Source organism: Streptomyces sp. NPDC051183 (assembly GCF_040682455.1).
In the GTDB taxonomy this organism is placed as follows: domain Bacteria; phylum Actinomycetota; class Actinomycetes; order Streptomycetales; family Streptomycetaceae; genus Streptomyces.
In genome coordinates this window covers 55,866-113,536 of record NZ_JBFBBA010000017.1, presented here as the reverse complement: position 1 = coordinate 113,536, position 57,671 = coordinate 55,866, and the positions used below count along the sequence as shown (strand labels likewise).

The 57,671-nt window shown below is 72.7% G+C and carries 47 protein-coding genes and 3 pseudogenes (2 of these 50 cut by a window edge); 33 read left to right on the top strand and 17 right to left on the bottom strand.

What is annotated here, in order from left to right; genetic code table 11:
- The 18 genes in view from AB0M99_RS17425 to AB0M99_RS17340 are tightly spaced (at most 19 nt apart) and all read left to right on the top strand, a layout consistent with a single transcriptional unit that may run on beyond the window.
- A protein-coding gene (locus AB0M99_RS17425; protein ID WP_365921188.1) for a Wzz/FepE/Etk N-terminal domain-containing protein crosses the window boundary here: on the top strand, window positions 1-904 show its 3' portion. Its footprint begins 467 nt before the window's first position; 904 of the gene's 1,371 nt are visible here — the last part of the coding sequence; its start codon lies off the left edge, out of view; it ends in the stop codon at window positions 902-904.
- Window positions 901-2,436 (top strand): Wzz/FepE/Etk N-terminal domain-containing protein, encoded by a 1,536-nt coding sequence (locus tag AB0M99_RS17420; protein WP_365921186.1) that lies wholly within the window; start codon window positions 901-903, stop codon window positions 2,434-2,436. Before AB0M99_RS17425 ends, AB0M99_RS17420 begins: the two co-directional genes overlap by 4 nt.
- Window positions 2,437-2,439: 3 nt before the next feature.
- On the top strand, window positions 2,440-4,374 hold the full coding sequence (asnB, locus tag AB0M99_RS17415; RefSeq protein WP_365921184.1) for an asparagine synthase (glutamine-hydrolyzing): 1,935 nt from the start codon (window positions 2,440-2,442) through the stop codon (window positions 4,372-4,374).
- Window positions 4,375-4,393: 19 nt separating this feature from the next.
- A complete protein-coding gene (locus AB0M99_RS17410; protein ID WP_365921182.1) occupies window positions 4,394-6,580 on the top strand; it encodes a bi-domain-containing oxidoreductase in 2,187 nt (728 codons plus the stop codon).
- Window positions 6,577-8,547, top strand: a complete 1,971-nt coding sequence (locus tag AB0M99_RS17405) for an alginate lyase family protein (protein WP_365921180.1) — start codon at window positions 6,577-6,579, stop codon at window positions 8,545-8,547. Before AB0M99_RS17410 ends, AB0M99_RS17405 begins: the two co-directional genes overlap by 4 nt.
- 9 nt (window positions 8,548-8,556) lie before the next feature.
- Window positions 8,557-10,113, top strand: a complete 1,557-nt coding sequence (locus tag AB0M99_RS17400; RefSeq protein ID WP_365921178.1) for a right-handed parallel beta-helix repeat-containing protein — start codon at window positions 8,557-8,559, stop codon at window positions 10,111-10,113.
- A gap of 1 nt (window position 10,114) precedes the next feature.
- Window positions 10,115-11,371, top strand: coding sequence for an O-antigen ligase domain-containing protein (locus tag AB0M99_RS17395; protein WP_365921176.1), 1,257 nt, complete (start codon window positions 10,115-10,117; stop codon window positions 11,369-11,371).
- Window positions 11,372-11,373: 2 nt separating this feature from the next.
- Complete coding sequence (locus tag AB0M99_RS17390) at window positions 11,374-12,645, top strand: glycosyltransferase (RefSeq protein WP_365921174.1); 1,272 nt, start codon at window positions 11,374-11,376, stop codon at window positions 12,643-12,645.
- The gene (locus AB0M99_RS17385) at window positions 12,646-13,881 is read left to right on the top strand and encodes a class I SAM-dependent methyltransferase (protein ID WP_365921172.1); all 1,236 of its coding nucleotides are present in this window, start codon (window positions 12,646-12,648) and stop codon (window positions 13,879-13,881) included.
- Complete coding sequence (locus AB0M99_RS17380; RefSeq protein WP_365921170.1) at window positions 13,878-14,675, top strand: glucose-1-phosphate cytidylyltransferase; 798 nt, start codon at window positions 13,878-13,880, stop codon at window positions 14,673-14,675. The genes AB0M99_RS17385 and AB0M99_RS17380 overlap by 4 nt, the downstream gene beginning before the upstream one ends.
- Window positions 14,672-15,319, top strand: a complete 648-nt coding sequence (locus AB0M99_RS17375; protein ID WP_365921168.1) for a PIG-L deacetylase family protein — start codon at window positions 14,672-14,674, stop codon at window positions 15,317-15,319. The genes AB0M99_RS17380 and AB0M99_RS17375 overlap by 4 nt, the downstream gene beginning before the upstream one ends.
- A gap of 3 nt (window positions 15,320-15,322) precedes the next feature.
- Complete coding sequence (locus AB0M99_RS17370; protein WP_365921166.1) at window positions 15,323-16,348, top strand: SDR family oxidoreductase; 1,026 nt, start codon at window positions 15,323-15,325, stop codon at window positions 16,346-16,348.
- Window positions 16,336-17,619: a DUF4910 domain-containing protein gene (locus AB0M99_RS17365; protein WP_365921164.1), complete on the top strand. Its 1,284-nt coding sequence runs from the start codon at window positions 16,336-16,338 to the stop codon at window positions 17,617-17,619. The genes AB0M99_RS17370 and AB0M99_RS17365 overlap by 13 nt, the downstream gene beginning before the upstream one ends.
- Window positions 17,616-18,920: a hypothetical protein gene (locus AB0M99_RS17360; protein WP_365921162.1), complete on the top strand. Its 1,305-nt coding sequence runs from the start codon at window positions 17,616-17,618 to the stop codon at window positions 18,918-18,920. Before AB0M99_RS17365 ends, AB0M99_RS17360 begins: the two co-directional genes overlap by 4 nt.
- Window positions 18,917-19,864, top strand: a complete 948-nt coding sequence (locus AB0M99_RS17355) for a glycosyltransferase family 2 protein (RefSeq protein WP_365921160.1) — start codon at window positions 18,917-18,919, stop codon at window positions 19,862-19,864. The genes AB0M99_RS17360 and AB0M99_RS17355 overlap by 4 nt, the downstream gene beginning before the upstream one ends.
- Entirely contained in the window at window positions 19,861-21,078 is a 1,218-nt protein-coding gene (locus AB0M99_RS17350; protein WP_365921158.1) for a polysaccharide pyruvyl transferase family protein, read from the top strand. Before AB0M99_RS17355 ends, AB0M99_RS17350 begins: the two co-directional genes overlap by 4 nt.
- A 5-nt stretch (window positions 21,079-21,083) precedes the next feature.
- Window positions 21,084-21,635, top strand: a complete 552-nt coding sequence (rfbC, locus tag AB0M99_RS17345; protein WP_365921280.1) for a dTDP-4-dehydrorhamnose 3,5-epimerase — start codon at window positions 21,084-21,086, stop codon at window positions 21,633-21,635.
- Between the two features lie 7 nt (window positions 21,636-21,642).
- Window positions 21,643-22,977 carry a glutamate-1-semialdehyde 2,1-aminomutase gene (locus tag AB0M99_RS17340; RefSeq protein WP_365921156.1) on the top strand — a complete coding sequence of 445 codons (1,335 nt, stop codon included), beginning with the start codon at window positions 21,643-21,645 and terminating at the stop codon, window positions 22,975-22,977.
- Between the two features lie 21 nt (window positions 22,978-22,998).
- Here AB0M99_RS17340 and AB0M99_RS17335 read toward each other — a convergent pair whose 3' ends face one another.
- Together AB0M99_RS17335 and AB0M99_RS17330 are read right to left on the bottom strand one after the other, a co-directional pair.
- On the bottom strand, window positions 22,999-23,652 hold the full coding sequence (locus tag AB0M99_RS17335; RefSeq protein ID WP_365921154.1) for a phosphatase PAP2 family protein: 654 nt from the start codon (window positions 23,650-23,652) through the stop codon (window positions 22,999-23,001).
- Between the two features lie 112 nt (window positions 23,653-23,764).
- Entirely contained in the window at window positions 23,765-25,111 is a 1,347-nt protein-coding gene (locus AB0M99_RS17330; RefSeq protein WP_365921152.1) for a lipase family protein, read from the bottom strand.
- 352 nt (window positions 25,112-25,463) lie between these two features.
- On the opposite strand from AB0M99_RS17330, the gene AB0M99_RS17325 reads away from it, so the two are divergent.
- A complete protein-coding gene (locus AB0M99_RS17325; RefSeq protein WP_365921150.1) occupies window positions 25,464-26,738 on the top strand; it encodes a helix-turn-helix domain-containing protein in 1,275 nt (424 codons plus the stop codon).
- Between the two features lie 84 nt (window positions 26,739-26,822).
- Here the strand turns inward: AB0M99_RS17325 and AB0M99_RS17320 are convergent, their stop codons facing one another.
- The 5 genes from AB0M99_RS17320 to AB0M99_RS17300 are packed head-to-tail and all read right to left on the bottom strand — an operon-like array spanning window position 26,823 to window position 30,671.
- Complete coding sequence (locus tag AB0M99_RS17320; RefSeq protein WP_365921148.1) at window positions 26,823-27,530, bottom strand: ABC transporter ATP-binding protein; 708 nt, start codon at window positions 27,528-27,530, stop codon at window positions 26,823-26,825.
- Complete coding sequence (locus AB0M99_RS17315) at window positions 27,527-28,312, bottom strand: ABC transporter ATP-binding protein (RefSeq protein WP_365921146.1); 786 nt, start codon at window positions 28,310-28,312, stop codon at window positions 27,527-27,529. The genes AB0M99_RS17320 and AB0M99_RS17315 overlap by 4 nt, the downstream gene beginning before the upstream one ends.
- A complete protein-coding gene (locus AB0M99_RS17310; protein ID WP_365921144.1) occupies window positions 28,309-29,286 on the bottom strand; it encodes a branched-chain amino acid ABC transporter permease in 978 nt (325 codons plus the stop codon). The genes AB0M99_RS17315 and AB0M99_RS17310 overlap by 4 nt, the downstream gene beginning before the upstream one ends.
- A complete protein-coding gene (locus AB0M99_RS17305) occupies window positions 29,283-30,161 on the bottom strand; it encodes a branched-chain amino acid ABC transporter permease (RefSeq protein ID WP_365921142.1) in 879 nt (292 codons plus the stop codon). The genes AB0M99_RS17310 and AB0M99_RS17305 overlap by 4 nt, the downstream gene beginning before the upstream one ends.
- A gap of 30 nt (window positions 30,162-30,191) precedes the next feature.
- A complete protein-coding gene (locus tag AB0M99_RS17300) occupies window positions 30,192-30,671 on the bottom strand; it encodes an ABC transporter substrate-binding protein (protein WP_365921140.1) in 480 nt (159 codons plus the stop codon).
- Between the two features lie 364 nt (window positions 30,672-31,035).
- Here AB0M99_RS17300 and AB0M99_RS17295 point away from each other — a divergent pair, with 364 nt between their 5' ends.
- A complete protein-coding gene (locus tag AB0M99_RS17295) occupies window positions 31,036-32,664 on the top strand; it encodes a carboxylesterase family protein (protein WP_365921138.1) in 1,629 nt (542 codons plus the stop codon).
- A gap of 96 nt (window positions 32,665-32,760) precedes the next feature.
- On the opposite strand, the gene AB0M99_RS17290 is transcribed toward AB0M99_RS17295, so the two are convergent.
- The 3 genes from AB0M99_RS17290 to AB0M99_RS17280 are packed head-to-tail and all read right to left on the bottom strand — an operon-like array spanning window position 32,761 to window position 35,622.
- On the bottom strand, window positions 32,761-33,816 hold the full coding sequence (locus AB0M99_RS17290; protein WP_365921136.1) for a tartrate dehydrogenase: 1,056 nt from the start codon (window positions 33,814-33,816) through the stop codon (window positions 32,761-32,763).
- 57 nt (window positions 33,817-33,873) lie between these two features.
- Window positions 33,874-34,770 carry a LysR family transcriptional regulator gene (locus AB0M99_RS17285; RefSeq protein ID WP_365921134.1) on the bottom strand — a complete coding sequence of 299 codons (897 nt, stop codon included), beginning with the start codon at window positions 34,768-34,770 and terminating at the stop codon, window positions 33,874-33,876.
- Window positions 34,771-34,773: 3 nt separating this feature from the next.
- The gene (locus tag AB0M99_RS17280; protein WP_365921132.1) at window positions 34,774-35,622 is read right to left on the bottom strand and encodes an MBL fold metallo-hydrolase; all 849 of its coding nucleotides are present in this window, start codon (window positions 35,620-35,622) and stop codon (window positions 34,774-34,776) included.
- A gap of 298 nt (window positions 35,623-35,920) precedes the next feature.
- Here AB0M99_RS17280 and AB0M99_RS17275 point away from each other — a divergent pair, with 298 nt between their 5' ends.
- The 4 genes from AB0M99_RS17275 to AB0M99_RS17260 all read left to right on the top strand — a co-directional run bounded on the left by AB0M99_RS17275 (window position 35,921) and on the right by AB0M99_RS17260 (window position 39,445).
- Complete coding sequence (locus AB0M99_RS17275) at window positions 35,921-36,376, top strand: helix-turn-helix transcriptional regulator (protein WP_365921130.1); 456 nt, start codon at window positions 35,921-35,923, stop codon at window positions 36,374-36,376.
- A 161-nt stretch (window positions 36,377-36,537) separates the two neighbouring features.
- The gene (locus AB0M99_RS17270) at window positions 36,538-37,065 is read left to right on the top strand and encodes a regulator component (protein WP_365921128.1); all 528 of its coding nucleotides are present in this window, start codon (window positions 36,538-36,540) and stop codon (window positions 37,063-37,065) included.
- Window positions 37,062-38,258 (top strand): MAB_1171c family putative transporter, encoded by a 1,197-nt coding sequence (locus AB0M99_RS17265; RefSeq protein ID WP_365921126.1) that lies wholly within the window; start codon window positions 37,062-37,064, stop codon window positions 38,256-38,258. Before AB0M99_RS17270 ends, AB0M99_RS17265 begins: the two co-directional genes overlap by 4 nt.
- The gene (locus tag AB0M99_RS17260) at window positions 38,255-39,445 is read left to right on the top strand and encodes a cytochrome P450 (RefSeq protein ID WP_365921124.1); all 1,191 of its coding nucleotides are present in this window, start codon (window positions 38,255-38,257) and stop codon (window positions 39,443-39,445) included. The genes AB0M99_RS17265 and AB0M99_RS17260 overlap by 4 nt, the downstream gene beginning before the upstream one ends.
- A 25-nt stretch (window positions 39,446-39,470) precedes the next feature.
- Here the strand turns inward: AB0M99_RS17260 and AB0M99_RS17255 are convergent, their stop codons facing one another.
- From AB0M99_RS17255 to AB0M99_RS17240, 4 genes are all read right to left on the bottom strand, one after another.
- On the bottom strand, window positions 39,471-39,890 hold the full coding sequence (locus AB0M99_RS17255; protein WP_365921123.1) for a TOBE domain-containing protein: 420 nt from the start codon (window positions 39,888-39,890) through the stop codon (window positions 39,471-39,473).
- Window positions 39,881-41,809: an Ig-like domain-containing protein gene (locus AB0M99_RS17250; RefSeq protein WP_365921121.1), complete on the bottom strand. Its 1,929-nt coding sequence runs from the start codon at window positions 41,807-41,809 to the stop codon at window positions 39,881-39,883. The genes AB0M99_RS17255 and AB0M99_RS17250 overlap by 10 nt, the downstream gene beginning before the upstream one ends.
- 53 nt (window positions 41,810-41,862) lie before the next feature.
- The gene (locus tag AB0M99_RS17245) at window positions 41,863-42,951 is read right to left on the bottom strand and encodes a hypothetical protein (RefSeq protein WP_365921118.1); all 1,089 of its coding nucleotides are present in this window, start codon (window positions 42,949-42,951) and stop codon (window positions 41,863-41,865) included.
- A gap of 181 nt (window positions 42,952-43,132) precedes the next feature.
- On the bottom strand, window positions 43,133-43,522 hold the full coding sequence (locus AB0M99_RS17240; protein WP_365921116.1) for an NPCBM/NEW2 domain-containing protein: 390 nt from the start codon (window positions 43,520-43,522) through the stop codon (window positions 43,133-43,135).
- 201 nt (window positions 43,523-43,723) lie between these two features.
- On the opposite strand from AB0M99_RS17240, the pseudogene AB0M99_RS17235 reads away from it, so the two are divergent.
- Window positions 43,724-44,049: pseudogene (locus AB0M99_RS17235) on the top strand (L-arabinose isomerase); the annotation flags it as partial.
- A 179-nt stretch (window positions 44,050-44,228) separates the two neighbouring features.
- On the top strand, window positions 44,229-46,667 hold the full coding sequence (locus AB0M99_RS17230) for a SpoIIE family protein phosphatase (protein ID WP_365921278.1): 2,439 nt from the start codon (window positions 44,229-44,231) through the stop codon (window positions 46,665-46,667).
- 12 nt (window positions 46,668-46,679) lie between these two features.
- Here AB0M99_RS17230 and AB0M99_RS17225 read toward each other — a convergent pair whose 3' ends face one another.
- The 3 genes and pseudogenes from AB0M99_RS17225 to AB0M99_RS17215 all read right to left on the bottom strand — a co-directional run.
- Complete coding sequence (locus tag AB0M99_RS17225) at window positions 46,680-48,215, bottom strand: RICIN domain-containing protein (RefSeq protein ID WP_365921114.1); 1,536 nt, start codon at window positions 48,213-48,215, stop codon at window positions 46,680-46,682.
- A gap of 42 nt (window positions 48,216-48,257) precedes the next feature.
- Window positions 48,258-48,898: pseudogene (locus tag AB0M99_RS17220) on the bottom strand (RICIN domain-containing protein); the annotation flags it as partial.
- Window positions 48,894-49,100: pseudogene (locus tag AB0M99_RS17215) on the bottom strand (hypothetical protein); the annotation flags it as partial. The pseudogenes AB0M99_RS17220 and AB0M99_RS17215, both read right to left, overlap by 5 nt.
- Before the next feature lie 283 nt (window positions 49,101-49,383).
- Between AB0M99_RS17215 and lanKC the strand changes: the two are divergent.
- From lanKC to AB0M99_RS17180, 7 genes are all read left to right on the top strand, one after another.
- Window positions 49,384-52,005: a class III lanthionine synthetase LanKC gene (lanKC, locus tag AB0M99_RS17210; protein ID WP_365921112.1), complete on the top strand. Its 2,622-nt coding sequence runs from the start codon at window positions 49,384-49,386 to the stop codon at window positions 52,003-52,005.
- A 356-nt stretch (window positions 52,006-52,361) separates the two neighbouring features.
- Complete coding sequence (locus AB0M99_RS17205) at window positions 52,362-52,577, top strand: DUF6243 family protein (protein ID WP_365921110.1); 216 nt, start codon at window positions 52,362-52,364, stop codon at window positions 52,575-52,577.
- A 245-nt stretch (window positions 52,578-52,822) separates the two neighbouring features.
- Complete coding sequence (locus AB0M99_RS17200; RefSeq protein ID WP_365921108.1) at window positions 52,823-54,046, top strand: ATP-grasp domain-containing protein; 1,224 nt, start codon at window positions 52,823-52,825, stop codon at window positions 54,044-54,046.
- A gap of 16 nt (window positions 54,047-54,062) precedes the next feature.
- Window positions 54,063-55,292: a SidA/IucD/PvdA family monooxygenase gene (locus AB0M99_RS17195; protein WP_365921106.1), complete on the top strand. Its 1,230-nt coding sequence runs from the start codon at window positions 54,063-54,065 to the stop codon at window positions 55,290-55,292.
- Window positions 55,289-55,666: a cupin domain-containing protein gene (locus AB0M99_RS17190; RefSeq protein ID WP_365921104.1), complete on the top strand. Its 378-nt coding sequence runs from the start codon at window positions 55,289-55,291 to the stop codon at window positions 55,664-55,666. The genes AB0M99_RS17195 and AB0M99_RS17190 overlap by 4 nt, the downstream gene beginning before the upstream one ends.
- A complete protein-coding gene (locus tag AB0M99_RS17185; RefSeq protein WP_365921102.1) occupies window positions 55,659-56,762 on the top strand; it encodes an FAD-dependent oxidoreductase in 1,104 nt (367 codons plus the stop codon). Before AB0M99_RS17190 ends, AB0M99_RS17185 begins: the two co-directional genes overlap by 8 nt.
- Window positions 56,759-57,671 carry the 5' portion of a class I tRNA ligase family protein gene (locus AB0M99_RS17180; RefSeq protein ID WP_365921100.1) on the top strand. Its footprint extends 719 nt past the window's final position, so only the first 913 of its 1,632 coding nucleotides appear in the window; it begins with the start codon at window positions 56,759-56,761; the stop codon falls past the right edge of the window. Before AB0M99_RS17185 ends, AB0M99_RS17180 begins: the two co-directional genes overlap by 4 nt.

The window sequence follows — 57,671 nt, the reverse complement described above, 5'->3', positions numbered from 1 at the left end:
GCAGACCAGCCGCCGCATCACCGAACTGGCCGATGCGGCCGGTGCGGGGCAGACCGTGGAGAGCGTGCAGACCCGTACCGAGCTCACGAAGCTGCGCACCGCGCTGCAGGAGGCCGTCAACAAGCTGGAGCAGGTCGACCCGGCCACCGAGAAGGCCAACATGGTCGTCATGGGGCCGGCCGCCCGGCCGACCGGCGAGGCACCGCCCACGAGCATCCAGCTCGTCGTCGCGGGGGCGCTGCTGTCCTTCCTGCTCGCGGTCATCGGCCATCTCACCGCCGCACGGATGAGCCGCCGACTGCGCACCGAACCGGAGATCGCCGCGGCGCTGGGCTCGCCGCTGCTGGGTACCGTCGACGTACCCGGTGAACGGAACGCGAACCGGCCGGAAGGCCGTGGCCTCGCGGCCCGGATCCGCCGGCTGCTGGGCACCGACGTCCGGTGGGACGTTCCGGCCCCGCAGACCTCCGGCGACGAGGCCAGCAGGCAGCTCCGCTACCGGCGGGTCTGCGCCCGCCTGCGGGACCGGCTGCCGGCGCCCCGGCGGCTGCTGGTCGTCGTCCCGGACGGCGACGACACCGCCCGCCGGGCCGCCGGGCAGCTCGTGACCGAGGCGGGGGGCGATCCTTCCGTGCTGCGGGTGGTGGAGGTTTCGGTGTCCCGGCCGATGGTGCCGGACCGCGAGGGCGAATCCGGTGCCCTGCTGGTGCTCAGCGCGGGGAGCTGGACCGCGGCGGAGCTCGCCGGGATCGCCGAGGCCTGTGCGGACGCCGAGTACGAGATGGTCGGCGCCGTCCTCGCCGGCACGGTCCGGACCCGTCCGACGCGGTCCGCCGGACACCCCCGGGATGCCGCCGCGCCGGCGCTCGCGGTTGGCGACGACGCGAGGCGAGGTTCGGTGTGACGACGAGTACGACTCCGGAGCCCTCGGCCGCGGTTCCGCTGCTGGACCTCCAGGCGCTGGTCGTCGCGGTGCGCAGGCGCCGCCGGCTGTGGTCCTCCATGGCGCTGCTGGGGCTGCTCCTCGGCGCGGCCGTGGCGGTCCTCCTGCCGCCGCCGCCGACCGCGGTGACCAAGGTGCTGGTGGCGCATCAGGCGGACCAGCCGAACGACCCCGGAACCCTGATCCGCACCGATGTCGCGCTGCTGCAGACCACGCGGATCGCCGGCAACGCCCTGCAGTCCCTGAATTCCTCCGAAAAGCCCGAGGACTTCATGGAGGACTACGCGGGCATCGGCCTGACCAACAACCTGCTGCAGATCACGGTGACCGGTGGCAGCGACACCGAGGCGGTGGCCCGCGGCAAGGCGCTGGCCGATGCGTTCGTCGCGGACCACGTCAAGCGGATACAGGAAGCCGCGGACGCCCAGGCCAAGACCCTGATCGAGCAGCGTGACCGGATGCAGGACGAACTCGCCCAGGTCAACAAGGCGATCGGGGACGGATCGAGGGAGACCGGGCCGAAGGCGTCGGCGAACACCGAGTCGCTCTTCGCCCGCCGCGCCGAACTCACCGCGCGGATCGCCGACTTCGGCCAGCGCGCCGCGGAGGCGCGCGTCGGCACGCCCCAGCTGATCGCCGGCACGCAGATCGTGGACGCACCGCGCGCCCTGCGGCACTCCCTGCCCAGGACCGCTGCCACCAACGCCGCGATCGGCATGGTCCTCGGGCTCGTCCTCGGGCTCGCGGTGGCCGCGATCGGCACCGTGGTGGCGGACCGCCCCGTGCTGCGTCGCGACATCGCGGCGAACCTCGGCGTCTCGGTCATCGCGGAGCTCCCCGGCCGGTCGCCCCGGCTGTGGCGGCGCCGACGGGTCCGGGCGGCACGCGAACGGCTCACCGCGTTCCTGACCCGGACCGTGCGCGGCTCCGCGGAACCGGTGTCGCTGCTGGAGCTGGGCTGTGCGCGCAGTACGGGCGCGATCGCCCTGGACCTGGCCGGGGCACTGGGGGCGGAGGGACCGGTGGTCGTCGTCGACGCGCTGCCCGGCATGCAGCTCGCCAACCGCCGCCGCCCGAAGCCGGGAGACCCGACCGTGGTCGGCGGCGAGCGTGCCGCCGCCGTGCCGGAGCAGGGGCAGGGGCAGGAGCGCCGGCTCGGCGTCGGATCGGTGGCGCCCGGCACGGCGTGGACCGACCTCCAGTACCTCGGCACCCGGACCGTGCTCGTCGTACGCGCCGGGCACGGCAGCGCCGCATGGCTGCACACCGTGGCGCGGCAACTCGCGGACCAGCGCATCGCGGTGATCGGTGCGGTGCTGATCGACCCCGATCCGCGTGACCGGACCGACGGCACGCTGTGGGACGGGCCGCATGGCGCGCCGCGCGGCCAGAACGAACCGCCGGCCCGGCAGAACGGGACGGGCCGGCGGCGGGCGGAGCGGACGCCGACATGGGCGGCACGGGTCCCGGACAGCGACCAGGAGGCGCAGTAGCACATGTGTGGCATCGCAGGTACCTACCTATGGCCGGACGGGAAGGCCGTCACCGACCGGCTCACCGACACCCTCGCCCATCGCGGTCCGGACGGGGCCGGCCGGTACGGCCATCCCGTCGGTGACGGCGAAGTGCACCTCGGGCACCGCCGGCTGGCCATCATCGACCTGTCCGAGACCGGCGCCCAGCCGATGGCCTCGGACGGCCTCGTCCTGACGTACAACGGCGAGCTGTACAACGCGCCCGAGCTGCGCGCCGAGCTGGCCGCCTCCGGGGTGCGCTTCCGCGGCACCTCCGACACCGAGGTGCTGCTGGAGGCCTGGCGGCGCTGGGGCACGGACTGCCTGCCCCGGCTGCGCGGCATGTTCGCCTTCGGGATCTTCGACGAGCGGACCGGAGAGCTGGCGCTCGCCCGCGACCAGCTCGGCATCAAGCCGCTGTTCCTGCTCCGGCGCGGCGAGGGTCTGGTGTTCGCCTCCGAGCTCAAGGCGCTCGCCGCCGCCACCGGCGGGTCGCTGGAGGTGGACCACGCGGCGCTGGTGGCCTCGCTGCTGTACTACTGGGTGCCGGACTCGCGGTGCGCGTTCCGCGAGGCCGAGAAGCTGCCGCCGGGGAGCTGGCTGCGGTGCCGCCCGGACGGCCGGGTGGAGCGCGGCCGGTTCTGGAACCTCCGGGACGTCGCGTCCGAGGGCCGGGAGCGGGCCCGGAGCGGCGAGCGGCCGGACCTGGCCGCCGTCGTGGAGGAGTCGACCCGGCGCCACCTGCTCTCCGACGTACCCGTGGCGACCTTCCTCTCGGGCGGGCTCGACTCCAGCTACCTGACCGCGCTGGCGGCCCGCGACCATCCCGGGATCTCCGCCTACACGATCGGGTTCCGCGCCGAGGACGCCAGGTTCGAGGCGATGCCGGACGACCTGCGCTACGCCCGGCAGGTGGCCGAGCGGTTCGGCGTCGACCTGCACGAGATCGAGATCGCTCCGAACGTGCTCGACCTGCTGCCGCAGATGACGTACCACCTGGACGAGCCGATCGGCGACCCCGCCGCGATCAACACGTTCCTGATCTGTTCGGCCGCCCGGGAGGCCGGGGTCAAGGTGATGCTCTCGGGGATGGGCGCCGACGAGCTGTTCGCCGGGTACCGCAAGCACCTGGCCAACCTGCTCGCGCTGCGCTACCAGCGCGTCCCGCGGCCCCTGCGGCGCGGCCTGTCCAGGGCCGTGGACCGGCTGCCGGTCGCCTCGGCCCGCCGGGGGTACCGTTCCGTGCGGTTCGCGAAGCGGTTCCTCTCCTTCGCCGATCTGCCGGAGGAGACCGCGTTCCGGCGCAGCTACACCATGTACGACCAGGACGAGCTGCTCGCCCTGGTCGATCCGGACCTGGCCGGGACGGTCGAGGACGTACTGACCGAGCACGCGGACGTCTACCACGACAACGACCTCGACGACTTCGTCAACCGCATGTGCCTGGGCGACGCCCGGATGTTCCTGCCGGGCCTGAACCTCACGTACACCGACCGCTCCAGCATGGCCGCGTCGACCGAGGTGCGGGTGCCGTACGTGGATGTCGAAGTGGTCAAGGCGGCGTTCGCCATACCCGGCGAGCGCAAGATCGTCGGACGGCAGGGCAAGGCCGTCCTCAAGGAAGCGGCCGCCTCGGTCCTGCCCCGGGAGATCGTCTACCGGCCCAAGGGGCTGTTCAGCGCCCCGCTGCGCGCCTGGATGAGCCGGGACCTGGCGCCGCTGGTGCGCGAGGTGGTGCACGACGGCGTACTCGTCCGGTCCGGGCTGCTGCGCCGCGACGCGCTGGCGCGCATGGTCGCCGAGGACGCCGCCGGGCAGCGGGACTTCTCCAAGCATCTGTGGCATGTGCTGACCCTCGAGTACTGGTATCGCGACGCGACCTCCGGGTCCGGCCAGAGCACTCGGTTAACGGCTTAGGAAATTCGGAGGAGTTCGCGTGAAGCAGGTCGTACAGAACTACAAGAGCGGCGAGCTGGCGGTGCTCGACGTGCCGGTGCCGGGGTGCAAGCCGGGCGGGGTGCTGGTCCGCACCGCCTACTCGCTGATATCCACCGGGACCGAGCTCATGAAGGTGTCCGAGGCCGGCATGTCGATGCTGGGCAAGGCCCGCTCCCGGCCGGACCAGGTGGCCAAGGTCATGCAGAGCGTGGCCACCAACGGGGTGCCCGCCACCTACCGCAAGGTCATGGGCAAGCTGGACTCCTACACGCCGCTGGGCTACTCGCTGTGCGGGGTGGTAGAGCAGGTCGGCGCCGGGGTGGACGACGTTGCGGTCGGCGACCTGGTGGCCTGCGCCGGCAACGAACACGCCTTGCACGCCGAGCTCAACTGGGTGCCGAAGAACCTCTACGCCCGGCTGCCGGACGGCCTCGCGCCCCGGCACGCGGCCTTCGGCACCGTGGGGTCGATCGCGTTGCAGGGGGTGCGCCGCGGCGAGCCCCGGCTCGGCGAGGTGGCGCTGGTCATCGGCCTCGGGCTGATCGGGCAGCTGGTGGTGCAGCTCCTGGCCGCCTCGGGGGTCCGCGTCGTCGGGGCCGACCCCGACCCGGCGCGCTGCGAGCTCGCCGAGCGCCTGGGCGCCGTGGCCTGCGGCGATCCCGCGTCCGCGGCCGTGGAATCGGCCGTCGCCGAGCTCACCGGCGGTCACGGCGTGGACCAGGTGTACCTGGCGGCCGGCGGCGGCAGCAACCAGCCCGTCGAGCTGGCCGCCCGGCTCAGCCGGGACCGCGGCCGGGTCGTCGACATCGGCAAGTGCCGTCTGGACCTGCCGTGGAACGCGTACTACGAGAAGGAGCTCGACGTCCGCTTCTCCCGCAGTTACGGGCCCGGGCGCTACGACCCGGAGTACGAGCTGGAGGGCCGGGACTACCCGATCGGCTACGTGCGGTGGACCGAGCGCCGCAACCTGGCGTGCTTCCTCGACCTCCTCGCCCGCGGCAGCGTCGACGTGGAGCCCTTGATCTCCCACATCGCCGACTTCGACGACGCCGTCAAGACGTACCAGCGCCTGAAGGAAGGCGAACTGAAGGCCGTGGCCGTGCTGTTCCAGTACCCCGAGCACACGGGCGAAGGGGAAGCGCAGGCCCCGGCGGTCACGGTGCCCGCGGTGCGGCGCGGCGGCGGGGCGTCCGCCCCGGCCCGGTCCGGCAAGGCGCCGGTGCGCCTGGCGTTCGTCGGTGCGGGGAACTACGCGACCTCGATGCTGCTGCCGCACCTGGCGGAGCGCGACGGCGTCGCGTTGTCGACGGTCGTCACCACGACCGCTCTGTCCGCGGCCAACGCACAGCGCAAGTTCGGCTTCGCCGAGGCGACCACCGATCTCGACGCCGTGCTCGGCGACCCCGCGATCGACGCGGTGTTCGTGGTCACCCGGCACAGCTCGCACGCCGAACTGACCCGCAAGGCGCTGCTCGCCGGCAAGGCCGTGTTCGTGGAGAAGCCCCTGGCCCTCACCGAGGACGAACTGGCCGGTGTGCTGGCGACGGTGGAGGAGTCCGGCAACGACCGGCTGCAGGTGGGCTTCAACCGCCGGTTCGCGCCGCTGCTGCGGGAGGCCGGTGACCGGTTCGGCGCCCGGACGGGTCCGGCGAGCCTGCGCTACCTGGTCAACGCGGGCCGGCTCGGGCACGGCAGCTGGTACCTCCAGCAGGGCACCGAGGGCTCGCGGTTCGCCGGCGAGGGCGGACACTTCATCGACACGGCGAGCTGGCTGCTGGGGGCCGACCCGGTCTCCGTGTACGCCGTCACCACGCCGGGCAACGAGGACCTCCAGGTCGTGCTGCGCTACCCGGACGGGTCCACCGCCACGATCAGCTACGTCACCACCGGCGCGTCGGGCTTCCCCAAGGAGACCCTGGACCTCGTCGCGGACGGCAAGGTGCTGCGGTTCGACGACTTCGTCCGTGCCTCGGTGTACAGCCGCAAGCGGTGGGTCAGTTCGCGGCTGCCCAAGGCCCGGGACAAGGGCCAGTCCGCCGAACTGGCCGCGTTCGTCAGGGCCGTGCGGACCGGCGGGCCGATGCCGGTGCCGCTGGAGTCGCTGGTCGCCACCACGTCGGCCACCCTCGCCGTGCAGGCCAGTCTGGCCGCCGGAGCGCCGGTGACGCTGGCGGGCGCCCGATGACTGTGATCGCGGGGAGTCCGGGCTGGTACCTGCGCCGGCTGTCGCGGATGGGACCGCGGGAGGTCGGCGGCCGGGTGGGCGACGCGGTGCGCAGACGGCGGTGGCGGTCGGCGCGGCCGGCCTGCCCGGGCGTGACCGGCGCCCGGTTCACCGCCGTACTGCCGGCCGGGACGATCGCCGCGGTGCCGCCGGACGCCGCGAAGCGTCTGGTCGCCGAGGCGGACCGGCTGATGGCCGGGCACGCCGAGTTCTTCGGGGTGCAGCGCGACGACCTGGTCGACCCGGACTGGTGGTGCGACCCGAAGACCGGGCGCCGGGCCCCGTCCGGTTACGCCTTCGACGTGCCGTACCGGGACGAGGAGGCGGTCGGGGACATCAAGCAGATCTGGGAGCCGTCCCGGCACCAGTACCTCACCGTCCTCGCCGCCGCCTACGCGGTCACCGGTGACGAGCGGTACGCCGAGCGAGTGGCGGAGCACCTGCAGTCGTGGTGGGCGGCCAACCCGCCGCTGAGCGGCGTGCACTGGATCAGCGGCATCGAGCTGGGGATCCGGCTGCTGTCCTGGGTGTGGATCCGCCGGCTGCTCGACGGCTGGCCGGGCGCGGCCGGGCTGTTCGAGGGCAACCGGGTGGCGGTTGAGCAGATCTGGCACCACCAGCGCTGGCTGGCCGCCTTCCCCAGCCGGGGGTCTTCGGCGAACAACCACGTCATCGCCGAGGCCGCCGGGCAGTTCGCCGCGGCCTGCGCGTTCGGGTGGTTCCCCTCCTCGGCGCGCTGGCGGGCCGGCGCGCTGCGCTCGCTGGAACGGCACCTGCGCGGCAACACCTTCCACTCCGGCCTCAACCGCGAGTTGGCCACCGAGTACCACGGTCTCGTGCTGGAGCTCGGTCTGGCCGCCGTGGCCGAGGCGGATGCCGCCGACGTGCCGGTCCCCGCGACGATCCGGGTGGTGCTGCTGCGGATGACCGACGCGCTCGCGGCCGTCGTGGACGGCCGGCTGCGGCCGCCGCGCCAGGGCGACGCGGACGACGGGCACGGTCTGGTCGTGGACGGCGCGGGCACCGACCGCTGGGCCTCGCTGCTGGCCACCGGGGACGCCGTGTTCGGCCGGCTCGCGTGGTGGCCGGCGGTGACCGGTACCGATGTGCGCACCCCGCTGCTGGCCGCGCTCATCCGGCCCGCCCCGCCGTCCGTGTCCCGCCCGGCGAGCCGGCCCGCCCACTTCGCCGATGCGGGCATGACCATCCTGCGCGGTCCGGAGGAGATCTGGTGCCGCTGTGACGGCGGCCCGCACGGGTTCCTGTCCATCGCCGCGCACGCCCACGCGGACGCGCTGTCCGTGGAGGTCCGGCACGACGGGGTCGACGTACTCGCCGACCCGGGGACGTTCTGCTACCACGGGCAGCCCGAGTGGCGGCAGTACTTCCGGTCGACCCTCGGCCACAACACGCTGCAACTGGACGGCGCTGACCAGTCCGTCTCCGGCGGCCCGTTCCTGTGGACCCGCCAGGCCCCCAGCCGCGTCCTGGTCGCGGACACCTCCGGCGCCTCGGCCGGAGGGACGGTCCGCTGGTGCGCCGAGCACGACGGCTACCAGGGCTCCGTGCACCGCCGCCGGGTGGAGCTCACGGCCGCGAGCCGGGAGCTGCGGGTGGTCGACGAGGTGCGTGGCGATGGCGGGGCCGTGCGCCTGGCGTTCCACCTCGGCCCCGCGGTCACCGCGGACCTGGTGGGGAACCGGGCGGTGCTCACCTGGACCCGGGACGGCGAGGACCGTTCCGCGGTGCTCGACCTGCCCGCACAGCTGTCCTGGCGGGCGCATCGCGGCGAGAGCGACCCGCCGCTGGGCTGGTACTCCGCAGGCTTCGGGCGCAAGGAACCCGCGACGGCGCTGGTCGGCACGGGCGTCGCCGACGGCACCGCGGCGTCGGGGGAGTTCGTCACCGTACTCGGGTTCCGCGGCTAGGGAGGAGGCGTGGTGATCAAGTGGCGGCACTGGGCCTTGCCGGCGGCACCGCTGGCGCTGGCCCTGCTGGCGGCGACCGGCTGTACGGGCACGCCCGACGACCGGGCGGAGCCCTCCGGGACCTCGTCCGCCTCCGGGACGCCCTCCGCTTCCGGGGCGTCCTCCACGTCCGTGGCCCAGGTGTGCGCCAAGCCTGCGGCCGGTCCGGCGCAGGCGCCGGCGGGCGCGGTGACGGTCGACCCGGCGGTGGCCGGTGACCTGGCGGCGAAGACCAAGAGCAGTCCCCCGAACACCACGTTCTGGCTCGCACCGGGAGAGCACGGGCTCGATCCGGACCGCTACGCCCAGGTGATTCCCAAGGAGGGGAACACCTACCTCGGCGCGCCGGGCGCCGTGCTCGACGGCCGGAGCACCAACCAGTACGCGTTCGGCGGCGACGCCTCCGGCGTCACCATCCGCTACCTGACCGTGCGGGGGTTCGTCGCGCCGCAGAACGAGGGCGTGGTCAACCACGATTCGGCCGACGGGTGGGTGATCGAGCACGCGACGATCCAGAACAACTCCGGCGCCGGGCTGATGGCCGGGGCCCGCCAGCAGGTCCGCGCCAGCTGTCTGCGCGGCAACGGACAGTACGGATTGAACGCCTACAAGTCCGGCGGCCCCGTCAGCGGCCTGGTGGTCGAGGGCAACGAGATCACGGCCAACAACACCGACGACTGGGAGCGGCGGCAGCCGGGCTGCGGCTGCACCGGAGGCGTCAAGTTCTGGGCCGTCAACGGCGCCGACGTACGCGGCAACTGGGTGCACGACAACCGCGGGGCCGGGCTGTGGGCGGACACCAACAACAACGACTTCCGCATCGAGGACAACGTGCTGGAGGCCAACGACGGTGCCGCCCTCATCTACGAGACCAGCTACAACGCGGTCATCCGGAAGAACACGATCCGCGGGAACAACGTGGTCGAGGGCCGCAAGAAGGCCGACCGCGGCGACAACTTCCCCTTCGCCACCGTCTACTTGTCCGAGTCCGGGGGCGAGCCGCGGATCCCGGCGCGTACGGACAGGATCGAGGTCGACCAGAACCTGCTGGAGAACAACTGGTCCGGGATCACCCTGTGGGAGAACGCCGACCGGTTCTGCAACAGCCCGGCCAACACCTCGTCCGGCGACTGCACGTTGCTGGTGAAGGGCACCGACCGCTGCGCACGGCCGGCGATCGCCACCGCGCCGCTCTACGCCGACTGCCGGTGGAAGACCCAGCGGGTGGACATCCACCACAACCGCTTCGTGCTGGACGCGTCCGTCGTCGGGTGCACGGTCAAGTGCGGCCGGATGGCGGTGCTGGCCAACTACGGCACGTACCCGGACTGGTCGCCGTACAAGGGCGAACCGGTGGCCGAGGCGATCACCCACGAGCAGCAGAACCGCTGGCACGAGAACGTCTACCTCGGGCCGTGGAGCTTCGTCGCCCACGACCCGAGCCGGGAACTGGACTTCGGGCAGTGGCAGGGTGCTCCGTACCAGCAGGACGCGGGCAGCACCTTCCAACCACAGGCCGGTGGTTGAGATGGACCGGTACGCAGACGCGCGCCCTCACGGCACCCCGAGGGCCGTCGGGGTCGTCTGGGGGCTGCTGATCCTCAACACGCTCGGCTCCGCCGGGGCGAAGACCATCGTCCCGCTTCCGCGCTCCCTCATCCAGATGATCACCATGGGCTCGCTGGTGGCCGCGTTCACGCTGGCGCTCGCCCTCAATCTCCGGCTGCGCGTGCGGGCCAGCGCCTACCTGTTCCTGCTCACCCTGCTGCTGGTGCCGAGCGTGCTCTCCAGCGTGAACCTGGAGTCCGGGTTCGGCGCGCTGTTCCGCTGCACCCGGCTGGCCCTCTTCGTGGGCACGCTGTGGCTGCTCAGCCGCTGGTGGGACGGCAGCCCGAACTTCGTCCGGCACCACATCCGGCTGTACTTCGCGGTGCTCGCGTCGGTGGCCGCCGGCCTGCTCATCTCACCTGGCGCCGCCATGCCCGAGCTCTACGGCGGGCGGCTGGTCGGCGCGCTGTGGCCGCTCACCCCGCCGCAGATCGGCCAGTACGCCGCGGTGATCATCGGGCTCACCGTGCTGCTGCTCCTGGGCCGCCGGGCCGACAGGGGCAGCGCAGCGCTGGTCATCGTCCCGGCGCTCGTCCTGCTCGCGCTGACCCATACCCGGACGGCCACGCTCGGCCTGCTCGTCGGGCTGGCCCTGGCGATCGGCTCGCTCGTCCTGACCAGCGCCGCCGCCCGCCGGTTCTTCGCCTGGGCGGTGCTGTGCGCCACGGTGGCCGCGGTGGCGTTCAACTCCGCGCTGCAGGCGTGGTTCCTGCGCGGGCAGAGCAAGGAGAACTTCTCCAACCTCACCGGCCGGGCCAAGGTCTGGGACGCCCTGCTCGCCGCCCCCCGGACCGTGTCGGAGCAACTGTTCGGCGCGGGCCTGGGCGACAAGTCCTTCGGCGGACTGCCGATCGACAACAGCTGGCTGGCCGTCTACCACGAGCAGGGTCTGACCGGCACCGCCATCGTGGCGGCAGTCATCATCGTGCTGGGCGGCGTCGCGCTGCTGCGCCCGCCCTCGCTCCAGCGGGCCTGCGCGCTCTTCCTGATCAGCTACTGCGCCATCGCGTCGTACACCGAGGCCGGGCTGGGCGACGCCTCGCCCTACCTGCTGCACCTGACCGTGGCCGCCTCGCTGCTGGCGGCGCCGGCGGCTGCCGCTGCCGCTCCCCCGGCGACGCCCGGACTCCCCCGGCGACGCGTACCGCAATGGGCCCGGAAATCGGAGGTGAACTGAGCATGCACGTTCTCGTGGTGCACAACCGCTACGCCTCGGCGCAGCCGAGCGGGGAGAACAAGGTCGTCGACCAGGAGGTGGCGCTGCTGCGCGGGGCCGGCCACCGGGTCGAGGTGTTCGAGCGGCGCAGCGACGACATCGCCGCCCGGTCCCTGGTCTCCAAGGCGGCGCTGCCGCTGCTGGTGCCGTGGAACCCGGCGGTCCGCAAGGAGCTCGCCGCCCGGCTCCGTACCGAGCGGCCGGACGTGGTGCACGTCCACAACGTCTTCCCGCTGCTGTCGCCCGCGGTGCTGGCCGCCTGCGCCGATGCCGGCGTGCCCGCCGTCGCCACGCTGCACAACTACACCCAGGTCTGCCCGCCCGGCACGCTGCAGCGGGACGGCCGGCCGTGCGCCGAGTGCGTCGGGGCCTCCCCGCTGCCCGCCGTCCGGCACGGCTGCTACCGGGGCTCCCGGCTGGCGACGGTGCCGCTCGCGGTCAGCCTGTCGGTCAACCGGCGGCGGTGGTGGTCCGGCGTGGAGCGGTTCCTGTGCATCTCCGCGGCGCAGCGCGAGGTCCTGGTACGGGCCGGCATGCCGCCGGAGCGGCTGGCGGTGAAGCACAACTTCGTGCCGGAGCCGGACGTCCGCCGCTCGGGCGCCGGGGAGCACCTGCTCTACCTGGGCCGGCTCGCGGAGGCCAAGGGCGTGCGGCTGCTCATGGCCGCGTGGGACGAGCTCGCCGCGGACGGCGGTGCGGGCGTGCCGCTCGTGATCGCCGGCACCGGGCCGCTGGAGCGCGAGGTGACCGCCTGGGCGGCGGGCCGTGACGACGTGCGGTACGTCGGCCTGTACGACCCGGCCCAGTGCGGGCAGGCCATCGCGCGGTCGGTCGCCGTCGTGGCTCCGTCCACGTGGCTGGAGGCCTTCGGCCTGGTGGTCGTGGAGGCGATGGCAGCGGGGGTCCCGACCGTCGCCGCCGGTCACGGCGCCTTCGTCGAACTCGTCGAGGAGGGGGTGACCGGGCTGCTCCACCAGCCGGGCGAGCCCGCCTCGCTCGCGGCCTGCTTGCGCCGGATCACGGCCGAGCCGGCCCGCAACCGGGAGATGGGACGGGCGGCCCGGCGCCGTTACGAGCAGGGGTTCAGCCCGGCCGTCGGGCTGGAGCGCCTGCTGGAGGAGTACCGCACCGCGATCGCGGGTCGGTGCGGCGGCGAGGACGGTGCGCCGCCGGTAGGAGACGGAAACCGCTGGCTCGCGACGGGGCACCCGCGCGAGCAGGGATGGGGGCAGTAGATGACACGATGCCGACTCTGCGGCTCGGCGACGCTGGCGAGCGTCGTCGATCTGGGGGCGACCCCGCCGTGCGAGAGCTTTCTCGCCGCGGACGAACTGGACCGGCCGGAGCCCGCGTACCCGCTGCACCTGCGGGTCTGCACCGACTGCTGGCTCGCGCAGATCCCTCCGCTGATCACGCCGGAGGAGACGTTCACGCAGTACGCGTACTTCTCCTCCTACTCGACCTCCTGGGTGGAGCACGCGCGCACGTTCGTCGCGGACGCCGTGCAGCGGGTGGGGCTCGGCCCCGACGCCTTCGTGGTGGAGGTCGCGAGCAACGACGGGTACCTGCTGAAGCACGTGGTGGACCGCGGGATCCGCTGCCTGGGCGTGGAACCCTCGGTGAACGTCGGCGCCGCGGCGCGGGAGGCGGGTGTGCCCACGCTCACGGCGTTCCTGGAGCCGGCCACGGGCGCCGCCGTCCGCGCCGAGCACGGTCCGGCGGACCTGGTCGTGGCCAACAACGTGTACGCGCACATCCCCGACGTGGTCGGGTTCACCCAGGGGCTGCGCGCCCTGGTCGCCGACGACGGCTGGGTCTCCATCGAGGTGCAGCACCTGCTGACCCTGATCGAGGAGAACCAGTACGACACGATCTACCACGAGCACTTCCAGTACTACACGGTCGCGTCCGCGGCCCGGGCGCTGGCGAGCGGCGGGCTCACGCTCGTGGACGTCGAGCTGCTGCCCACGCACGGCGGTTCCATCCGGCTGTGGGCCCGGCCGGCCGAGGTGGCCGGCGAGCCGTCCCGGCGGGTGACCGACGTCCTGGACCGGGAGAAGGCCGCCGGGCTGCAGGAGCTGTCCGGGTACACCGAGTTCTCCGCCCGTGTGGCCAAGGTGCGCCGGGACCTGCTGCGGTTCCTCATCGAGGCGGCCGAGCGCGGCGAGACGGTCGTCGGCTACGGCGCTCCGGGCAAGGGCAACACCCTGCTCAACCACTGCGGCATCCGGCCCGACCTGCTCCCGTACACGGTCGACCGCAACCCCTACAAGCACGGCAGGTACACGCCGGGCACCCGCATCCCGATCCTGCCGCCCGAGCAGATAGCGGCCGACAGGCCGGACTACGTGCTCGTCCTCCCGTGGAACCTGCGGGACGAGCTGGTCGAGCAGCTGTCCTTCGTGCACGACTGGGGCGGCCGGCTGGTCTTCCCCATCCCGGAACTGAGCATTGTCGAGGTGAAGTCATGAAGGTCGTACTGTTCTGCGGCGGTTACGGACTGCGGATGCGCAGCGGAGCCTCCGACGACTTGCCCAAGCCGATGGCGATGGTCGGCCCGCGGCCGCTGATCTGGCACGTCATGCGCTATTACGCGTACTTCGGGCACAAGGAGTTCATCCTGTGCCTCGGGTACGGGGCCCACCACATCAAGAACTTCTTCCTCAACTACGAGGAGACGACGTCCAACGACTTCGTGCTGCGGGGCGGGCAGGCCGAGTTACTGTCCACCGACATAGCCGACTGGACGATCACGTTCGCGCAGACCGGCATCGAGTCGCCGATCGGCGAGCGGCTGCGCCGGGTGCGCCACCACCTGGACGGCGACGAGATGTTCCTCGCCAACTACGCCGACGTGCTCACCGACGCACCGCTGCCGGAGATGATCGACCGGTTCTCCCAGCGCGACGCCGGGGCGTCGATGATGGTGGTGCCGCCGCAGTCCTCGTTCCACTGCGTGGACCTGGGCGAGGACGGCCTGGTGGGGGGCATCACGCCGGTGAGCGAACTGCCGCTGTGGGAGAACGGCGGCTACTTCGTGCTCCGCCAGGAGGTCTTCGACCACATACCGGAGAACGGCGACCTGGTCGCGGACGGATGCACCCAACTGGCCAAGCAGGGACGGCTGGTGGCACACCAGCACCGCGGTTTCTGGAAGCCGACCGACACCGTCAAGGAGCGGGCCTCGCTCGACGCCGCCTACGCGATGGGCGACCGTCCGTGGGCCGTGTGGGAGCGGGACGGCGCCGGGGCAGGCCGCGCGTGATCCGGCTCGGGGCCGGGCCCCTGGAGCGGATCGTCGCGGTGGGGGCGCACTGCGACGACATCGCCATCGGTGCCGGTGGCACGCTGCTGGCGCTGTGCCTCGCGCGGCCGGGTGTCCGCATCGACGTACTGGTGCTCTCCGGCGGTGGCAGCGAGCGGGAGGCGGAGGAGCAGGCCGCGCTCGCCGCCTTCTGCCCGGGCGCCGATCTGCGGCTGACCGTGCTCAAGCTGCCGGACGGCCGGATGCCCACGCACTGGGACGAGGCCAAGGCCGCGGTCGAGGAACTGCGCGTACGGACCGAGCCGGATCTGGTGCTGGCACCGCGCACCGACGACGCGCACCAGGATCACCGCTGCCTGGCGAAGCTGGTGACCACCGCGTTCCGCGACCACCTCGTGCTCGGCTACGAGATCGTCAAGTGGGACGGGGATCTGGGCCGTCCGGCGGCGTACCAGCCGCTGTCGCCGGAGATCGCCGAACGGAAGGTGGCGCTGCTGCAGGAGCACTACCCCTCGCAGCGGCACCGGCCCTGGTACGACCGGGAGGCCTTCCTCGGTCTCGCACGGATTCGCGGCATCGAATGCCACGCGCGCTACGCCGAGGCGTTCGCCGTCACCAAACTCACTCTCAACCTGGGGGAATGAACCTTGCGCGTACTACTGACCGGACATCAGGGCTACCTGGGCACCGTGATGGCTCCCGTCCTGGCGGCCGCCGGGCACGAGGTCGTCGGTCTTGACTCCGGCCTGTTCGCCGACTGCGTGCTGGGCCCGGTGCCCGCCGACCCGCCGGGGCGGCGGGTGGACCTGCGCGACGTCACGGCCGAGGACGTGGCCGGGGTGGACGCCGTGATCCACCTGGCCGCGCTGTCCAACGATCCGCTGGGCGCGCTGGCCCCGGACCTCACCTACGACATCAACCACCACGCGTCCGTGCGGTTGGCCGAGCTGGCCCGCGAGGCCGGAGTGCGGCGCTTCCTGTACGCGTCCACGTGCTCGGTCTACGGCGCCGCCGGCGGTGACGACCTGGTGGCCGAGGACGCCCCGCTGCGCCCGGTGACTCCGTACGCGGAGTCCAAGGTGCGGGTGGAGGACGACCTGCACGCGCTGGCCGACGGCGACTTCAGCCCGGTGTTCATGCGCAACGCCACCGCCTTCGGCTACTCGCCCCGGCTGCGCGCCGACATCGTGCTCAACAACCTGGTGGGCCACGCGCTGCTCTCCGGCGAGGTGCTGGTGCTCTCCGACGGCACCCCCTGGCGGCCGCTGGTGCACGCCGCCGACATCGCACGGGCCTTCGCGGCCGCGCTGACCGCGCCGCGGGAAGCGGTGCACGACCGGGCGTTCAACATCGGCAGCGAGACCAACAACGTCACGGTCGCCGAGATCGCCGAGCAGGTCGCCGAGGCGGTGTCCGGCGCGCAGGTGAGGATCACCGGGGAGAACGGCGCCGATCCGCGGTCGTACCGGGTGGACTTCTCCCGGTTCCGCGCCGCGGTGCCCGGCTTCGAGTGCGAGTGGACGGTGAAGCAGGGCGCGCTCGAACTCGCCGAGGCCTACCGGAAGCACGGGCTGACCCGGGAGGACTTCGAGCGGCGCTTCACCCGGCTGGCCGTGCTGCGCGCGGCGTCCGAGGCCGGCACGGTCGACGACACCCTGCGGTGGCGCCGATGACCCTGGCCGGCGAGGAGATGCACGCCCTGGTGGAGCGGTTGTACCCGCTGTGCCGGAGCATCACCGGCGATGGTGTGCGCGCGACCCTGGAGATCGTCGGCGAGTACGTCCCGTTGCAGGTGCACGAGGTACCGACCGGTACCCAAGTGCTCGACTGGACGGTGCCGCAGGAGTGGAACATCCGGGACGCGTACGTCGCCGACACCGCGGGCAACCGGGTCGTCGACTTCGCCGCGTCCAGCCTGCACGTGCTCGGCTACAGCGTGCCGGTGTCGGCGACCATGCCGCTGGCCGAACTGCGCGAACACCTGCACACCCTGCCGGACCAGCCGGCGTGGGTGCCGTACCGCACCAGCTACTACAAGCCGACGTGGGGGTTCTGCCTGGCCCAGGAGACCTTGGACGCACTGCCGGACGGCGATTACGAGGTGCGCATCGACTCCACGCTCGCGGACGGCCACCTCACCTACGCCGAGCACGTGGTCCCCGGGCAGGTTCCCGACGAGGTGATCGTCTCCTGCCACGTCTGCCACCCGTCGCTCGCCAACGACAACCTGGCCGGCATCGCGGTGGCGACCTTCCTGGCCCGGGCACTGGCGCGGACGACGCCGTACTACACCTACCGGTTCCTGTTCGCGCCCGGCACCATCGGGGCGATCACCTGGCTGGCCCGCAACGCGGAGCGGGTGGAGAGGGTCAAGCACGGGCTGGTGCTGGCCTGCGCCGGCGACCGGGGCCAACTGACCTACAAACAGAGCAGGCGCGGCGACGCGGAGATCGACCGGGTGCTGCGGCACGTCCTCACCACCTCCGAACGCCCGCACCGCATCACCGAGTTCACTCCGTACGGCTATGACGAGCGGCAGTTCTGCTCGCCCGGGTTCGATCTCGGCGTGGGTTCGCTCAGCCGGACCCCGTACGCCGGATACCCCGAGTACCACACCTCGGCGGACAACCCGGACTTCGTCTCCCCGGAGGCGATGGCGGACACGCTCGCCGTGTGCCGCGAGGCATTCGCCGTCCTGGACCGCAACCGGCGCTACGTCAACCTCAGCCCCTACGGCGAACCGCAGCTGGGGCGGCGCGGGTTGTACGACTCGCTCGGCGGCCGCAGCGACGCGAAGCAGGCCGAGATGGCGATGCTGTGGGTGCTCAGCCTCTCCGACGGCGAGCACGGCCTGCTGGACGTCGCCGAGCGGTCGGGGCTGCCGTTCGACACCGTCGCGGCCGCGGCGGACGCCCTGCACGGCGCCGGGCTGATCAAGGCATGACAGAAATGACCACCGAGGGGGAGAACCCGACGACACCGGCGGAGCGGCGGACCGCCAAGCGGGCCATGGCCGGGCGGTTGTCCTGGGGACTGGCCGACCAGGCGGCCTCCAGCATGACCAACTTCGCGGTGGGGATCTACGTGGCCCGCTCGCTGGGGCTGGCCGCGTTCGGCGTGTTCAGCCTGGCCTGGGTGACGTACGGCGTGGTGCTCAACGTCTCCCGCGGGCTGGCCACCGACCCCCTGGTGGTCCGCTTCAGCGGCGCGCCGGTGGCGGCCTGGCGCGGGGCGGTGGCCCGGTCGTCGGGCGCCGCACTCGGCGTCGGCGCCGCCATCGGCGCGGCGTGCCTGGCGGTCGGCCTCGGGGTCGGCGGCCCGGTGGGGCCCGCGTTCGCCTGCCTCGGCGTCGTGCTGCCGGGGCTGCTGCTCCAGGACGCCTGGCGGTTCTCGTTCTTCGCCGCGGGCGCCGGGCGCAAGGCGTTCGCCAACGACCTCCTGATGGGCGTCGCGCTCGTCCCGGCCATGGTGGCGGCGGCCCGCGTGGGCAGCGTGGCCGCCTTCGTGCTCGCCTGGGGCGCGTCCGCCGCGGTGGCCGCGGGATACGGCTGCTTCCAGTCCGGCATCCTGCCCCGGCCGACCGGAGCGCGCGAGTGGCTTCGCGAGCACCGTGACCTCGGCTCCCGGTACCTGGTCGAGAACGTCAGCCTCAGCGGCGCGGCCCAGCTGCGGGCGTACGGGCTCGGCGCGATCGTCGGGGTCGGTTCGGTGGGCGCGGTCCGGGGCGCCGAGCTCCTGCTCGGCCCGTTCCTCGCCGTGCTGATGGGGCTGTCCCTGGTCACCGTGGCGGAGGCGGCACGGGTGCTGCGGCGGGCCCCGCACCGGCTGGGCAGGTTCTGCCTCCTGCTGGGCGGTGGGCAGGCCGCCGCCGCGCTGCTCTGGGGCGCGGCACTGCTGCTGGTGCCGGACCGGGGCGGCGAACTCGTACTCGGCGACGTCTGGAGCTCCGCGTCGGAGCTCATCGTGCCGGCCACGCTCGGCGTCGTGGGCGCGAGCCTCGGCACGGGCGCGGCGGCCGGGCTGCGGGCGCTCGCCGCGGCCCGGCGCAGCCTGCGCTGCCAGCTGATCGCCTCCGCCTTCTATGTCAGCGGCGGGCTCGGCGGGGCGGCCCTGGCCGGCACGGTCGGCTCGGCCTGGGGCGTCGCAGCCGCGACGTTGAGCGGCTCGGCCGTGTGGTGGCTACAGCTGCGGTCCGCCCTGCGCGAGCGCCATCCCAACCCGATCCCCGAAGTGAGGACGCAATGACCGCCCAACCCAGGCTGAGCATCGGCCTGCCCGTGTACAACGGCGAGGAGTACCTGGCCGAGGCCCTCGACGCCCTGCTCGGCCAGACCTACGAGGACTTCGAGCTGGTCATCTCCGACAACGCCTCGACCGACGGGACCCAAGGCATCTGCCGCAAGTACGCCGCGCAGGACTCGCGCATCCGGTACCTCCGGCTGCCCCGGAACATCGGCGCCGCTCCGAACCACAACCACGTGTTCACCGAGTGCCGCGGCGAGCTGTTCAAGTGGGCCTCGCACGACGACCTGTACGCCCGGGACCTGCTGCGCAGCTGCGTGCAGGCGCTGGACGAGCGGCCGGAGGTGATCCTCGCCCACTCCGGCCAGGCGGTCATCGACGGCGACGGCCGGGTGAAGGTCCCGTACGAGTACGGGATCGCCACCGACTCGCCGCACGCGCCGGAGCGCTTCCGCAGTTTCCTGTTCGCGCCCGGCGGCGACGACTTCTACGGGGTGATGCGGGCCGACGTACTGCGCCGGGTGAAGCCGCACGACAGCTACCACCACGCGGACCGTACGTTCGTCGCCGAGATCGTCCTGCACGGGCCCTTCCACCAGGTGCCGGAGCTGCTGTACTTCCGCCGCGACCACCCCACCCGAGCCGAGCGGGCGAACCCCGGCAAGCGCTCCCGGTGCGTCAATCTGGACCCGCGCCGGGCCGGCCCGCTGCACCCGACGCCCCGGCTGCTCGCCGAGTACGTCTGGGGCTTCGTCGCGGCGATCCGGCGGGCGCCGTTGTCCGCGGCCGACCGGCGCGCCTGCTACCGCCACCTGTCCGTCTGGATGGCCAGCCGGGTCCGGCCGGGCGCCGGCGAGCGGGTCGAGGACCGGGCCCCGGTCGACCCGGCCCTGCTCACCGTCTCCGTGGACGCCGTCGTCGCGGGCCGTGAGGGGAGGCGGTCGTGACTCCCCTGCGTGTCGGGGTGTTCGGCCTGCTCGGCTCGGGCAACCTCGGCAACGACGGGTCGCTGCAGGCCGTGCTCGGGTACCTGCGCGCCGAGCACCCGCAGGCGGTCGTGGACGCGCTGTGCGGCGGGCCGGAGGTGGTCGAGACCCGGTACGGGATCCCCGCGACGCGGCTGCACTGGTTCCGCGGGGAGTACCGGACCGCGTCGCGGGCGGGCGCCGTGGCCGGGAAGGGCATGGGCAAACTCGTCGACGTCTTCCGCACCGCCGCCTGGGTGCGGCGGCACGACGTGGTGATCGTGCCGGGCATGGGCGTGCTGGAGGCCACGCTGCCGCTGCGGCCGTGGGGATTCCCGTACTCGCTGTTCCTGCTGTGCGCGAGCGGCCGGCTGCTCGGTACCCGGGTCGCGCTGGTCGGCGTCGGCGCCGCCGAGATCGGCAACCGGCCCACGCGCACCCTGGTGCGGTGGTCGGCGCGGCTCGCCGCCTACCGGTCGTACCGGGACGCCCTGTCCCGTGACGCGATGCGGGCGATGGGCGTGGACACCGCGCGCGACGAGGTGTACCCGGATCTCGCCTTCGCCCTCCCGACACCGGGAGCGAGCACGCACCCGGGAGCGCCGGGCCCCGTCTGCGTCGGCGTCATGGACTTCCACGGCGGCGACGACGACCGCGCCCGGGCCGGGGAGATCCACCGGCGCTACCTGGACGGGACGATCCGCTTCGTGCGCGCACTGGTCGAGGACGGCAGGCCGGTCCGGCTGCTCACCGGCGACGAGTGCGATGCGCCGGTGGTCGACGCGATCATCGACGCGGTGGACTCGCCGCTGGTCACCGCCGCCGAGACGGCCTCCCTGGCCGACCTGATGAAGGAGATGGCGGCCGCCGACTCCGTGGTGGCGACCCGCTACCACAACCTGGTCTGCGCGCTGAAGGTCGGCACGCCGACGCTCGCGCTCAGCTACGCGGCGAAGAGCAACGCGCTGATGGCTCAGATGGGCCTCGCCACGTACTGCCACCCCGCCCGGGAGGTCGATGCCGACCGGCTGCTCGAACAGTTCCGGGCACTGGAGGAACGGGCGGCGGAGCTGCGCAGCACCCTCGCCGAGCGCAACCAGGACGCCGTGCGGCGCCTGGAGCACCAGTTCACCGCCCTGACCACGACCTTGTTCACGGCAACCGACCACACCCACACCTCGCGGAAGGCTCCATGACGGCAATGAAAGCGACCGAAGTCCCGGCGATCTCCGGTGCGTACCTGTTCGAGCCGACGCCGTACGCCGACGAGCGCGGCTTCTTCTGCCGCACCTTCGACGCCGACGTGGTCCGCTCGGTGGGCATCGACCCGGACGCCTTCGTCCAGGACAGCGTGTCCCGCTCGGTCCGGGGCGTGCTGCGCGGCCTCCACCTGCGCTCCGGCGCCGGCGAGGCCAAGCTCGTGCGGTGCTCGTACGGGAAGATCTTCGACGTCGTCGTGGACCTGCGGCCCGATTCGCCCACCTACCGCAACCGGGCCTTCTTCGAGCTGTCCGGCGAGACGCAGGCGACCCTGTACATCCCGGCGGGGTGCGCGCACGGCTTCCAGGCGCTGTCCGGGACCGCCGACACCTCGTACCGGATCGACCGCCCGCACGATCCGGCCGAGGACGTGACGATCGCCTTCGACGACCCGGAGCTCGCCATCCCCTGGCCGCTGCCGGCCGTATCGATGTCCCAGCGGGACCGGGAGGCACCGAGCCTCGCCGAGGTCCTGAAGCACAAGGAGAGTTGAGGCAGCCGTGGCCACCGAACACACCGAAGAGCTCGACCTGCCGCGGTCGAGGCAGGCGAACGAGCGGCTGCACGAGTTGATCCCCGGCGGCGCGCACACCTACGCCAAGGGCGACGACCAGTTCCCCGAGGACCTGGCCCCGGTCATCAGTCATGGCCGCGGCGCCCACGTGTGGGACGTCGACGGCAACCGCTACGTCGAATACGGCTCCGGCCTGCGGTCGGTGAGCCTCGGCCACGCCCACCCGCGCGTGGTCGAGGCGGTACGGCGGGAACTCGACCGCGGCAGCAACTTCGCCCGTCCGTCCATCGTGGAGGTGGAGGCCGCGGAGCGCTTCCTGGCCACGGTGCCGACCGCCGAGATGGTGAAGTTCGCGAAGAACGGCTCCGACGTCACCACCGCCGCGGTGCGCCTCGCCCGCGCCGTCACCGGGCGCCCGCGGGTGGCCGTCTGCGGCGACCATCCGTTCTTCTCCGTCGACGACTGGTTCATCGGCACCACACCGATGTCCGCCGGGATTCCGGCGGCGACCACCGAACTGACCGTGGCGTTCCCCTACGGGGACCTGGCCGCCACGGAGGAGCTGCTCACCCGGTACGCGGACGAGGTGGCCTGCCTGATCCTCGAACCCGCCGGCCACACCGAGCCGCCGCCCGGGTACCTCTCGGGCCTGCGCGAACTGGCCGACCGGCACGGCTGCGTACTGATCTTCGACGAGATGATCACCGGCCTGCGCTGGTCCGAGGCGGGCGCCCAGGGCCTGTACGGCGTCGTCCCCGACCTCTCCACCTTCGGCAAGGCGCTGGGCAACGGGTTCGCCGTCTCCGCGCTGGCCGGACGCCGCGACCTCATGGAGCGGGGCGGGCTGCGTCACCCCGGCGACCGGGTGTTCCTGCTGTCCACCACGCACGGCGCGGAGACGCACTCCCTGGCCGCCGCGATGGCCGTGCAGAGCACCTACGTCGAGGAGGGCATCAGCGCGCAGCTGCACGCCCTCGGCGAGCGGCTGGCCGCCGGTGTCCGCGAGGCCGCGGCCGGCATGGGCGTCGGCGACCACCTCGTCGTACGGGGCCGGGCCAGCAACCTGGTCTTCGCCACCCTCGACGGGAACGGGCGGCCGTCGCAGGAGTACCGCACGCTGTTCCTGCGCCGGCTCCTGACGGGCGGGGTGCTGGCTCCGTCGTTCGTGGTGAGCAGCGCGCTCGGCGAAGCCGACATCGAGCACACCGTGGAGGTGGTGGCCCAGGCGTGCGCGGTCTACCGCAAGGCGCTGGACGCCGGTGACCCCACCCCCTGGCTGGCCGGGCGGGCGGTGAAGCCCGTCTTCCGCCGCCTGGCATGACGTAACGCAGCGTCAGCGGCACTACCGCCGGCCGGCGTCGGCCACCGTATCGACCAGCCACGCGGTCGCCGGCGCCACCGCCAGCGCGGTGCACCATCCACCGAGGACGTCGGTCGGGTAGTGCGCGCCCAGGGCGACCTGGGCCCAGCCCATGGCGGCGCCCGCGACCAGCGCCGCGGCGAGCACGAACAGCGCGCCGGCCGTCCTGCCGAGGCCGAGACGGCCGGTCGCGAGCAGCGCCGCGAGGAGGGCGAGCGCGGTGAGGAAGGCGGTGTGCCCGCTCGGGAAGGACAGGTGGCCGCCGTTGATGGTGCGTCCCACCACGTGCTTGAGCAGCGTCGCCGTCACCACGGCCGCGCCGGCGCCGCCGACCACGACCACCGCCGCGCGAATCCGCCGGAGCAGCAGGCAGCCCGTCACGATGGCGGCGACCAGCGCCGCCGCGCCCACGGGTTCGCCCAAGTAATCGATGACCAGGGCGACTTGCCGCGAAGGCGACGGCCTCGCGCCGTACACCGCCGCCCCGATCCGCGCGTCCACCGCGCCGGGCTGCCCGGCGTCGGCGTACAGCACCCCGAGCACGGCGACCACCAGCGCGGCGAGCCCCGCGACCGGCCCGAGCCACGTCCCGTCCGCCGCGCGCAGCGCCGGGCGCCGCGGTGTCACGTCGCCCAACACGAGCCCCCCGTCGTATCCCGACACCCTCCGGCGACCATAACAGCGGGCCGTGCACGGGCGGGGCCCCGCCGCGCAATGCCGCCCGGCGGGGCCCGGGGTGCTCAGGGCGTCAGGACGTGGGTACGGGAACCTCGGGCGCCAGCGAGTTGCCCGCGGGGATGCGGCCGCAGTCGGACGGGGCGTTCCTGCCCGCGAAGCGGTCGTTCAGCCAGTTCATCGCGACGGGTGCCCAGATGACGGGCACGCCGACGTGGCTGAGCAGGTCGAACTGCTGGTACTTGATCGCTCCGTTGCCGGTTCCGCAGTACTGCCGGGCGAGCGTCCGCACGTCTCCGGCGACCATGACCCCGTCACCGGTGCCGATGCCCGGACGGTTGCCGAAGGTGCCTTCCAGGACTCCCCCGTTGCCCTGTGCGATGTACCCGGGGATGGTCGGGGTGGGCGCCGAGCCGAGGTTGATCCTGTTCACCACCTGGACGAAGGCGGGCACCGAATTCGGGTCGGAGTACTGCGACTTCGCCATCTTCTTCCAGGTCAGCCCGGGGTAGTGGCCCAGCGCATCGACGATCGAGCCGCGCTCCAGCTTCCGGTACACCTCCAGGCCGTAGCTGTTGAGGTAGGGCTTGAGGTCGATGCCGTACGACCGGGAGACGCCGATGACCGCCATGGGGATGACGCCCGACCACACGAGGGAGCCGTCCACGTACTTGAGGTTGTGCGCCGGGTCCACGAGCAGACCGCCCTCGGCGAATCCCACCAGCTTGCTGTTGACATCGGGCGCGTAGGACGGAGCGAGCGCGGCCGCCCAGTTGGTCGCGATGGCGCCGCCGGAGTATCCCATCAGGCCGAACCTGGTGTCGGCGTTCATGCCGGTCTCCGCGGCCCGGGTCGCGGCGCGGATCGAGTCCAGCGTGTTGGTCGCGTACTCGGGGCCCGCCGCGAAGTTGGCGGTCTGGCCCTCGGTGTCCGGGATGACGAGGTTGTAGCCCTGGAGCAGCAGCGGGGCCATGAAGACGGCCTCCGCGTTCGCGATGGCGCCGCCCAGGCTGAGGTTGCCGGCGATGGCCCGGGAGGGGCCGTCCTCGGGGTCGAGCGAGTCGTAGAACGACTGGTAGGAGACCGCCTTGCTGCTGTCGCCCGTGAGGCTGCGCACCACCGTGGTCACGTTGGCGGACGGGCGGCCCTGGGCGTCGGTGGTGCGGTAGAGCAGTTGGATCGCCTTGACCGGCGTGGGAAGGCCCACGAGGTGGTACTGCAGCGTCCGCGTCTTCAGGACGGTGCCCGGCGCGAACGAGGACAGGGGCTCGCTGCCGGTGTAGGTGTAGAAGGAGTCGCTCGCGGTGGCACTCGACGACGCCGGCGCGGCGGCCTCGGCGGCCGTCGCCGCCGGAGCGGCGGCCAGGGCCATCGCGGTGACAAGGGCGGTGGCCAGTAGACGGACAGCGTTCTTGGGCATGACTCCCCCGAATCGTGGAATGGGATCGCTGGATTTGTCGCAGTGGGCAAATGGCAGGTGTCAGCGGTCGGCGCTGGTGTACGGATCAACGGGCGCGGGCGGCGCAGGCAACGCCGGCAGGGAGGCGGCCTCATCAGACGGGTGCGCGGCGGCCTGTTGCGCGGGCACGGCGGTCCTCCGGTGCGGGTGGGGGCGTGGGGATCCGGTGGAGGATGCGGTCTGGGGTACGAACGCGTCTGGCGATCCACCGGGCAGGCGTGTTACCAACTAGTAAGTAACGTCCTGGAAACAGCATGGGTGCGGGACCGGGCCATGTCTCCGGGTCGCACAACAGAGATTCGTGAGGTGAATTGTGACGGCGTCCAAACCGGCGGAGCGCGCGGTGGGACCGCAGTTCGGCGGCGTCCCGGTCCACGAGCGGCTCCTGGCCGCCGCGCCGACCCTGGCGCCGGCGGTGACGGCCCGGCTCGTCGAGCAGTTGCCCGCCTACGGAGCACTGCCCTCGGAACAGCTCCGCGGTGAGGTCACCAAGGAGGTGGACCGCGGGATCCGGGCCTTCATCCGGGTGCTGCGCCACGGGGAGCTGCCGGAGGAGGCCGAGTTGGAGAGGATCAGCGAGTCCTCGGCCCGGCGCGCCGACGAGGGCGTGCCGCTGGAAGCCGTCGTCGGCGCCTACCACTTCGGTGCGGAGGAGTGCGCGGCCCAGGTCCTCGCGACGGCCGAGCCGGGCGACCTGCCGGACGTGCTCCTCGTCCAGCACCGGCTGCTCGGCTACCTCCGGCAGGTGAGCTGCGCGGTCGCGGCAGGGTACGTACAGGAGCGGCAGGCGGCCCTCGGGGACGATCAGGTCGCCCGGCAGTCCCTGCTGTCGCGGCTGCTGGAGGGCGGCGACCCGCAGGCCGCGGCCGACCGCGCCGGCATCCGGCTGCCCACCGCGTACCTGGTCCTGAGCATCGCCATGGGACCGCACCCGGACGAACTGCGGCCCGGCGTCAACCACTCCGTCGCCGCCCGCCGCAAACTCCGGCGGCTGCGCAACGAACTGCAGCGCCAGACCCCGGGCGTCCCGCTGTCCGTGCTGTCCGGCGACGGGGGGCTGGTGCTGATCCCGTACGAGACTCCGGCCGCCGACTTCGGCTCCGCGGACCGGGAGCGGCTCACCCGGCTCGTCGAGCAGCTGGGCCGGATGTGCGGCGCCGAGCTGCAGGTGGCGGCGGCCGCCGCCGCGCCGGACGGCGTCGCGGACGCCGCCCGGATGGTCGCCGAGGTACGGAGGGTGGCGGCGGCCTCCGGCCGGGGGCCCGGGCTCTACCTGCTCGACGACGTACTGCTGGAGTACCAGCTGAGCCGCCCGAGCCCGGCCAGGGACGGGCTCGCCGCGCTGCTCGGCCCACTGGCCGGGCGCGCGGAACTGCTCGACACGCTGCGCACCTTCCTCGCCTGCGGCATGGACCGCCGCCGGGCCGCCGCCCGGCTCCAGGTCCACCCCAACACGGTGGACTACCGCCTGCGCAAGGCGACGGAGCTCACCGGCCTGGACGCGGCCCGGGGCGCCGACCTGCTGACGCTCCACGCCGCGCTGGCCGCCCACGACTCCGTACGGCAGGGCGAGCCCGACACCGGCTGACCGGACGGTGGTTGACGACGTGGGCTGACGCGGGCGACGTGCGAAGGCGTCCGGGTCGGGCCCGGGCGGGCCCGACCCGTCAGGTCAGTCGACGCCCAGCAGGCGCCGTCGGTCCTCGGGACTGGCTCGGAACTCCGCGCAGGCCGCCTCGTGGACGATGCGGCCCTTCTGCATGACCGCAACGTTCTGGGCGACGGAGAGGGCGAGCCCCAGGTTCTGCTCGACGAGGACCACCGACATGCCCTGCGCGCTCACCTCGCGGATGACCTCGCCCACTTGGGCGACGACGGCGGGGGCGAGGCCGTCGGACGGCTCGTCGAGGAGCAGCAGCCGCGGATTCCCCAACAGGGCCCGGGCTATCGCGACCATCTGCTGTTCCCCGCCGGAGAGCTGGTCTCCGCGGTGCCCGAGCCGCTCCCCCAGCCGCGGGAGCAGGTCGAGGACGCGGGCCCTCGTCCACGGGCCCCGGGCCGTACGCCTCGACGCGATCGCCAGGTGCTCCGCCACGGTCAGCGGGGCGAAGACCCGGCGCCCCTGCGGTACGACACCCACCCCGGCCCGGGCGATCACATCGACGCGGGCTCCGGCGATCTCCCGCCCGCCGAGGGTGACGCTGCCCTCGTACGGCCGGACGAGGCCCATGACGGTCGAGACGAGGGTGGTCTTCCCGACCCCGTTGCGGCCGAGGACCGCGACGATCCCGCCCTCGTCGAGGTCGAGGTCGACGCCGCCCAGGACCACTCCCCCCGCGTAGCCGGAGCTCAGGCCGCGCATGCTGAAGAACGGTTTCACGAGGCGGCCTCCATCGTGCCGAGGTAGGCGCTCTGGACCTCGCTGGAGGCCCGCACCTGGTCCGGCGAGCCCGTTGTCAGGTGTCTGCCGAGGTGCATGACCGTCACCGTGTCGGCGAGCTCGAAGACCATGTCGAGGTCGTGTTCGATCAGGAGGACCGTCACGTCGGCGGGCAGGGCGGCGACGAGTTCGGTGAGTCGCGCCGCCTCCGCCGGGGACATCCCGGCGGCCGGCTCGTCCAGCAGCAGCAGCCGCGGTTCGGTGGCCAGGGCGACGGCGACCTCCAGCTGCCGCCGTTCGCCGTGCGAGAGGGCGGCCGCCAGGACGTCGTGCCGGCCGGGCAGCCCCACCCGCGCGAGGAGCGTCCGGGCCTGCTCGATCGACTCCGTCCGGGCGCTCACCCTCCGCCAGCCGCCGAGCCCGGCACCGGCACCGGCAGCGGCACGGGCGCGGGCGCGGCGCAGGACGGCGAGCAGGACGTTCTCCAGCACGGTCTCGCGCAGGAAGAGGCTGGAGTGCTGGAACGTCGCGGCGACACCGAGTCCGACCCGCCGGTCCACGGGCAGCCGGGTCACGTCCTTGCCGTCGACGAGGATGGTCCCGCCGGTCGTCGCGAGCGTTCCCGAGATCAGGCCGAACAGCGTCGACTTGCCGGCGCCGTTCGGTCCGATGACCGCGTGCCTGGCACCCCGGCGCACGGTGAGGTCGACCTCGTCCAGGGCCCGGAAGGATCCGAAGTGCCGGGATACCTGGCGCAGTTGCAGTAGATCGCGTTCAGTCACGCCGTCCTCTTCCGGGTCAGCTTGGGCGGGATCCGTACACCGGCCAGCCCTCGGGGCAGCGCGTAGACGGCGATCACGAAGAACAGTCCGAGCAGCAACGGCCCGCGTCCCGCGACGGCTTCGAGGTTTCCGAGGTAGTCGCGGGTGAGCCAGACGAGGGCGGCTCCGGCACAGGCCCCCCGCATCGAGCCGGAGCCGCCGATGACGACGGCGAGCAGGGCCAGCGCGGCGATCTCGAACCCCGCGTCGCCGGGCGAGACGAACCGCTGCACCGACACCCACAGCCCCCCTGCGACGCCGGCCAGCGCACCGGCGCCGCAGTAGACGGCCAGGGCGTAGCGTCGGGTGGGGTACCCGATCGCGCTCATGCGGCGTTCGTTGTCGCGGATTCCGCGCAGGGCGAGGGCGAACGGCGTCGCGCCCAGGCGGGAGACGGCCGCGAAGAGCGCCAGGAACACGGCGAGGACGTAGAAGTACACCAGCCCGTCGAGCTCCAGCGCGGACATGCCCGGCAGCGGTACGACGGGCGGGATGCCGGACACCCCGTCGGTGCCGTTCGTCAGCGACTTCCAGTTGACGGCGGCGCTGTAGGCGATCTCGCCGATGGCCAGCGTCAGCATCAGGAACACCACGCCCCGGGCCCGCACCGCCAGCCATCCGGTGGGCAGGGCCACCAGCGCGGAGACTCCGGCAGCGATGAGCAGTTGGAGTACCCCGACGTCGGTGAGCCGCGTAGCGACGATCGCCGCCGTATAGGCACCGACGCCGAAGTAGGCCGACTGGCCGAGGGTCGGCAGCCCGGTCAGGCCGGTGAGCAGGTTCACGCTGATCGCGAGAAGGGCGAACACCAGGATCCGCGACAGGGTGCCGATGGCGTACGGACCGAGGACGAAGGGCGCCGCCGCGAGCCCGAGGGCAACGGCGGCCGTGGACAGCCGCCGTGCGGCGAAGGCGTCTGAACCGGACCGGCTCATGCGCGCACCCCCGACGGGACCAGGCCGTGCGGGCGGACGACGAGCACGACCAGCATGGTGCCGAAGAGCAGGAACGGGGCGTACTCCGGGAGGAGCGCCACGCCGAGCGTCTGCACCTGGCCGATGAGGAGCGCGCCGGTGAGCGCGCCGCGCACGGATCCGAGACCGCCCACGACCACGACGACGAGGGAGAGGACGAGGACGGTCTCGTCGACGCCCGGGCCGGGACCCAGGATCGGCGCCCCGAGGACGCCGCCGACCACGGCCAGTGCCGCGCCGAGGGCGAAGACCCCGTAGAGCACCTTGCGGATGTCCACGCCCAGGGCGCGGACCATGTCGCGGTCCGCGACGGTGGCCCGTACCAGCGCTCCGAGGGAGCTGCGCTCGAACAGGAGGTACACGGCGGCGGCGAGGCCGGCCGCGACGCCGATGAACACGAGCCGGTAGACCGGATAGGCATGGCCGAGGAGGTCCACCGTCCCGCGCAGCGAGTTCGGCGGGTCGGTGGGCAGCACCTCGCCGCCGAAGGCAGCGGCGAGGAGATCGGCGACGATGAAGGTGATGCCGAGCGTCAGCACGGCCTGGTCGAGGTGCCCGCGGCCGGCAAGCGGCTGGGTGAGGAACGTCAGCGCCGCTCCGCCCAGGACGCCCAGGAGGGCGCCGGCCGCCAGCGCGAGGAGCAGGCCCCCCAGGCTCCCGTCGGACAGGGCGTACGCGACGTAGGCGCCGGCGAGGTAGAGCGTGCCGTGAGCCAGGTTGAGCACGTCCATCATGCCGAAGACCAGGGAGAGGCCGACGGCGATCGTGAACAGGAGCAGACCGAAGGCGACCCCGTCGATGACGCTGACGAAGTTGCCGTCCAACCATCCGTACATGTCAGCCGCCCAGCCGGACGAGCTCGGAACTCACGGTGTTGGTCCCCTGCTTGACCTCGCGCAGGTACCAGGGCTGCACGGGCGTGCCGCCGCTGTTGAACCGCCAGGTGCCGCGCGGGCTTTCGATGTCCCCGACCCCGGCGATGGCGGCGTTGACCGTCTCCGACTGACCACGCCGCTCACCGCCAGCACCCGGTCCTGCTTGACCAGCTTCTCCGCCGCCGCCTTGCCGGAGTCGGCCGTCTCCCCTTCGTCCGCGACGACGATCTCCACCTCGCGCCCGCCGAGCCTGCCGCCGTGCTGTTCGACGTAGAGCTCGAAGCCCTGCTTCATGTCGTCGCCCAGCGCCTTGTAGGTCCCCGACTGCGGGACGAGGAGCCCGATCTTCAAGGGTCCGTTCTGCTTGTCGCCGTCGCCCGTCCCCAGGCTGGCGCCACCGCACGCCGTGGCCAGGAAGAGGGCTGCCGTCGTCACGGCGATCAGACCAACGGGACGAAATCGACCTGCCATGGAAACTCCGAACGTTGTCAACCGGCGCTGGTCGGCCGGATGTTGCTGATGGGGCTCGCTGAGGGATCCCGGAGGAGGGTGCCGGGGCCAGGGGCCCGGCCGCCGTGCGCGTTTCGCCGCCGCCCGCACGGGCTCGAAGCGAGAGCCGCTGCCTGGCCGAGCACGCCGACCGCTCCGGGGGTTTCGGAAGTGACACGTGTCTATCGCGTATTGCCGACGCACGTCAAGAGTTCACGATATTGCCGATCCCCCATGCGCCGCACCCCTTGACCCCGGCCCGGAACATGGCGCAATACTGACGCCCGTCACAACGGCGCAATGCCAATTCGGCGACAGCTCTTGCCCAGGCAGGGAGTGAAGCAACATGACCGATGATCCATCGCGGCGCAACATCCTCAAGAACAGCGGGATGTTGGCCGGTGCCGCACTGCTCTCCGGTGTGGCGGGTGCGGGCACGGCACAGGCCGCCCCGCGCGCAACCGCGTCCTCACCCGTGGTGGAGGCGCCCGCGGGCCGGCTGCGCGGCAGCACGGAAGGGGGCCTCAACGTCTTCCAGGGCGTGCCCTACGCGGCGCCGCCCGTCGGCGCCCTTCGATGGCGGCCGGCCCAGCCCCATCCCGGCTGGGAGGGGACGCGCGATGCGACCGCCTTCGGGCCGAGCGCACCGCAGCCCTACCGGGAAGGGGGCGACCAGGTCCTCGGAACGCACGGCTCGCCTCCCTTCGACGAGGACTGCCTCACGCTCAACGTCTGGGCCCCGCAGACCGGCGGCGCCAAGCGGCCGGTGATGGTGTGGATCCACGGCGGCGGCTTCATCTCCGGATCCGGCTCGATGCCCAACTACTCCGGCGAGACCTTCGCACGCAGTGGCGACCTCGTCGTCGTGACCATCAACTACCGCCTGGGCCCGCTGGGTTACCTCTACTTCGGGGAGGACGGCGCCGGCGGGAACTTCTGGCTCACCGACCAGCTCGCCGCGCTGAACTGGGTACGGGAGAACATCGCCGCGTTCGGCGGCGACCCGGACAACATCACCGTTGCCGGACAGTCCGGCGGCGCCCTGTCGGTCGCGGCGCTGGCCGGCGCCCGGACCAAGGGCCGCCCACTGTTCCGGCGCGCGATCCTGCAGAGCCCGCCGCTCGGGCTGAAGATCCCCACCCGCGCCGAGTCCCTGCAGCGCACCGCGGCCTTCCTGGACATCGTCGGGGCCAAGGACGTGGCGGAGCTCCGGGCCGTGCCCTGGCCGCGCCTGATCGCCGCCACCTTCGAGATGTTCGGGCGCACCGCACAGTGGGGGTACTGGTCGACCCCGTTCCTGCCGGTGCTCGACGGGGTCACGCTGGACCGCAACCCCGCCGACCTGCTGCTCAGCGATGCCGGGGCGGACATCGAGGTCCTGATCGGCTGGACCAGGGAGGAGGCGAACTTCGCCTTCGCCCTCAGCGAGCCGTACGCCACGGCGACCAAGGAGCAGGTGCTCGCCAGAGCCCGGAACACCTTCGGAAGCCGGGCGGCCCAGGCTTACACCGCGTACGAGGAGGCCCGCCCGGGCGCCCGCCCGCTGGATGTGCTGATGGACCTGATCAGCGACGACCTGTTCCGCATGCCGTGCGTGGCGCTGGCCGAACGGCGGGCGGCGCGTGGGCGTCCCGTCTGGGCGTACCAGTTCAACCTCCCGACGCCCGCGCACAACGGCCAACTCGCCGCCGCGCACTGCCTGGAGCTGCCCTTCGTGTTCAACAACTTCGACAAGTGGTCGCAGGCGCCCTTCCTCACCGGGCTGGGCCCCAGGGTCCGGGACGGTCTCGCCGCGACCATGCACGCGTCCTGGATCTCCTTCGTCCGCACCGGCGACCCGAACCACCACCCCATGCCGCAGTGGGATCGGTACGGCCGGGACTCGCGCACGACGATGACCCTCGACTCGGTCACCACCGCCACCGAGGACGTCGCCGGCTACTGGCGCCGCCTGCACCATCCGGCGGTGCCGTAGCCGCCCCCGCCGCCCTGCGGCGAACAGTCCTGCGGCGGACACACCATGCCTCCAGGTCCCGCGCCGGGTGCGCACCGCGGGACCTGGAGGGGGCCGTCAGAGGTGCTGAAGGACGGCGGAGGTGAATTCGGCGGTGGAGGCGGAGCCTCCGAGGTCGCGCGTGCGTACCGGGGTGGTGGCCAGGACGCGGGCGATGGCCCCGTTGATGTCGGCCGCGGCCCCGGGGTGCCCGAGGTGGTCGAGCATCATGGCGGCGGACCAGATCGCGCCGATGGGATTGGCGAGGCCCTGCCCCGCGATGTCGGGGGCCGATCCGTGGACCGGCTCGAACATGGACGGGTGCTCGCCCGACGGGTCGAGGTTGGCGGACGGAGCGATGCCGATGCCGCCGGCCACCGCCGCCGCCAGGTCGCTGAGGATGTCCCCGAGGAGGTTGGACGCGACGACGACGTCGAAGCGTGCGGGGTCGAGGACGAACTTGGCGGCCAGGGCGTCGATGTGCTCCTGGTTCCACTCGACCGCGGGGTGCTCGGCGGAGCGCTCGGCGACGAGCTCGTCCCAGAACGGCATGGTGTGCACGATGCCGTTGGACTTGGTCGCCGACGTGAGTACGCCGCCGCGCCGTTCGGCGAGGCGGAACGCGAAGTCGAGGACCCTGGTGACCCCCGCCCGTGTGAACACGGCTTGCTGCACGGCCATTTCGTCCGGGCCCCCGCGGTTCATCCGGCCGCCGATCTCGCTGTACTCGCCCTCGGTGTTCTCCCGGACGACCACGAAGTCCACTGCGCCGGGCCCGGCGCCCCGTACGGGGCTGGGAAGACCGTCGAACACACGGATCGGGCGGAGGTTGACGTACTGGCCGAAGGCCCGGCGGATCGGGATGAGCAGACCCCACAGCGAGACGTGGTCCGGCACACCCGGGCAGCCGACGGCGCCGAGCAGGATCGCGTCGTGCCGGCGGAGCTGCTCCAGTCCGTCCTCGGGCATCATCGAGCCGTGGCGGAGGTAGCGCTCGCAGGACCAGTCGAACCGCTCGTAGGTGAAGGTGATGCCGTGGCGCTTCCCGACGGTGTCGAGGACCTCGCATGCCGCCGGGAGGACTTCGGTGCCGATGCCGTCACCGGGGATGAGGGCGATGCTGTGGTTCGTCATGGTTCGCATTCCAGCAATCGGGGGCGGTCCGGGTCCAACACCCATCCCCGATGTGACTCATAGGCGGACCCTATGGGTCGGTGGGACGGCGAGTTCCAGGAAGGCGCGGGCGGCCGGCGTCAGCCGCGCCTTGCGGCTCACCAGGACGTCGTGCTGGACACAGGCCGGCTCCAGATCGAGGACGAGGGCTCCCGCCCGCTCGGACAGGTCGGCCCAGGACTCCGTCACCACCGCCAGTCCGACACCCCCGAGCACCAGGGGGAGGAAGGCCACGCGGTGTTCGGTCTCCACCGCGATGCGGACGTCGATCCCCTGCGCCTTCAGGTCGTCGACGTAGGCGCGGATCCCGGTCCCCCGCTGCCCGACGATCAGCCGGTGTCCTTCGAGCTGTTCGCGCCGGACCGGCCGGCCGGCCGGGAACGGGCCGGTCGGCGGGGTGACCAGGACGAGCCGGTGATCCCCGACATGGTGCGGGACGACGTCCGCGTTCGGCAGCGGCAACGAGGTGGTGGCCAGCAACCCGAGTTCGCAGCCTCCCGTGCGCACCATCTCGACCACGTCCTCGCGGGTGAGGGCCACCCGCAGGCTGAGCGACACGGCCGGATGGCGTTCGCTGAAGCGCTGGATCATGCCGCTGAGGGGGTCGATCGCGGGTGAGGGCATCGAGGTGATCTCCAGGCGCCCGGCGCGCAGTTCCCGCACGGCGCCGACCCCGGCCCTGGCGAGCTCCAGGGCGCGCAGGGCTTCGCGTGCCGGTGGCACCAGTGCGGTGCCGGCCTCGGTGAGGACCACCTTCCTGCCCACCCGGTGGAACAGGCTGCTGTCCAGTTCGCGCTCCAGGACCTGGATGGCCTGCGACAGGGACGGCTGGGACACGTAGAGTGCCGCGGCCGCGCGGCTGAAGCCGCCGTGGTCCACGATGGCGAGGAAGTACGTCAGCTGGCGGAAGTCCACGGTTCAGCGCGGGCCGTCCGCGACGAACCGCACGCTCCCGTCGCCGCCGCGCCGGAGCAGGCCGGCCGTGGGGGCGGGGAAGTGGGTGCCGATCACGAGCGTTCCCCTATCGGCGTACCGGTCGACGAATGCCCGCCGGGTGGCTGCGGCCTGCGCCGCGTCGGTGTCGGCGAGGCCGGCCACGTCCGGTTCGATGAACTGCAGCGGGTGGTGCACGAGGTCACCGGTGATGACGGCGCGTTCCCCGCCGGATTCGACCACGACCGCGACCTGGCCCGGGGTGTGCCCGGGGGCGGCTTCCAGGCGTACTCCGTCGCACACCCGGTGGTCGGTTCCGACGAAGTCCACGAGACCCGCATCGATGAGGGGCTGCATCGTGTCGGGGAGGTTGGTCTCCGCCTCGTCCGCCCAGTGGTCCCATTCGACGCGCGTGACGAGGTGACGTGCACGGGGGAAGGTGGGCACCCACTTCCCTTCCACCAGGTGCGTGTTCCATCCGATGTGGTCGAAGTGGAGGTGGGTGCACACCACGGTGTCGATCGATTCCGGCGGGTGGCCGAGGGCGGTGAGGTCGTCGAGCCACGTGGTGTCCAGCATCTGCAGGAAGGGCACTGATGCCCGGGCGTTGCCCACGCACGTGTCCACGAGGATCCTGCGCGTACCGGTGTCCACGAGCAGCCCGTGCACCGAGAGCACGAAGGTGCCGTCCGGCCTGCTGTAGCCAGGACCGGGCCACGGGTACTTCTTCAGGAGCGCGGTGTCGTCCGTCCGCAGGACCCCCGCGAGCGGCACGGCGATTTCCGCCTCCAGCACCTTGTGGATCACCGTCGTACCAATGCGCCACGTCGCCATACGAACCTCCGCTCAACGGTGGATCGAATAATATTGACGTTCGCCATAAATACGCAATACCCCGAGGCGGCACAGTACGGCGGGCCGTCGGCCGAGCTCACCCCCGTGAAGCTCGACCCCGACCCGGCCGGCGCCGCCGCCACCCCCCCCTCGACACTCCAGTGGCGGCGAAGCATTGGTAACGTACACCAGAGTGACTGTCCGGCGTCAACCAAAGTGTTGCCGGTGCCGGCCCGAAGGGCCTCGAGCAACACTGTGGTGGGCAAAGGCTCGGCATCACGCCAAGGAGGCCGTGTACGTGGAGGATGACCAGTCGCCCACCTTCGCCCAACTCCTGGACCACCTCTTCCGGGAGGTGCACCCCCCTTCCCGTGGGCCCTACACCTACGCCGAGGTCGCCGAGGGGATCCGCAAGGCCGCGACCGGAGAGGGGCGCGGGGTGACCGCGAGCGCCATCCAGCAACTGCGCACCGGCGCCAAGCGGAACCCGACGCGGCACACCATCAAGGCGCTGGCCGACTTCTTCGGCGTACCGGCGGGTTACTTCGTCGACAGCGCGGCGGCCGAACGCACCAGGGCCGAGATCGACCTCCTCGCCGCCATGCGCGACCAGGACGTCCGCAAGGTGGCCCTGCGCGCCAACGGCCTGAGCGTCGACAGCCTGAAGATGCTGTCCACCGTGATCGAACAGGCCCGGAAACTCGAAGGACTCACCACCGAGGACGCCGCCCAGGACCTGAACCTGGACGACTGAACGGCGCGGCGGGCGGCGGCGCTCTCACGCTCCCCACCCCCGGCTGCGCAACGAAGTCGTGATCATGTCAGCATGGGGGCGCGCGGCGCGCCCACCGGGCTTCCCGGGGAGAGGTTCGCACCGGCCGACCACCCCCCGACCGGCGTCACCAGAGTGAGGACATGGACCTTGAGCAGCTTCGCGCCAGGTGTGAGGCGCGCATCGAGGCACTTCGACTCCCGCACCGCTTCAGCACCCGCGACCTGCGCGACGCCGTGGCCGAACAACGCGGACGCCCCATCGTCCTGCGCCCGCTGAGCACCCTGGGCGCTACGGACGCCCCGTGCGGCATCCGTCTGGAGACCCCGGACGCCGACCTGTTGTTCTACGAGGAGGCCACCTCCGCCCTCCACCAGAACCACATCCTCGCCCACGAGATCAGCCACATCATCTGCGACCACCCCGGCAGCCTGGAGCTGGACCGGGACGCCCTGCACGCGATCGGGTTCAACCCCACCCTCGTCCAGCGCATGTCCGGCCGGACCAGCTACACCAGCGAGGACGAACGCGAGGCCGAGGTGATGGCCAGCGTGATCCGACAACTCATGTACCGGGGACGCGAAAGCCCGTCGACCCGGCCCGCCAGCGGCGCCGAGAGCTGGGACGCGCTGTTCGCCGAGCCACACAGGAAGAAGCGCCACCGGAAATGATCAACATCCTCTTCACGGGCACGGCCCTCGTGCTGCTGTGCTTCGCCGCCTACTGGGTGCGAGGACGCGGCGGACACCGCCCCACGGGCACCTGGGCGATGGCGGCGCTGCTGACCTCGTTCGCCCTCGCCTTCGCCTCCTACGCCCCCGCCGTCGAGCGCGCGGTCGAATCGGTGGTCCCCCACGTCGCCCGGCTCCTCAGCAACACCTTCACCCTGACGGCGGCCACCTCGGTCCTCGCCTTCCTCTTCCAGCTCAACCTCGACCGCGAACGGGCCCAGCGGCAGATCCGACTGCGCGTCATCGCCCTCGCGATCTCCGTCGCGGGCATGAGCGCCTTCTTCGCCGCCGAACAACTCACCGGACGAAACCCGGCGTTGTACGCGTGCTACGTGCTCATCTACATCTCCTACCTCGGGTACACGGCCAAGGACTTCCTGCTGCAGACCTGGGCCCAGTCCAAGCGCTCGACCCGCCGCAGTCAGCGCTGGGGCCTGCGCACGACCTCGGTCGGGTGTGGCTTCGCCCTCGTCTACGCCGCGTACAAGCTCTTCGCCCTGGTCTCCATCGGCCTCGGTCTGGGCCTCGTGCCCGACCACGCCCGCTGCTCGACGCCGCTGACCCCCTTCCGCTGCACGTTCAGCGTGACCGCGCCCGCCGTCGCCGTGCTCCTCATCACCGTCGGGCTCACCCTCCCCGCCCTGCTGTGGCCGCTCAGCCAACTGCGCCGCCGCCGCTGGGAACGGAACTCGTTCGCCGCGCTGGAACCCCTGTGGCGGGAGGTCACCTCGGCGGTCCCCGAGGTCGTGCTCGACCCGGGCAGCACCGAAGCCGAAGCCGACGCCCACGACCTCGACTTCCACCTCCACCGCCGGGTCATCGAGATCAACGACTGCGTGCTGGCCCTGCGCCGGTACCGCCAGGCGTCGGTACGGGACGCCGCGGCGGCCGAGGTCGCCCGCCGGGGCGCGGCCGACACCCCCGAGGGCGACGCGGAGGTGGAGGCGGCGGTCATCTCCGCGGCCGTCGACGCCAAGCGCACCGGCCTCCTCCCCGACGGCGAGGAGGCCCCGCCCGCCGCGGGCACCCGCTCCCGCAAGGGCGACCTCCCGGCGGAGACCGCCTGGCTGCTGCTCGTGGCGGACGCCTACGCGCGCCGCCCGGCGCCCGAGACCGCGGGCGCGGCCTCGTGACCGCCCCGCGCCAGGACCCCCTGCGCGACCCGCGCTTCTTCGCGGACCCGTACCCCACCTACGACCGGCTGCGCGAGGGCTGCCCCGTCCGACAGATCCCCACCGGCTCCGGCGGCCATCACGCGTACCTGATCACCGGCCACCCCGAGGCCCGCGAGGCGTTCACCGACCCCCGCCTGTCCAAGGACACGGCCCGCTTCTTCGCCGGCCGGCCCTCGAACCGCGACCTGCACCCGGCGGTCTCCCGCAACATGCTGGCGAGCGACCCTCCCGCGCACACCCGCCACCGGCGGGTGGCGACGCCCCTGTTCACCACCGGCCGCGTCCGCGCGCTGCGCCCGTACATCACCCGGGTCGTGGACGACCTCATGGCCGCGTGGCGACCGGACACGGACATCGATCTGGTGGCGGATCTGGCGGTACCCCTGCCGGTCACCGTCGTCTGCGAGCTGCTGGGCGTGCCGGAATCCGACCGCGTCACGCTCGCCGGCTGGTCCCACGACCTCTTCGACGCGACCGGCTCCGACCGCATCGACGCCGCGTCGCACCGCATCGGCGACCACCTCACCCGCCTCGTCGACACGGCCCGCAGCGCCCCCGGTGACGGCCCGCTCCACTCCCTCGTACGCGACTGCGAGGAGGGCGGCCTCGACCGGGACGAGACCGTCTCCCTGGCCGCCCTCCTCCTGGTCGCGGGGCACGAGACCACCACCCACTTCATCGGCAACGCCGTCCTGGCCCTGCTCCGGAACCCGGAGGCCTTCGACCGCCTGCGCCGGGACCCGGACCTGATCCCCGGCGCCCTCGACGAACTTCTCCGCTTCGACTCCCCGGTGAGCGTGGCCACCTTCCGCCACAGCACGCAGGACCTGAGCATCGGCGGGATCGACATCCCGGCGGGCTACCCGGTCCTCATCGCCCCCGGAGCCGCGAACCGCGACCCGGCGGCCTTCCCGGACCCGAACCACCTGGACCTGGACCGCGACGCCGGAGGCCACCTCTCCTTCGGCCACGGCATCCACCGCTGCCCGGGCGCCCCCCTGGCCCGGGCCGAGGCGGAGATCGCCCTCCGCGCCCTGGTGACCCGCTTCCCGAACATGCGCCTGGCCACCCCCGCGGAGTCCCTGACCTGGCGCCGGACCCGCCTCACCCGCGGCCTGGCCGCCCTGCCCCTCACCCTCGCCTGACGTGCGAAGCACCCGGGCGGGCTGATCAGGCTGCGGCGAGGGAGATCTCGGTCGACTTGATCAGGGCGACGACCGGGGTGCCGGCGGTCAGACCGAGCGCGTCGACGGCGTCCTTCGTGATGGCGGCGGTCAGTTCACCGCCCTCGACTGAGACCTTGACCGAGCCCATCGCGCCACCGGTCGACACGCCGGTGACCGTGCCCTCGATCTGGTTGCGGATGGAGATGCCCTCCAGGGGGGCGGTGGCGAGCGCGACCTCCGTGGACTTCACGAGCGCCTTCACCGCGGAGCCCGCCGCGAGGGCGAGCTCCTTGACGGCGTCGGCGGTGATCGCGGCGGTGATGTCCTGACCGCCCGCCAGGCGGACCTTCACGGTCGCCATGGCCTCGCCCGTGGTGACGGCCGTGACCGTGCCGGGGAACTGGTTGCGGATGCTCAGGCCCATGGGGGACGCCTCACAAGTCGTTCGGAGCGGCAGCGCCTTCCGAGGGCTGCACCGTCCCCGACGCTACTGAAGCGGTACGCGCCTCTGCCCAGGCGCGTCACGTTCGCCGCCCGCAGTACCCCTTTCAGGTCAATGCGCCGACCGGTTTGCCGCACTGCGGCCCGCCCCGGCGGCAGGGAGCAGGGCCTCGGCCCCGGCCCCCCACGGCCGCCGTTCACGTCGGCTGCCCCGCCCCGATCAGCGGCACTGGCCGGACGGCGGACCGTCCACGGTGACGTCGAGCAGCTCCGGCGCGGGAGAGTTGCCCGTGCACCGCAGCGGCCCGGTGACGGTGGTGCCGGACAGTGCGGTGCCGCCCGCGTTGGACTCCAGGGTGACCGGCCCGGTGACCGAACCGCCAGGGTGACCGGGCCGGTGCTGCCGTGCACGGCGAGCGGGCCGGTGATCCGTACCGCGCACAGGGACAGGGCGCGTGCCCCGTCCGCGGAGACCCGCCCGGTGATCCCGGCGGCCGAGGCCGCCAGGGCGCCGCCGGGCTCGATCCGGACCGGGCCGGTCTGCCTGGCACCGGCTCCCAGGCACAGCGACTCGCCGGCGGCCACCGTCAGCGGGCCCTCAAGGGTTCCGGTGAGGCAAGGACGGCTGAACCCGACGGTGAGCGGGACGGGTTCGGGGCTGCCGCTCGGGGCGTGCAGCGGACCGCCCTCGTAGCGGGCGGTGATCGAGTGGCTTCCGGGCCTCAGGACCTGGGTCCGCAGCACCGCCCGGCCGTCCGTCAGGGGCACGGTGCCGAGCGGGGTGTCGCCGTCGAGGAGGACGACGCTGCCCGTCGGGGCGCCGCCGGCCGGGGAGGTGACCTGGGCGGTGAGGGTGGCGGAGTGCCCGTACAGGGGGGTGGTGGTGTCCGCGGTGAGGGTGAGGGTGGTGTCGTACCGCCAGGAGATGGCGGCGCGACCGTTGCCCCGGTTGATGCCGGCGATCAGGCTGACTCCGGTGGCGAGGGGTGTGGCGTAACCGCTTCCCCCGCCGCCGCCGGCGCCCGGCAGGTTGTCGGGATTACCGCCGCCGGACCCCCCGCCACCGCCGAAGTAGCCGCCTCCGCCACCGCCTCCGCCGTTGCCGCCGCGGCCGCCGTTGCCACCGGCGCCGCCGCTGCCCGGGTTGGGCAGGCCGGTGTTGGGGTCGGTGTCGCCGCCGGGGATGCCGGGGCCGCCCAGTTTGGAGTTGGGGCTGCCGGTGCCGTGCGCGGTCCGGGTCGCGCCACCGCCGGCGATTCCGGAGCCCTGGGGTCCGTCGGCCTGGCCGCCGGGTGCGCCGGAGCCTCCGCCGCCGTGGCCGCCGTGCAGGGCGGGGCCGCCGTTGCCGGCCCCGCCTCCGCCGCCGGCGACCAGCACGCGCTCGGTGGTCCCGTTCGCGTTCGCGCCGACGCTCAGGTCGGAGGCTCCGCCGCCCGAACCGCCGCCGCCGTGGGCGCCGCCTCCGCCCGCCCCGTGACCGTGACCGCCGGGGCGTGCGTACTCGCCGCGCCGGGAGCTGCCGGAACTGCCGGCGGCGCCCACGGTGAGCTGGAGGACCTGGCCGGGGGTGACGGCCAGGGTGGCGCGGGTGTGGCCGCCGAGGCCTCCGGGGGCCCCGGTCTCGGGCGGGTTGGGGGTGACGTATCCCGCGGCGCTGCCGCCCTCGGCGCCGAACAGGTCCACGGTCAAGGAGCTGACTCCGGCCGGGACGGTGAAGGTGTCGGTGCCGGGTGCGGTCCAACTGCATCCGGCGCCGGGGTCGGCGCTGCGGATGCCCGCCGTGCCGCAGGCGGGCTCGGCCGCGGTGGCGGCTGCGGGAGGCGGGAAGAGCGCGGCGCTCAGGAGCACCGCGGCGCCGGCCAGGACCACAGCGGGGGTCCGCGCAGGTCTCAATGCATTCATGTGTCGGTTCTTCTGCCGTGTCCGGAAGGATGGGGTGCGGGTGCCGTGCGGGATCAGATGCCGTCGTCGGCGCAGAGCGCCCAGCCGTCGGTGTAGGTGTTCGGGGAGCTGCCGCCGCCGGTGTGGGCGTCGGCGGTCCAGTACGCGGCCGTGGTGGTTCCGTCGCCGACCGGGCTGCCGCCGGAGGTGCTGGGGTAGCTGCCGTTGAGGTGGTCGCCGACGGAGCCGGGACCGGTGAAGTTGGTGGTGGTGAGGCTGCCCCCGCTGATCGCGGCGCCGCCGCTGACCAGTGTGCCGTCGCCCTCACCGCAGCCGACGGTGGCCGTCTGCCCGGTCGTGGCGGCGGTGGGACCGCTGACCGAGGTGTGCCGGACGGTGACCGTGGCCCCGCTGACGTCGATGTCGTCGCCACTGCAGATGGCGTAGGCGTAGGTGGTGTTGTTGCTGTTGCCTCCGCCGCCGTTCCAGCCGACGGCGGTCCAGGAGTCGGGGTTCGTCTCGCCGTTGGCGGCGGCCTTCTGGCCGAAGCCGTGGCCGGAGTCGTTGAAGGTGGGGAAGCTTGCGATCGGCTTGAGGCTGCCGACGCTCGCGGGGGTGATGCGGGCGCCGCCGCCGAGCAGGCGGGTGTTCGCGGGACAGGAGGCGGTGACGAGGCCGACGGTGCCGCTGGTGGTGGGTCCGGCCAGCTTGTTCATCACCACTTGGGTGTGGTCGACGAGGCTGCTGTTGAAGCACATGGCGTACGGGGTGCTGGAGAAGGAGGCGTTGACCGCTCCCCCGCTCCCGCCGATGCCCAGCCAGTGGGTGACGTCGGTGCCGACGACCCCGGTGGAGCCGAGGTACTCGGTACTGCCGTTGGGGCTGGGCACCGTGCCGTTGACCTTGTTGCCGTTGGAGGAGCTGCCGGTGCCGATGGTCTGGCTGATGCCGCCGCCGGAGACCAGGCCGCTGGAGCAGGCGGCGTCGGTGGTGATCTCGGCGAACGTGGAGGCGGGGCCGGCCGTGGCTCCGGGGGTGCGGACGGTGACGCCGACGGAATTGGCGTACGCGGCGAAGGGCACGGCCACGGCCAGAGCGGCACCCGCCACGAGGGCGAGTGCCCGCCCCCGGCGGCTGGAGCGTTGGCGCAGGTCAGGGTTCATGGGATCCATCTCCTCGGATCTCCGCAGGATGGCGCCCAGTGCGGTGGGCGGCAGCTGCGTACCGTAGCAGTGGATCGGAGCCGCATCTATGGGGTGTTTACACAGTGAGACCTTGCATATGCGATCCCGTAGAACGGGGCCCGGGGCGCCCGGCTCAGAGCACGGTGACGCGGGCGAGGGCTCAGGAGGTGTGGTCGAGGGCCGAATTGGCGTTGGCGTCCTCGACGACCAGGTGCAGCAGCTTCACCCCGCGCACGTCGAGGTCCACCTGCACGGGGCCGCCCGCGCCGGTCAGCTCGGCGCTGGTGAACAGCACCTTCCCGTCGCCCCGCACCGAGGCCTTCGTCGCGCCCGTGGCGGCCTGGTTCGTCGAGAAGTCGTCGATGCCGACGAGCGCGGTGAAGCGGTCCGCCCTACCGCCGAGGTGGTAGACGATCTCGGAGGGCGCGTGGACGCCCAGGCCCTTGGCGTACGTCACACCGCCGAACGAGATCGGCGCGCCGTCCCCGGCCGCCTTACGCCCGTTGGACCGGTCGCGCTCCACCGGACCCCAGCCGTTGGCGGCCGACACCCACTCCAGATCGCTCAGATAGGCGTCGTCGGCCGGCGCCGTGGGGACCCGCTCCGTGGCGGAGTAGCGCAGCGGCCCGGTCGGGGACTCCGCGGTGCCGTGGCCCGTCGCGGTGGTCGCCCGGACCTGCCAGCCTGTGGGGGCGCGCAGCGCCAGGAGTGCACGGGTCCAGGGCTTGGCCGACCCGTTGCCCAGGGTCGCGGTGACCGTGAAGGCGTTGCCCGGTACGGCCGGACCCTAAATCTGCGCGCGGACATCGACCGTACGGCCGTCGCCGGGCCGAGACCGAGGTGACCGCCCTGGTCAAGGAGTACGAGGACCTGTACGACCTGGCGCCGGAACTGCGACCGGGAGGCGAGCGGCACGACTCGCTGCGCTACGCCGCCCGCATCGAAGCCGGCCTGCGCACCTTCCTCGAAACGGGCGGCTTCGGGGCCTTCACCACCAACTTCGAGGACCTCGGCGGACTGCGCCAGCTGCCCGGCCTCGCGGTCCAGCGGCTCATGGCCCAGGGGTACGGCTTCGGCAGGCGTACTACCGGCTGGCGCAGGGACTGTGACCCGCGGATCCCGCGACTCGGCGCCCACCATACGATACGCAGCGTAACCGGAGCGCGCACCGGACGGAGCGCACCTAGGCTGGAATCAGCCGCCGGAATCTGGCCCTGGCGAGCACCGCTTTCCGGACGGAGGCGTGGCGCGTGGAGATGGCTGCCGAGCAGGATGCCCCGACTGCCGCGTTCGTGGTCGACCCGGACGGCATGGTGAGCGGCTGGAGCGAGGGCGGGCGGTTGCTGTTGGGATGGACGGGAGAGGAGACCGTGGGGCGGCCGGTGACCGACCTGTTCGTCGATCCCCCACCACCCGGCTTCCCCGAGGGCTACGGCGCCGTCCCCGACCCCACGGGGTCCGTCCCCCTGCGCCACCGGGACGGTTCCACGGTGGACGCCGTGGTGGCCGCTCAGCCGCTGTTCGGCGCCGGCGGGCGGGCACTGGGCCACGTGATGACCGTCCAGCCCTGGGGGCGCCGCCCGGTGATCGCCGACCGGGCCTTCGAGCAGTGCCCCTTCGCTCTGGGCGTCTACGACCCCGAGCTGCGGTTCCTGTGGATCAACGCCTCCTCGGGCCGGGTGATAGCGCACTCCGAGGAGCAGGTGCTCGGTAAGAAGTACCGCGAGGTGCTCCCCGAATCCGACCGCTCGCTGTTTCCCGAGAGGGACGACAAGCCCTACACCGACCAGCTCTCCGAAGTGGCGAGGACGGGCAGGCCCGCGCGGCTCATCACCGTGTTCCGCCCGCTCGGCAGCAACTACGCCAACGCCTGGGCCACCAGCATCTGGCCCGTCCGGGATGCCGAGGGCAGGGTCCGCGCGGTCGCCAACTGGGGGTTCGACATGAGCGCCGAGTACTGGGCCCGGCAGCGCCTGCTCATCCTCAACGAGGCCAGCGGCGGCATCGGCCGGACACTCGACGTGATCGGCACCGCCCAGGAGCTGGCCACGACCCCGGTGCCGGGATTCACCGACCTCGTCACCGTGGACCTCTTCGACGAGGTGCTGCGCGGGGAGGAGCCGCCCTCCGTGTCCGGGTTCACCCCCGGCGAGACCATCGTCCTCAGCCGTGCCGCCCAGCACAGTGCGAAGGGGGACACCGACCTGGCTCCCGGCCCGACCACGCCGGTCAGCCACCCTCCCGATTCCGTCGCCGCCCGCTGCATGGCCACCGGCAGGTCCACGGTCGAGCTCGCCGCCGATCCGGGCCAGGGCGGCGAATGGGCCTTCGGGCCCGGGCTCGCCGCCGATCCGGCCCACTGGCCACCGGGCAACCCGGTGATCGACGGGTCCATCGCCGCGGACGGACTGACCGGCCGTATCACCGTGCCGCTCCGGGCGCGCGGCGCGCTGCTCGGCGTCGTGTCCTTCTCCCGCCGCGACCGGCCCGAGGCCTTCACCGCCGACGACCTGGTCCTCGCCGAGGAGCTGACCGCCAAGGCTGCGGTTGCCGTCGACAACGCCCGCCGGTACTCGCGCGAGCGCACGACCGCGCTGACCCTGCAACGCAGCCTGCTGCCGCAGGGGCTGCCGACCCACGAGGCCGTCGAGGTGGCAACGCGCTACCTGCCAGGCGGGACCGGAGCGGAAGTGGGCGGTGACTGGTTCGACGTCGTTCCGCTGTCCGGCGCCCGGGTCGCCCTCGTCGTCGGTGATGTCGTGGGCCACGGCCTGCACGCCTCGGCCAGCATGGGCCGGCTGCGCACGGCGGTCCGTACCCTCGCGGACATCGACCTGCCGCCGGACGAGCTGCTGGCGCACCTGGACGACCTGATCATCCACCTCTCCAGCGATCTTCAGCACGCCGGCGACTTCGAACCGGTCGGCGAGTTCGGGGCGACCTGCCTGTACGCGGTCTACGACCCGGTCTCCCGCCGCTTCACGGTGGCGAGCGCAGGCCATCCGCTACCGCTGGTCATCTCCCCCGACGGCACCAGGACCCCGGTGGCCACGCAGCCCGGACCGCCGCTCGGCATCGGCGGGCTGCCCTTCGAGGCCACCGAGCTGGAGGTGCCCGAGGGCAGCCTGCTCGCCCTCTACACCAACGGACTGCTGGGAGGCCGCGAGCGCGACGCCGACCAGGGGGCCGCCGAACTGCAACGGGTCCTGGGCCACTCGGCCACCTCGCTGGAGGCCCTGTGCGACACGATCATGGACGCCATGCTCCCCGAACGCCGCACCGACGACGCCGCCCTGCTGCTCGCCCGCACCCGTGCGATGGACCCCCAGCACGTCGCCGACTGGAACGTCGAGCCCGACTTCGCCCAGGTGCCGAACGCCAGGAAGTTCGCCGTCGACCAGGTGGAGGCCTGGGGCCTGGAGGAGGCGTCGTTCGTCACCGAGCTGGTCGTCAGCGAGCTGGTCACCAACGCCATCAGGTACGGCGAGCCGCCGATCAGGCTGCGGCTGATCCGCGACACCTCGCTGATCTGCGAGGTGTCCGACGCGAGCAACACCGCTCCGCACCTGCGCCGGGCCCGCGACTTCGACGAGGGCGGCCGGGGCCTGTTGCTGGTCGCCCAGCTCACCCAGGGGTGGGGCACCCGGCACACCGCCGACGGCAAGGCGATCTGGTGCGCCCAGGCCCTTCCCTAGTACCGCGAGCCGTCACCAGCCCATCGGCAGACCGGCGATGAACGAGGTGAGCCGGTCGGCGATGAGCCGGTCGTCATGGGCCGAGTAGTGCCAGTTGCAGCCGAGGAAGTCCAGGCCCGAGTCGTCGAGGAACCAGTAGCGGACCCCGCCGTCGCCGGCGTCGTTGCGTGCTTTGACCACCTGCTGGACGTGGCCGGCGTACGGGCCGGCGCCGACTGCCACGATGGTCGTCCCGGCCCCGAAGCGCGTGCGCAGCTGCTGGAGGAAGTCGCCGTAGGCGCTGCGGTAGCCGGCTGCGAGGCTGTCGGGCGTCCACGGCTCCCCGGGGTTGACGGGGGTCGAGAAGTCGTTGGTGCCGAGGTTGACCACCACGAGCTGAGGGCGCCAGGTGCCCGGGTTCTGCCAGACGTCGCCGGACACCTTCAACAGGGCGCGGTCGTAGAAGGTCCGGTACGTGACGTCCGGCGAGCCTCCGTTGTTGTTGCGGACCATTCCGAGGCCCGAATAGCCGTTGAGCTGGTAGTCGGCGTTCAGTTGCCGGGCGGTGAGGGCGCCGTAACTCACGTCGGAGTTGGTGGTCCGCGCGACCTGGTCACTGGTGCAGGTGCGGGAGGTCGAGAGGTTGCCGTAGCCCACCGTGAGGGAGTCACCGATGAACTCGATCTGACGACTGCGGGCCGTCGGTCTGGCCAGTACGGCGCCGCCGGGCGCGGCCAGGAAGCCGCCGAAGCTACTGGTGTCCCCCGGGCTGTCGTTGCGCTTGACGAGCCGGACGGTGTGCTCGCGGTCCTGCAGCCCGTTGATCCAGTGCGTGGTGTCGCCGGGCGTGACCAGCGTGGCTACGGTGGCTCCGTCGACCTGGACCTCGTAGTCGGCGGCGGAGTCGTGGAGCACGATGCCCACGCCGGTGCCCCTGACGCGGCCCTCGAAGTACACGCCGGGCCAGCTGTACTGCACCGTGTTCCCGGCGTCCTTGACCCGACCCGCGGTGTGCACCTGCTCCGCCACTCCCGATACGCGGGCGAGTTGCCACTGCTGGTTGGCTCCGCCCCGGTCGGTGTACTGCACGACCTTGGCACCGTCCGCGGTGGAAGCGTTCTGGACCTCGACGGCCTTGCCACTGTTGCGGTTGATCAACCGCACGTACCCGTCCGAGGAGTCCGCCAGCCGGAACTGCTGATTGACACCACCCCCATCACTCCACTGCACGACATCCGCATGGTCGGACGTGGAAAAGCCGTAGACGTCCAGCACCTTGCCCGAGTGCTGCGCCCTCAACCGGTAGAACCCACCACCCGAATCCACGAACTGGAACCGCTGATTGGCCCCGTCATGACGCCCCCACTGCGACACGGCCGCCCCATCAGCCGCACTCCCACCCGACACATCCAGCGCCTTGCCACTCCCGCGATTGACCAGCACGTACCACGCACCCGTGTCCACGGAGGCCGCCTGCGCCGCCGCCCCGCAGGCGCCGAGCGCGCTCAGGAGCCCCGCCATCAATGTGGTCACCACGAGGAGCACCATCGGCTTGCCATGTCTCTGCATTCGTTTCCCTTTTAGTGACGGGGCATCGCTCCGGCTGCTCGGCTACAGCGCGGTGAACGTCCACAGTAGGTTGGTGCTGCTGCCGTAGGTCCACTGCTTGGCAGTGGAGCCCGAGTCGACGTCGCCGCCTCCGTCGAGGACCAGGCCGGTGGTGCGGTTGGCGATCGAATAGCGCTCGCCGCCGCGGTGGGTGACGGTCCACTGCTGGTTGGTGCCGCCGTTCCACGCGGCCTGCCTAGCGGCGGAGCCGTTTGCGGTGGCGCCCCAGCCGTCGGCGACCATGCCGTTCGTGCGGTTGACCTGCCGGCGAAGTCCAGCTTCAGGACATAGGCGCCCGCGATGTACGGCGCCGAGGACGGCAGGGTGACGGTGAGGCCGGAGGCGTTCCGGGTCGGCGCGGGCAGGTCGATGTAGGTGCCGGCGGTGGAGCCGAGGAGTTTCACCGAGGTCGGCGACGAGAGGTCGATCCGGTCCGAGCCGAGCGTCTTGATCGTCAGCGAGCTGCCGGGCCGGCCCAGGACGGTGGCGTACAGGACGTTGTCGGCCTTGTTGCGGGTGAACCGGATGTCCTGCGCCGTGCCGGCGTGCGGGGTGGTGAACGAGCCGCCGCCCATCTTCGTCGGGCCCTCGCCGTACGCCGTCCAGGCGCGGGTCGCGTACACCGACTCCCCGAAGCGCTTCAGCGCTCGAGTCGCCCGCTATGCCCAGCACCTTGCCGCTGCGCACCGAGACCAGCCTGTAGTAGGCACCGCCGTCGACCGTCGCGGCCTGGGAGTCATCGAGTACGAACACGAAGTACGAGACTGCGCCGAGGGGCGCACCGAGCAGCACGGCGGTTGCGCTCCAGCGACGGCGGTGACGGCCGCGGCGCCCGCCGTTGGGGGGTTGTTTCGGATCCGGACACCGGAACTGGCCACCGGATCCACTCCCTTGTGGTCACTGGGCCTCCAAAGGTTGCCCCGGGCCGGGAACTTCTTCAGGTCACCCCGTCGTGGGGTCGGTGCGGCACGCTCCGGCCGCCCCACTCCCCCGCCACCGCCGACGAGCCCGGCGCACCACCACCGCTCGACCGCCGGCAGTGAACCTTCAAGAGCGTCGGGATGCCTGCCGGACCCGGCGTCGGGCACGGCCGTTGTGGCCGCCCACCACCACCCTGCGAGGAGGTTCCGTGCTCGAAGGCTTCGGCGAGGCGCTCGCGGACCGGGAGTACTACCTGCCGCTGACCGGCGTGGCCGACCCCGGGCCGCGCTTCGCTCCCGGCGAGGTACCGCCGGGCCTGCGCGGCGCCGCCCAGGGCATCTGGACGGCCTGGGGCACTGCGCGGCCCGGGCTCGCCGAGCAGGGCTGGAAGATCCACGTGTCGGCGCGGCTGGACCGGGCGCAGCACGTGCTCGACACGGTCGCCGGGATCTGCTTCTCCGAAGGCGTGCCGTTCAAGCACCTGAGCTCCCGGCTCTTCTTCCTCTTCCTCCACCACAAACACGCCGGGCGGGCCCAGGCGGGCAAGTTCTGCGCGGTCTACCCGCCGGACACGGCGACCGCCCGCCGGCTGCTGGAACGCCTGCACGAGGCGCTCGACGGGGAGGAAGGACCGTACGTCCTCACCGACCGGCGCTTCCGCGACTCGCGGACGGTCCACTACCGCTACGGCTCCTTCGGCGCCCGCAGCCGGCTGCGGCCCGACGGCACCCGGGAGGGGCTGGTCCGCGACGGCTCCGGCCGCGAGGTCGTGGACCTGCGGCTGCCCGCCTTCCACCTGCCCGCGGGGATCACGGACCCCTTCGTCGAGCAGGAGGAGCAGCCGCACGCGGGCCCGATCCTGATCCGCGACTACGAGGTGACCCGCGCGGTGCGCCTGAGCAACGCCGGCGGAACGTACCAGGCCCGCGACCGGCGGACCGGCCGCACCGTCTTCCTCAAGGAGGCCCGCGCCCACAACGGCCTGGTCTTCGACGGGACCGACGCGCAGCAGCGGCTGCGGCACGAGCACCGCGTACTGCGCGAACTGCACGCGGCCGCCCCCGGGGTGGGCCCGGAGCCGCTGGACCACTTCACGGAGTGGGAGCACGACTTCCTCGTCACCGAGTACGTCGCCGGGCAGCCGCTGGTGGGCTGGCTGAGCCGCTCCTCCCCCCTGGCCCGTGCCGACCGCACCGCCGAGTCCCTGGCCGCGTACTACGGGGCCTGCCGGCACCTGCTGGCCGCGGTGGACGCCTCGCTGGAGCGGCTGCACTCCGCCGGCTACCGGTTCGGTGACCTCAGCCTGGGCAATGTCATGGTCACGCCGTCGGGCGGGGTCCGGCTGGTGGACTTCGAGGCGGCCTCGGCGCTGTCCGCGGCACCCTCCGGGATGGGCACCCCGGGGTTCACGCCGCCGCCCGGCCTGCTCCGGGCCGACACCGATCCGCTGCTGCAGGACCGGTACGGCGCGTCGGCGGTCGCGCTCGCCTTCCTGGCGCCGTTCAACGAGACCGCCGAACACGCTCCCGCCAACCTCGCACTGCTGCGCCGCGACCTGGCGGACGTGGCTCCGCCGCAGGACCTGTGGCTGCGGGCCACCGCCTTCCACCCGGCGGGGGGCCGGGCGCAGGACCGGGACGGCGCCGACCGCCTGCCCTCCCCCGCCGGGCTGGACGCCGACCCGCGCGGCTGCCTCACCCGGCTGGCCGAGGAGGTGACGGCGGGGCTGCTGGAGATGGCTGACGCCGGCCGGCCGGACTGGGCCTTCCCGCCCTCGCCCGAGGCGTTCCGCACCAACAACGTGTGCCTGGCCTACGGCACGGCCGGGGTGGTGCACGCCCTGCACCGCGCCGGGGCCGCGGTGCCGGAGGAGATCCGCGAGCGGCTGCGCCGCGACACGCTGGCGCAGCGGGACGCGCTGCCCCCCGGACTGCTCGTCGGCTCGGCCGGCATCGCCCCGGTCATGGCCGGCCTCGGCCTGCTGGACGAGGCCGTCGACCTGCTCCGGGACGCCGACGGACACCCGCTCACCGCCTCCTGCGGCACGCTGGCCGGCGGGCGGGCCGGGGTCGGCCTGGGCTGGCTCGCCCTGCACCGGCTGACCGGGGAGAGCAGCCACCTGGAGCGGGCCGCCGCGGCCGGGGAGGGCCTGCTGCGCACCCCCGACCTGCCCGCCACCCTCGGCGAGCACGACGCCCGCGGCCTGCTGCACGGCCGCTCGGGGCTCGCCCTCTTCCTCCACCGCCTGGCCCGCGACACCGGCGAGGCCCGCTACCTGGAGGCGGGCCGCCTGCTGCTCCACCAGGAGCTGGACCGGACCTTCCCGCTGGACGACGGCTCCCTGTCCATCTCCGACCACGCGCGGCTGACCCGCGCCATGCCGTACCTGGCCACGGGCGCGGCCGGGGTCGCGACGGCACTCACCCGCTACGTGGCCACCGCGCCGGACGAACGCTGCGCCGCGGCGCTGCCGAGGCTGGTCGCCGGCATCCGGGTCTCCTGCGCCACGAAGGAGGCGGGCCTGTACCGGGGGCTGGCCGGACTGACCTGGTTCCTGACCGGGCACGCCGAGCTCACCGGCACGGACGCCGCCCGCAGCGACGCCGTGCGCGCCGCAACCGGCCTGCTGAAGTACGCCGTCCCGTACCGCCGCGGTGTCCGCTTCCTCGGGGCGGGCTCGCAGCGGTTCACCGCCGACCTGTCCAGTGGCGGGGCCGGTGTCCTGCTGGCCCTCCACCGCCTGCTGGCCGGCCCGCTGCTCGCGGAGCCCCACGACGCGCACCCCCGGATCCCGGCAGCCGCCGGACGGCACCGGGCGGGCGTCACATGAACCCCTGGGCAGGGCAGCGAGCCGCTCCGTGCCCAGGTGTGCAGTTACCGACCGACACGACCCCGAGACCAAAGGGAGAGCACCCATGAGCCGGATCCTCGCGCTCCAGGCACTGGACACCGAGCCGGAGGCCGATTCCTACTTCCCCTGCTTCAGCGTCGCCTGGAGCATCAGCGACATCTTCCCCGACCCGATGTAACCAGCCGCCCCCGGCGCGGGCCGGGACCGGTGGCCCCGCCACCGCTCCCGGCCCGGCAGGCCGAGCCCGCCGATGCCGGGTGGCGACGGGGTTGGCATGCGGGGCCGAGGGAAGCGGGTACCGTCTTTATCCCTGCACATCACTACCCGGAGTACCCGTGACCGACAGCAAGAACATCAACAACCCGGTGGGCCAGGGCGGCGGCCAGCGCAAGAAACTGTCCCGCGCCGAACGCCAGAACAACGGCCCGCACCGCAACCTCGACCGCCGGGGTGCAGCCGACCAGAAGGCCGAGCTGGTGCGCAAGATGCGCGAGAAGACCCGTGCCCCCAAGGCCACCGGCCAGACGGACGAAGACACCGCGCAGAGCTGACGCACTCGCCGCTGAAAACCTTCGCAAAGGGACCTGAACAGGCCTGATGGGGGCTCTCGTTCCGGAGAATATGCGGCTCCGGTTCGCTCCCACAGATATTTCTGCGGTGATCCATTGACCGGAGCGAGGCGCCCGGATAGAAAGATCGTGACCAGGATCGCGATCACGAGTCCGGTCCGTAGAGCTCTGCCCCGGGGGATTTCGCTTTGCCGCACTCAGATGCACTTCATCCTGCCCGCGTCCTCGTGGTCGAACCCGCCTCCTCCGGGGGCGCCACCCTGATCGGCGTCGCGGCCGAGATGGGGCTGCGGGTCGTCGTCGCCACCGCCGACGCCGGCGACCGCCGGCTCTCCGACGCCGTGCGCGCGGCGGCCGACTCGGTGCTGACGGTGGAGACCAACGACCAGGCCGCCCTCGAAGCGGCCGCGCTCGAACTGCACCGGACCGAGCCGTTCGAGGCGGTGCTGCCGGGCTCCGACATCTATGTGACGGCGACCGCGCGCGTCGCCGCGGCACTGGACCTGCCCGGCCTGCCCGTGGCGACCGTCGACCGGGTCCGGGACAAGAGCGTCATGCGGGCCGCCGTGGCGGAGGCCGGGCTGCGCACGCCGCGCTTCGCCCAGGCGACGACCGACGCCGAACTGCGCGCCGCGGCCGAACAGGTCGGCTTCCCCTGCGTGCTGAAGCCGGTCGCCTGCTCCGGCAGCATCCACGTCAGCCGCGCCGACGACCTCGGCCAGCTCACCGCCGCGTTCCAGCGGCTCGTGACCGACCCGGAGCCCGACATGGGCAAGCTGCACGAGCACCGGGTGCTCGTCGAAGAGTACGTCCAGGGCCCCGAGTTCAGCGCCGACGGCTACGTCCTGGAGAGCGGCGAGATCACCGTCGTCGCCCTCAGCCGCACGCTGCTCGGCCCCGAGCCCGACTTCGTGGAGCTGGGCCACCTCACCCCGGCCCTCGTCGACGACGCCACCCTGAAGAGCGTCGAGGCGTACGTCGGCGACGTCGTCCGCGCCGTCGGCATCACCAGCGGCCCCTTCCACTGCGAACTGCGCCTGGCCGCCGACGGTCCGGTGCTCATCGAGATCGGCGCCCGGCTGCCGGGTGACCGGATCGTGGAACTGCTGCGGCTCGTGACCGGCGTCAGCCTGCCCAAGGTGGCCGTCGCCACCGCGCTCGGGGTCGGCCTGGAGGCGGTCGGCGCCTTCGCACGGCCGCAGGCCGAGAGTGCCGGCATCCGCTTCTTCTCCGCCGCGGGCCGCTCCTCGTACCGGGAGCTCTCCGGATGGACGGAGCTGGAGGCGCTGCCTGAAGTCACCGAGAGCGCCGTGTACTTCGCGCCGGGCGAGACCATCCCGGGCGTCGAGGACTGCCGCTCGCGCCTCGGCCACGCCCTGTTCACCGCCGATTCGCCGCAGGGCGCCCTCGACCGCTGGCAGACACTCGGCGACCTCGTCGTCCCGGCCTGACCCGGCGGACCCCACCATGAACACACACATACTCGACTACGCGGCCGTCGGCATCGGCCCCGCGAACATGAGCCTCGCCGCGCTCGCGCATCCGGTCGAAGGGCTGCGCGGCGCCCACCTGGAACGCCGCGAGAGCTTCTCCTGGCACCCCGGGCTGCTGCTGCCCGAGGCCACCCTCCAGGTCTCGCTGCTCAAGGACCTGGTGACGCTGGTCGATCCGTCCAGTCCCTTCTCGTTCCTGTCGTTCCTCGCGAGCGAGGGCCGGCTCTACCGGTTCCTGGCCGCGGATTTCCCGGCCGTCCTGCGCCCCGAGTTCAACCAGTACCTCCAGTGGGTGGCCGCGCGGCTGCCGAGCCTGACGTTCGGGGCGGACGTACGGAGCGTGGACTTCCACGACGGGGCCTTCCACCTCCGCACCGGCGAACAGGAAGTGACGGCGCGTCATCTCGTGCTCGGCACCGGGCTCACCCCGTCCGTCCCCGAGCCGTTCCGGCCCTTCCTCGGCCCCACCGTCTTCCACTCCGGGGAGTTCCTGCTGCGGGCCCCCGAGGTGACCGGTCGGCGGGTCGTCGTGGTCGGCGGCGGTCAGAGCGGCGCGGAGATCGTGCGCCACCTGGCGGCCGGCGCGGACCCGGAGAGCATCACCTGGGTCAGCCGGCGCTCGTCGTTCCTGCCGATGGACGACTCGCCGTTCGCCAACGACCTCTATACGCCGGACTACGTACGCCGCTTCCACGCGCTGCCGGCCGACCACAAGGCCCGGCTCCTGGAGCGGCAGAAGTACACCAGCGACGGCATCGACCTCCAAGTCCTCCAGGACATCTACCGGTTGAGCTACCGCGACGAGTACATCGAGAACAACCCCGGCAGGCTGCGCTTCATGGCGGACTGCGCGGTCACCGCGATCGAGGGCGGCCCCGACGAATGGAAGCTCGCCGTCGAGTCCTCGGGCCCGGACGAACCCGCCGTGCTCGCCGCCGACATCGTGATCCTGAGCACCGGATACGCCTACGCGCTGCCGGACTTCATGGCTCCGCTGGACGCGCGGCTGCGGCGGGACGGCGGGATGCTCGTCGTCGGCGACGACTTCTCGGTCGCGTGGGACGGGCCTGCGGAGAACCGGATCTACCTCCAGAACGGCGCCCGGCACTCCTGGGGCGTCGCCGATCCCAATCTCAGCCTGCTCGCCTGGCGCAGCGCGGTCATCCTCAACAGCATTCTCGGTGAGACGAGGTATTCGGTATGACCACCCGTCAGGTCCCGCAGTTCCAGGCCGAGGCGGTCGGCGCCCTGGTCCCCTTCGCTCCGACCGAGGTGGAACCCGACGGAGTGACCGTCGCCGAGGCCGACTTCGCCCGCTCGGTCTTCCCCGGCGTGCCGTTCAAGGCGGCCCGCTTCACCGTGCCGCCGGGCGGGACCAGCTCGCCCGACCAGCACGCGGTCCAGGAGATCTGGGTGGTCCACGCCGGATCCGGCACCCTGGAAGTGGACGGCGAACGGTCACTCGTCGGGCCCGGTTCCCTGTTGGGCTTCGCCTCGCAGGCCGTCCACGAAATCTTCGCCGACCAGGGCGAGGAACTGGTCATCTACTCCTTCTGGTGGTCGGCGCCCGATGAGTGAGCGCACCACCGGGACCGGTGAGGCGCCCCACTACGACCTCGCCGTCGTCGGCGCGGGCGCGGTCGGCGCCCTCGCCGCGTACTACGCCGTGCGCCGGGACCCGGGCCGCCGCGTCGCCGTGATCACGCACGCCGGAAGGGGGGCGGGCGCGACCCGGCTCTCGGCCGGGTTCGACACGCCCACGGGGCACAACCCGGCCCAGCGCGCCCTGGCCGCCCGCAGCACCGCGCTCTTCGACGAGCTCGCCGCCGGACTCGGCGACGCCGGACGCGCGCCGGTCGACGTCCGCTGGCTGGTGGCGCGGGAGAACACGGCCGCGCTCGACGCGACCATGGCCGACGGCGGCCGCACCCGCCCGGTCACCGGGGAGCAGCGGGCCCTGCTCGACCGGACGTTCCCCGGGCTCGCCCACGGCGACGACGAAGTCCTGCTGGCGACGGGCCCCATGACTGCGGGTCAGCCGCAATGGCTCACCGACCGGCTCCTCGACGAGGTCCTCGGCCGCCCGGACAACACCCTCCTGGAGGGCTTCCGGGTCGCCGAAGTACGCCGTACGGGTGGGCGCGTGGAACTGGTCGCCGCCGACGGCAGCCGCATCACCGCCGCCAAGGCGGTCCTCGCACCCGGCCCCTGGGTCCTCGACGGCCCGGTGGCGGCGGCGGCCCGCGAGCGCGGGGCCCGGGTCAAGAAGGTGGTGGCGTTCCACATCATGACGCCGCCCCCGCCGGGCGCCCCGGCACTCGTCATGGAAGACGCCGACGCCTTCCTGCTGCCCCACCGCCCCGGCGGCCACTGGATCTTCAGCATCACCTCGCCCGACTGGGACCGCGGCCCCGACGAACCGCTCGCCATCGACGCCCGCGACCGGGAACTCGCCCGAGCCCTGCTCGCCCGGCACGTACCGGGATTCCTGCCGCACCTGCTCGGCGGCCGGGTCTTCAGCGACTGCTTCACCCCCGGCCATCTGCCGATCGTGGACACGGTCGGCGACGACGACGTGGTCATGGCCATCGGCGGTTCCGGCTCCGGCTACCGACTCGCCCCGGCCATGGCCGAGGACGCACTGAACCTGCTCGACAGGAGAACACGAACATGAGCCTGCTGACCGGAGGCACGCACACCCCCCGGCACTACCTCCTGGTGCCGCCCGAGGCCACGCCCAACGGGCCCCTGCACCTCGGCCACATCGGCGGCCCCTTCCTGTGGTCGGACATGATCGCGCGGCATCTTCGGGTCCGGGGCGACCTGCCGTTGGTGATCACCGGCAGCGATGTGTACGAGTCGTACGTGACGCTCAGGGCGCACGCCGAGGACTCCACGCCCGGCGAGGTCGCCGCCCGCTACGGACAGCGCATCCAGGACGACTTGGCCGCGCTGCGCATCGGCGTCGACGCGTTCATCGTCCCCGATCAGCAGCCCTGGCGGGAGCAGTTCGAGCAGGAGGTCGCCGCCTCCATCGAGCGTCTCACGGCCCGCGGCGCGGTGCTGACGCGCACCGAGCGCGTGCCCCACTGCGCGGCGTCGGACCGTTGGGTGGTGGGCGGCTGGCTCCAGGGCCGCTGCCCCGAGTGCGGTGCGGGCATCGCCAGTTACTTCTGCGAGGAGTGCAGTGCGCACTTCCTGCCCGAGTCGGTCGTCGAGCCGCGCCCCCTGCTCGACGAGGGGCCGCTGACCTGGCGGGAGATCTCCAGCCTCTTCCTGCGGCTGCCGGATCGCGACCTCCTGGACGCCACGCTCGTGGACCTGGGCGTCGCCGACCGCTACCGGGCGACCGTGGCGCGCTTCCTGGAGCGCGACGGCCTGACCGTACGGCTGAGCGCCCCGCAGACGTGGGGGCTTCCGCTGCCCGCGGCCGAACCCGATGTGCCTCGCGCCCTCTTCCCGTACGCCGGGATCTTCATGTTCGCCCGCCTCGCCGGCGCCGTCCACGGCCGGCTCTCCGGCACCGGCGTGAACGCCTTCGATCCGGACTCCGGGGTCACCACCATCACCACCCTGGGGATCG

Bases quoted from the DNA above. Each gene is read 5' to 3' on its own strand.
- AB0M99_RS17230 (WP_365921278.1), top strand. From the start codon at position 44,229: ATGGCTGCCGAGCAGGATGCCCCGACTGCCGCGTTCGTGGTCGACCCG.
- AB0M99_RS17300 (WP_365921140.1), bottom strand. From the start codon at position 30,671: ATGGCAGGTCGATTTCGTCCCGTTGGTCTGATCGCCGTGACGACGGCA.
- AB0M99_RS17245 (WP_365921118.1), bottom strand. From the start codon at position 42,951: ATGAACCCTGACCTGCGCCAACGCTCCAGCCGCCGGGGGCGGGCACTC.
- AB0M99_RS17310 (WP_365921144.1), bottom strand. From the start codon at position 29,286: ATGAGCCGGTCCGGTTCAGACGCCTTCGCCGCACGGCGGCTGTCCACG.
- AB0M99_RS17265 (WP_365921126.1), top strand. From the start codon at position 37,062: ATGATCAACATCCTCTTCACGGGCACGGCCCTCGTGCTGCTGTGCTTC.
- AB0M99_RS17290 (WP_365921136.1), bottom strand. From the start codon at position 33,816: ATGACGAACCACAGCATCGCCCTCATCCCCGGTGACGGCATCGGCACC.
- AB0M99_RS17405 (WP_365921180.1), top strand. From the start codon at position 6,577: ATGACTGTGATCGCGGGGAGTCCGGGCTGGTACCTGCGCCGGCTGTCG.
- AB0M99_RS17250 (WP_365921121.1), bottom strand. From the start codon at position 41,809: ATGAATGCATTGAGACCTGCGCGGACCCCCGCTGTGGTCCTGGCCGGC.
- AB0M99_RS17330 (WP_365921152.1), bottom strand. From the start codon at position 25,111: ATGCCCAAGAACGCTGTCCGTCTACTGGCCACCGCCCTTGTCACCGCG.
- AB0M99_RS17360 (WP_365921162.1), top strand. From the start codon at position 17,616: ATGACAGAAATGACCACCGAGGGGGAGAACCCGACGACACCGGCGGAG.
- AB0M99_RS17380 (WP_365921170.1), top strand. From the start codon at position 13,878: ATGAAGGTCGTACTGTTCTGCGGCGGTTACGGACTGCGGATGCGCAGC.
- AB0M99_RS17270 (WP_365921128.1), top strand. From the start codon at position 36,538: ATGGACCTTGAGCAGCTTCGCGCCAGGTGTGAGGCGCGCATCGAGGCA.
- AB0M99_RS17385 (WP_365921172.1), top strand. From the start codon at position 12,646: ATGACACGATGCCGACTCTGCGGCTCGGCGACGCTGGCGAGCGTCGTC.
- AB0M99_RS17185 (WP_365921102.1), top strand. From the start codon at position 55,659: ATGAGTGAGCGCACCACCGGGACCGGTGAGGCGCCCCACTACGACCTC.
- AB0M99_RS17295 (WP_365921138.1), top strand. From the start codon at position 31,036: ATGACCGATGATCCATCGCGGCGCAACATCCTCAAGAACAGCGGGATG.
- AB0M99_RS17190 (WP_365921104.1), top strand. From the start codon at position 55,289: ATGACCACCCGTCAGGTCCCGCAGTTCCAGGCCGAGGCGGTCGGCGCC.
- AB0M99_RS17225 (WP_365921114.1), bottom strand. From the start codon at position 48,215: ATGCAGAGACATGGCAAGCCGATGGTGCTCCTCGTGGTGACCACATTG.
- AB0M99_RS17390 (WP_365921174.1), top strand. From the start codon at position 11,374: ATGCACGTTCTCGTGGTGCACAACCGCTACGCCTCGGCGCAGCCGAGC.
- AB0M99_RS17280 (WP_365921132.1), bottom strand. From the start codon at position 35,622: ATGGCGACGTGGCGCATTGGTACGACGGTGATCCACAAGGTGCTGGAG.
- AB0M99_RS17395 (WP_365921176.1), top strand. From the start codon at position 10,115: ATGGACCGGTACGCAGACGCGCGCCCTCACGGCACCCCGAGGGCCGTC.
- AB0M99_RS17195 (WP_365921106.1), top strand. From the start codon at position 54,063: ATGAACACACACATACTCGACTACGCGGCCGTCGGCATCGGCCCCGCG.
- AB0M99_RS17255 (WP_365921123.1), bottom strand. From the start codon at position 39,890: ATGGGCCTGAGCATCCGCAACCAGTTCCCCGGCACGGTCACGGCCGTC.
- rfbC (WP_365921280.1), top strand. From the start codon at position 21,084: ATGAAAGCGACCGAAGTCCCGGCGATCTCCGGTGCGTACCTGTTCGAG.
- AB0M99_RS17305 (WP_365921142.1), bottom strand. From the start codon at position 30,161: ATGTACGGATGGTTGGACGGCAACTTCGTCAGCGTCATCGACGGGGTC.
- asnB (WP_365921184.1), top strand. From the start codon at position 2,440: ATGTGTGGCATCGCAGGTACCTACCTATGGCCGGACGGGAAGGCCGTC.
- AB0M99_RS17355 (WP_365921160.1), top strand. From the start codon at position 18,917: ATGACCGCCCAACCCAGGCTGAGCATCGGCCTGCCCGTGTACAACGGC.